The sequence below is a fragment of the Micromonospora sp. SL4-19 genome (assembly GCF_047921475.1).
In the GTDB taxonomy this organism is placed as follows: domain Bacteria; phylum Actinomycetota; class Actinomycetes; order Mycobacteriales; family Micromonosporaceae; genus Micromonospora.
The window spans coordinates 229,036-270,724 of record NZ_JBLROB010000007.1 but is presented as its reverse complement, the minus strand read 5'-3'; the positions used below and the strand labels follow the sequence as shown (position 1 = coordinate 270,724).

Sequence of the window (41,689 nt, the reverse complement as noted above, 5' to 3'; positions counted from 1 at the left end):
TGACTTGCCGGATCAGGTGGATCAGGAATTGCGCGGGGTGGAACAGCCGGGGCACAGGCCCCAGTAGATGACCTCGGCCTCGTCGATCGAGAAGCCGCCGCCACCGGACGCGGTCAGGCAGGGCGCCTCGCCGACGACGCAGTCGACGTCGGCGATGCGACCGCATGACCGGCACACGACGTGGTGGTGGTTGTCCCCGATCCGCGACTCGTAGCGAGCCACGGAGCGGGGGGGCTGGATGCGCCGCAGCAGGCCTGCGGCTGTCAGCGCATGCAGCGAGTCGTACACGGCCTGGCGAGACACCTCGGGGAGTTCCCCGCGCACGGCACGGATGATCGTTTCCGTGTCGGCGTGCGGCTGCGCGTTGACCGCGTTCAGCACCGCCACCCGAGGTCGGGTGACGCGCAACGCGGCCCCGCGCAGCATCTGCGGGAAGTCCAGGGTCCTGGCCACGTCCGCAAGTCTGGCCCGTTTTCTGGAATGAGTCAAGAATATGCACCGGGGTGTCGCCCTGAGCCTGTACCAGTCGCGCACGCCGCCGCGAGCGTTCAGGCTGCTCTGACAAACCGCTCGAACGCGGGCGGATCGGTTGATGTCACGCACCTGGCCGGGCCGCCCGCCATCACGGCGCGTGGATGGTCAGGGCGGTCCATGCCCCCAGGTAGATCTTGTCGCCGTCTCTGATCGGCACGTGGACGTTCGGGTCGATCGGGTTCGACGACGGGTCGTTGAGGTAGGTGCCGTTGGCCGACTCCAGGTCGACCACCGCCCAGCCGTCCTGCTCGGCGACCAGGAGCGCGTGCAGATGGGACACGCCAGGATCTTCGGGCGGGCCGACCAGATCGATGTCCGGATTGACGCCGCGCGATCGGCTGCGGCGCCCGATCACCATCTGACCGCCCGTCAACACGAAGCGTCGCTCGGGCGCGAACTGCGGGAACGCCATCGTGCCGGCGTCCTCGCCGCCCATCGCCCTGACGACCTCGAAGTACGCGGGGTCCGCGTGCACGACGACCGTCCATCCCCGAGGCGCTCTCCCGGCCGACGCCGGCTGGGGCGCTGACGGTGCCTCGGCAGCTGAGGACACCGCGTTGGGGGGGCTCACTGGCGGCGCGAGCAGGAAGTCGTACCCGTCTTCCTCGCAGAAGCGCCCCGTTTGAGGCGTGCTGCACACCGGGCACGACTTGACGTCGGGCGGTGCGGCCGGAGGCGATGCCGCCGCCGAAGGCGGCGGGGCCGGTGGCGGTGTGGTGGAAGCCGCCGCCGGTGGCGCGGATGCGCCATCCATCCGGGCGCCGCAGACGTCGCAGTAATCCCGGGCGCCGGACTCGTGGCCCTTCGGGCAGGTCGCCATCAGCCCTCCTGCTTCTTCTTCACCCGGACCGTCTTGACGGACCGTACGTTCGTGAGCTCCGCGTCGACGCCGGCGACCTGCTTCTTGAGCCGGACGGTGCCGGTGGGCGCGTCGACGACGTCCACCACGCGGGCAAGCAGCTTGGCGGTGCCGTCGTGGCCGGACGCGGCGGCGAGTTGCACGGCCCGGCCGAGCTTCGCGGTGGCGGTCTCCACATCGCCGGCGTCGCGCGCCTTGAGCCCTTCCTGGATCACCGCGGCCAGCTCGGCCTGGCCGGTGTAGTGCGCCACCTGCGGGTTGATCTTCGTGGACAGCGCGGTGTCGTCGGTCCACCGGGCCAGGACCAGCTTCTCGGTGAGCACCTGGCCTCCGCTGACGAGGCTGACCCGCGCGGCGAGCACCTCCTCGCCCACTGCGTCCGGCTCGACCTCGACCGAGATGTGGTAGTCACGGCTCTCCGCCCCCCACGCCCCGGTCGGGTAGTCGCCGATCCGGCCGCTCACCTCCACCCGCCGGCCGGTGAGGTCCTCCACCTGCGGGTACACCTGTTTCACGAACCGGATGGTGGCGCCGGCGGGGGTCCACACCCGCAGCGACACGTCGGCCACCGATTTGCCCATCGCGGCCTCCGTCATGGCCTGGAACGCGGTCGGCAGTTCGGCCGGGTCTTCCAGGCCGTCGGCGGTGCCGAGCAGGGTGGAGGCGATCAGGCGCAGCTCGCGCGCCACCCAGTCGTCGCCGACGCCGCGGCTGTCGCACACGAATCTGCCTTCGCAGGCGTTCAGCACACGCTGGAGGTCCTGCGGCGTTTCGTGCTGGTTCTGCCCGTCGGTGAGCAGGATCGCGTGCTTCACCTCGGCCTGCTCCCCCGCGAACAGGTAGTTCGCGAGGTCCAGCCAGCGGCCCATGGCCGTACCGCCGTCGGCTCGCAGTCGTGCGACAGCCGCCTTCGCCTCGGCCCTGCTCTGCGCGGATGCCGGGACCATCCGGGCGTCGGCCGGATAGACCATGTGTGCTCCCGCTGTGCCGGCCACGACGGCGAACGCGACTCCGTCCCGGAGGGTGTCGATGGCGATGGCGGTGGCCTTCTTCGCCTCGGCGATCTTCTTGGCCGGCATCCCCATGGATCCGGAGACGTCGACCATGATGACCTCCGCCGCGCTGGGCGCGGCACCCGTGTTGCGCAGGTCGCCGCCCTGCGCGGTCACGGTGATGATGGCGTCGACAACGCACCCACCCTCGGGCAGGTATTCGTTCTGGTCGACCTCGGCGGAGAACTGTGCGGTCATGGAACGGAGCCTCCTGAGGGTGTGAAGGAGAGTACGGCGACGGTGATGTTGTCGTGGCCCCCGCCGTCCAGCGCGACGGTGGTGAGGTGCCGCGCGACGTCGATCAGCCGGCCGGACGATGCCGCGGCCAGCGCGGTGGGGTCGGACAGGTAGTGGTGCAGCCCGTCGGAGCAGAGCAGCAGCCGGCCGGGGCCGGCCGGGCGCAGCGAGACGACCTGTGCCTCCGGGTCGTCCGAGTCGGCGCCGAGCCAGCGGATGAGTGCCCGGGATTCGGGGTCGGCGTCGAGGGCCGGCGGGAGCGAACGCCCGGCGGCGAGTTGGCCGGCCACCGAGTCATCGACGGTGAGGCAGGCGGGGTCCGCGCCCAGCCAGTACGCCCGGCTGTCGCCGATCCAGCCAACGGTCACCGTGTCGGCGGTGGCGATCCCGGAGACGTACGTGCAGCTCGGCGGGGACTCCCCCGCGTCCGGACCGGCGGTGGCGCGGGCCGCCGCCGCGGCCGCTCGGGCGCCGTCGGCGGTGGCCTTTTCCGGGTCGGCACCGTCGGCCAGCGCCGCCAGGAGTACGGCGAGGCCGGCCTCGGCCGCGTCGTGCGCCGCGGTGTCCGGGTGGGTGGACGTGGACACCCCATCGCACACGACGGCCGCGCTGGCGCTGCCGGTCCGGCCGACCGCGATCGCATCCTCGTTGCCGCGTCGGCGTCGGCCGCGGTCGGTCACGCCGGCGACGCAGCCCAGGTCCAGCTCGGCGTGGTCCCGCCCGACGGGCCGTCGGCGCCCACAGTGGTCGCAGTAGGGTTCGTCGCCGGCGTACGCCGCGCCGCACCCGGCGCAGGCCGTGCTGTCGGTCCGCGACGACAGCCAGGTGGTGGACACCGAAGGTGACGCCGGCTCGCCGGTCACCAGGTTGCGCCCGCACACCTCGCAGAACCGGTGCTCCGGCTCGCTGGGTGGCCCGTGCTCGGGGCAGGCGTGCCCGCTCACACGAGCGTCCTGGGCCGCACGGTGTTGGCTCGATCGACGAGTGCGATTCGGGTGTCGGTGTCGCGGGCCAGCTGTGCCATCGCCCGGTACGCCTGCTCCAGCCCGAAGCGCAGCCCTCGCTCGGTCAGCTCGTGGCCGAGCACCCGGCCGCCCGGCGGCAGGCGGTGCCCCGGCAACCGGGTCGCGGTGAGCCAGGCGAGAGCCGCCTCCAGCACCTCGACGGCGAGCCGAGCGCGGCGCTCGACGTCGAGGCTGAGCCGTTCCAGCCGGCCGGACGCGTGCAGCAGGTCATCGGGCTTGACCGGGTGGTGCGCCGTGGCGTGCAGGCTGGCCCGCACGCCGGCCACCTGAGCGATGACGTGCAGGCTGGAGCTGTCCGGCACCTGGTCGAGTACGGCCAGCGCGCCGGCCCGGTCGTCGACGGCCAGCCGGATCCGGGCCAGCCCGAAGGCGGCGCTCAGGTAGGCGCGGTCGACCCGCCACACCCGGTCGTAGAGCCGCTCGGCGGCGGTCGGGTCGCCGGTGCACTCCATCGTGGCGGCCAGCGCCAGCCGGGCGGCCGGCTCGCCCGGCAGCTCGGCGTAGACCGCGTCGAACGCCACCCGAGCCTCTCCGGGGTTGTTCGCGGCCAGCGCGGCGAGGCCGCGGTACCAGTCGATGCGCCAGTCGAACGGATCGGCCGCCGCCACCTCGTCGAGGCCGGCGCGCGCCGCGTCGAGATCCCCCCGCTCGATGCGCGCCCGGACCAGCCGCAGCGCCACCTCGACGCTCTGCACCGGGGCGGACGTCAGCTGTCGGATGACCTCGTCCGGGTCGGTGACGCCCAGCGCGGCCAGGAAGCCGGCACCCGGATCGAGGACGTCGACCTGCGGCAGCGGCAGCGCGGCGGCGACGCTCGCCGGACGGAGGTCGGTGACGGCCGCGTCGCCGACCTCGCCGGCGTCGGTGCCGAACGCGCGCAGCTCGGGCGTGAACCGGCGGGACAGGGCCGGCCGCGGCACACCGTCGGCGGCCGAGACCACCTCCCGGAGCACGCCGAGCAGCTGCTCGCTCATCTCGGCCGCGGACTGGAATCGCCGGGCCGGTTCCCGGTGCGTCGCCCGGCGCAGCAGCCGGTAGTACGACTCCTCCTGGGCCAGCAGCGGCACCTCCGACTGGTCCGGCAGCCGGTCGGCGTACGTGCTGGAGAACCCGCGGAACTCGAAGCTGAGCACGGCGAGCGACCGCCCGACGGTGTAGATGTCCGAGGCGACCGACGGGCCCACGGCGGCCACCTCCGGCGCCTGGTATCCGGGCGTTCCGAAAATCGCACTGACCTCGTCGTCGGCCCGCCGGACGCCGCCCAGGTCGATGAGCTTGAGCTGTTCCTCGGCGTGGATGACGTTGTCCGGCTTGAAGTCGCAGAAGATCAGGTCGCGGTCGTGCAGGTAACCCAGCGCGGGCAGGATCTCCACCCCGTACGCGATCACCTCCGGCAGCGGCAGGACCCGTGCGCCCTCGGCACGACGGGCCACCAGCATGTCCCGCAGCGACTGGCCGCCGACGTACTCCATGACGATGTAACCGACGAGCTCGCCGGTCTTCGGATCGGGGTGCTGCACAAAATCGTGGATCTTGACGATGTTGGGGTGGTCGATCTCGACCAGGAACCGCCGCTCGGTGACCGCTGACACCATGGCGTCAGCGTCACCCGTGTTGATCAACCCCTTGAGGACGACCCAGCGGTCGCTGACCGAGTCGCTCACGTTGCGGTCCCGGGCCAGATAGATCCAGCCCAGCCCGCCGTACGCGAGCGCGCCGAGCACCTCGTACCGGTCGTTGACCAGGTCGCCGTCGCGCAGGCGCGGCAGGAACGAGAACGGGTGGCCGCAGTGCGGGCAGAAGCCCTCGGCCCGGCCCGGCTGGCCGTCCCGGCCGCGGCCCACCGCCGCGTCGCACCGCGTACAGAATCGCCGCGGCTCGGCCACCTTCGGGTCGCTCATGACTGCCGTGGCCGGGTCGCGCAGCGGTACCCGCGGGATGTCGACCAGCCCGGCGCCGAGACCGCCGCGTGCCGAGGGCCGGCTGCGACCGGATCCGGTGCGCACCGAGCCGGCGCTGACCGTGGCGACGGACGGTAGCGTCGCTGCGACGGTCGCCACGCTGGCACCCCTCGGCGCCACCACGGCGCCTGCGGGCGCTCGGCGCCCGCATTCGTCGCAGTAGCCCTCGGCGCCGTAGGAGCCGGGGCAACCAGACCGGACACACCTCATTGGTGCCCCCTCTCCGTGAGCTCGTTGAGGTATCGCTGGTAGGCGACCACGGCGCGGGTGGCCGCCGGCAGGTCGCAGGGGCTGGTGTAGAGCAGGTCCTGCGCGGTGCGGTGCAGCTGGGCAAGCGCGTCATGCTCGGCCAGGCCGAGCCGCCCTGCTCGCGCACGAAAGGCGTCGAGTCGGCCGCGCAGCTCGGCCCGGCGGTGGAGCAGCCCCTCGGCTGCCTCGCGCAGCTGCGTCGCGTGCTCCCGTGCCTCCGTCACCGACCGCTCGACGATCGACAACTCGTCCGCGAGCCGGGGCCAGCGCTGCTCGCGGTGCAGTTGGTCGAGCTGGGCCAGGTGCGCCCGCAGGGCCGGCCCGGCGTCGGGAGCCGCCGGCAGCCCGGGGCTGGCGATCTTCTCGTTCGCGAGGTCGTACGCCCGGCCGGTCTCGGCCTCGGCCTCGACCACCTCGTCCACGGCGGCGTGCAGCCGCCGCACCCGGTCCGGGTACGCGTCGCGCAGCCGGGTCAGGTCGGCCAGCCGGGCGGCGAGGGCGTCGATCTCGGCAGCCAGCGCCGGCGGTGGCCCGGCTGTTTCCAGCAGGTCGCACATCGCGTCGAAGGTCGACTCGGCCAGGCGTTTGTCGAGGCGCTCCACCTCCGGCCCGGTGGAGGCGTATCCCAGCGCCTCGGCGGAGGTCCGGGCCCGGTCCAGCGCCCTGGCCAGTTGCTCGAACCGGCCGGCGATCTCCGCGTACGCCGACTGGACGCCGTCGAGGGTTCTGGTGACCTCGGCGCTGGCCCGCTCCAGTTCCTGGGCCAGGCCCATCGCGGTCACCCAGTTCGGTGCTGGCCCGGCCAGCGGGTCGTCGACCACCATGCCGTCGGGCGCGAGCGGCAGGACGGGACCGCGCAGCAGCACGGTGAGCTCGGACAACTCGTCGTCGCCGGGCCTCGACCGCGCCCCGCGTACCGTCTTCACCCGGTCCAGCACCGACCGCAGCGCGGCGAACTGCGACCACAGGATGTCAAGCCGCCCGAGTGCCTCGGCGGCGACCCGGCGCGTCATGCCCCGCAGGTCGTCGCCCCGCAGCACGACGAGGCCGGGATGGGCGTCCAGCGCGTACATGGCGGCCGAGATCCGGTCGTGCGCCGCGACGAGCCCGACGATGGCGAAGTCGGCCTCCTCGCTGCCCATCGATGCCGGCGTGGTCACGGTCAGTCCTGGTAGCGGGCGGCCGGCGGCTGCGGGGTGCTGCCCAGCGCGGTGAGCCACTTGTTGTAGAGCCGGGTCCAGGTGCCGTCCGAGCGCAGCCGCTCGAGCACCCCGTTGACGAACCGCACCAGGTCGGGCGACGCCTTCTTCATCGCCATGCCGTACGGCTCTTCGGTGAACCGCTCGGAAAGGACAGCCGTGCCCGGATCCTGTGCGGCGAAGCCGGCCAGGATCGTGTCGTCGGTGGAGACCGCGACCACCTGATTCTGCTGCAACATCACCAGGCAGTCCAGCGCGTCGGCTGCTGACACCGGCAGCGCCTGCGGGGCCTTCTCCGCGATGTTCCGGATCGACGTGCTGCCGGTGGCCGCGCAGACCTTCTGGCCGGCGAGATCCTTGAGGCCCTTGATCGGTGATCCCTTGGTGACGAGGATGGCCTGGCCGGCGCTGAAGTACTCGCTGGAGAACGACACCCGCTGCCACCGGTCGCAGTTCATCGTCATGCTGCGGATGACGATGTCGACGGCACCGGTCTGGACCGCCTGCTCCCGCTCGGCGGTCTTCACAGCCCGGAACAGCACCTTGCCGGGATCGCCGAAGATCGCTCGGGCGATCTCGTGTGCCAGGTCGATCTCGAAGCCCACCAGCTCACCGGTGCCCGGGTCGCGGTATCCGAAGCGGTAGTTGTTCTGGTCGACACCGACGACGAGTCGCCCCCGCTCGGCGATCCGCGCCATCGTCGAGCCGGCCGGCATCCGCCCCGGCGCGGGCAGCGCGCCGGACGGCCGGAGGCTGGCGCGCGGGTCACACGACGTGGGCGCCGCCGCGGCTGCGCTCGGGATGACCGCCGGATCCTGCGCGCCGACGGGGCGGGGTCCGGCCACGTCCACCCGCGCCTCGGGCAACGGACGGCTCGCCGCACAGCCGGTCAGGCAGAGGACGGTCAGCAGTGCCAGGGCACGTTTCATCGGTACTCCGCCAATCGCCGCTGGATCCCGAGCGCCGCACCGACGATCAGCAGCGTGGCCAGAGCGGCGACGCCGATGTCCGCGCCGGCGAGAGCTGCCGCGGCTCGGTCCACGTCCCGGTCGAACCGCTGCCTGTTGTGTTCGATGGCGGCGGCCAGGTGCTCGTCGAGTTGGTTGGAGATGCTGGCCGTCGACTCCGGGCCGGTGCCGACGGCCGCGGCGACCGCCTGGGCGTACTGTCCGCCGTCGTCGAGCGTGCGCAGGCTCTCGTGGGCCGCGAGCCATTTCCGCGCCGCCCCGGCCGCCGCCTGGGTCGCGCCTTCGGTGGTCCGGTCGGCGTCCGAGACGGCCGCCAGCCCGCCCCGCCCGGTCACGCTCGCCATGGCCCGGCCGTAGTCCTCTTCGAACCTCGCGCCGTTGCCGCGGGCAATCAGCGTGTGGGCCTCGTCGGCACGCGCCTGCAACGCCGCGATGCGCACCCCGGCCAGCTGCGCGACCGGCTTCGAGCCCTGCTCGCGGCTCGCGTCGAGGCGCCCGGCGGCCAGCACCGCCGAGGCCCCGAGCCACAAGACCAGGACGGCCGCGGCGGCGGTGGAGGCCACCAATCCGATGTTGAACACCCGGTTGGTGCGCCGGGCCAGGTAACGCTGCACCGCCACCAGCGCGGCGATCGTCAGCAGCCCGAGCAGCATCGCGAACCACGGGAACGCGGCAGCCCGGTCGCGGGCGTCGTCGAGCTCCCCGGAGGTCGCTTCGTACAGTTCCTGGACTGCGGGCAGCAGCCGCTCCCGCATCAGGCCTGACGCCTCGCGCAGGTACGCACCACCTATCGGCACACCCTGCCGGTTGTACACCCGGGCTGTCTCGACGAGTCCCGTGTAAACCGGCAACTCGGTGGTGATCTGCGCGACCGCCGCGTCCCCCCGGCCGCCACCCGCGCGCCCCGCGGACACCACGGCCAGCGCCGCGGCCGCGTCGGCGATGTCGGACTGGTAGCGCTCGCGCAGGGCCGCGGGCTCGACGCCACCGGTGAGAAAGGCGCTCGCCGCGGTGGCGTCGGCGTCGGACAGCGCGCGGTAAAGCCGCTGCACGGCAACCGTCAGGTCGCCGCTGCGGGCGGTGGCACCGTGGACGAGGTCGATCCGCTGACGTACGCCAACCGCGCCGGCCACACCAGTGGCGATGCCGAGCACGATGAGCACGGCGGTGGCCAGCGCCAGCCGTCCAGGGGTGCGGCGGAGGCGTCGCTGGACGCCTGGAAGACGTGTCGTAACGGCTGCCGGTCCACGAACAAGAGTCACGCCTACCACCCCGGGACTCAAGATAGTGGAGCACCACAAGCCCTAAGATCGGCCAGCGGCTTCGTCGCGGGCGGTATCAGGTGATGGTGGGGCTGCGGCGTTCGAGCAGGATCACGTCGCGCCACCGGCCGTGGTGGCGGCCGATGCGTTCGCGGATGCCGATGATCCGGAAGCCGGCCCGCTGGTGCAGGGCGAGGCTGGCGGTGTTCTCGGGGAAGACGCCGGCCTGGATGGTCCAGATGCCGGCGGCCTCCGTGGAGGCGATCAACGTGTCCAGGAGTAGCCGGCCGGCGCCGCGGCCCTGGGCGGCGGGGTCGATGTAGACGGAATGCTCGACGACGCCGGCGTAGACGGCTCGGGTCGAGGTTGGTGAGATGGCGATCCAGCCGATGAGGTGGTCGTCGGCGTCGACGGCCACGAAGCGGTGGTCGGGCAGCTTCCCGGCCTCGAACGCGGCCCAGGTCGGAGCGCGGGTTTCGAAGCTGGCATCACCGGCGTCGAGGCCGGCCTGATAGATGGCGATGACCCGATCGGCGTCGGCCGCGGTCATGGGGCGGACGGTGACCTCTGCCATCAGCGGGCTCCGTTCAGGTCCGGGGCAGGTCGGCCCATGGCGTCGTCGGTGGCCGACGGGAAGCAGCCGCCGCAGGTGTCGTTGATGCGGTAGTGGCGGACGGTGCCGACCCGCTGAAATCGTCCCACCACCGCCGTCACCGCGACGAGTGGGCCCGGTCGGACGACACCGTGGTGCACGTGCCGGTGGCCGCAGAAAGCAGCCCTTCGGATCCGGTTGTCGACCCTGTGTCCGGCTTCACGCAGTCCCCGTGCGAGCGGGTCGGCCAGCCGCCGCTCGTCCTCCACCACCAGGATCCGCATGCTGCGCGCGGTGGCGGGGAACCAACCGTTCGTGTCCGCCGTCCACGACCCGCGCACCGGGGCAGTCGCCGACGAGGCAGCCGCGGTCCGCCGGTGACCGCCGTCGCTTCCCTCGCCGGCCTGGTGCCGCATTACGGCTACCTGGGCCTCGCCCTGCTCGTCGGGGTGGAAAGCTTCGGCGTTCCCGCGCCGGGCCAGACGGCGATCATCGTCGGCGCGGGGTACGCGGCGCACGGCCAACTGGCCATCGTCGGGGTCGCGGTGACGGCGTTCCTGGCCGCGGTGATCGGGGACAGCATCGGCTACCTGATCGGCCGCAGCGGCGGGCGGCAGATCATCCTTCGCTACGGCCGGTACGTGCGCCTGACGCCGGAGCGGTTCGCCCGGCTGGAGGCAGTGATGAAGCGGCACGGGCCGAAAATTGTCGTGGTCGCCCGGTTTGTCGAGGGCCTGCGGCAGTTCAACGGGATCATCGCGGGCGCCACCGGCATGCCGTGGCGACGCTTTGCCCTCTACAACGCCCTCGGCGCCGCCGCCTGGGTCGGGGCGTGGGCCACCGCCGGCTACCTCGCCGGGGATCACATCCGCGCCATCCTGGCGGGTCTGCACCGCTTCCAGTGGTATCTGCTCACCGCCGCGGCCCTCGCCGCGCTCGCCTACGCCGGATGGCGGCTGGCCCGTCGGTTGACCCGCCGCGGATAGTCGCAGAGACCGCATCTGGCGGGCAATCGGACCCCGTCGCCGACCTGCATGGCCAGGGCAGACCTGGTGGCCGGGCCTGGTGGTGGTCCAGGCGTTGCCGCCGGCATGTCTGAAGTTGGCGGGTTTCCACAACATTCGCCCGCCCCAGGTGGCGGGTCCAACGGTTTTCCTACCGGACGGTAGCGACGAAGGTTGTTGACGGGGACTTCCGCCTTGAGGGGGTCCCCGTTCTCTTGAGAACGAACCTTTGGGAGGCTTACTCGGTGTTCAGCCGCATCGCCATCGTCAACCGGGGAGAGGCCGCCATGCGGCTCATCCACGCCGTCCGCGAGCTCAACGCCGAGGCCGGGGCTCCGCCGATCGAGACCATCGCGCTCTACACGGACGCCGAGCGCACCGCCACCTTCGTCCGCGAAGCGGACCACAGCTACTGCCTCGGGCCTGCGTCGGCGCGCCCGTACCTCAACCACGGCGTCCTCGAGCGCGCGCTGGTCGAGACGCGCGCGGACGCCGCGTGGGTGGGCTGGGGCTTCGTCGCCGAGGACCCGGCCTTCGCCGAGGTCTGCGAGAAGATCGGTGTCACCTTCATCGGTCCGAGCGCCGAAGCGATGCGCGAGCTCGGCGACAAGATCGGCGCGAAGCTGATCGCCGAGGAGGTCGGCGTCCCGGTGGCGCCGTGGAGCCGTGGCGCGGTGAAGAGCCTGGACGCGGCCAAGCGCGCGGCCGCCGAGATCGGCTACCCGCTGATGCTCAAGGCGACCGCGGGCGGTGGCGGCCGGGGCATCCGGGTCGTGCGCAGCGACGAGGAGCTCACCGAGGCCTACGAGCGCACGAGCCTGGAGGCCGAACGCGCGTTCGGCAGTGGTGTCGTGTTCCTGGAACGCCTGGTCACCGGCGCGCGGCACGTCGAGGTGCAGGTGATCGCCGACGGTCAGGGCACCGCATGGGCGCTGGGTGTCCGGGACTGCTCGGTGCAGCGGCGCAACCAGAAGGTCATCGAGGAGTCCGCCTCCCCCGTGCTCGCCCCCGAGCAGACCCGCGAGCTGAAGGCGGCGGCCGAGCGGCTCGCGCTGGCGGTGAACTACCGCGGCGCGGGCACCGTCGAGTTCCTCTACCACCCCGGTGAGAAGCTGTTCGCCTTCCTCGAGGTCAACACCCGGCTGCAGGTCGAGCACCCGATCACCGAGGCCACCACCGACTTCGACCTGGTCAAGGCCCAGATCCACGTGGCTGCCGGCGGCCGGCTCGGCGAACAGATCCCGGCCGAGGCCGGGCATGCCGTCGAGGCCAGGCTCAACGCCGAGGACCCCGATCGTGACTTCGCGCCGTCGCCCGGCCGGATCGTCCGGCTGATGCTGCCCAGCGGCCCCGGCATCCGGGTGGACACCGGGGTCAGCGAGGGCGACCTGATCCCGGCCGACTTCGACTCGATGATCGCCAAGATCATCGCCTACGGCCGCACCCGCGACGAAGCGCTCGGCCGGCTGCGGCGCGCGGTCGCCGAGACCACGGTGATCATCGAGGGTGGCGCCACCAACAAGAGTTTCGTCCTCGACCTGCTCGACCAGCCCGAGGTGATCGACGCCAGCGCGGACACCGGCTGGATCGACCGGGTCCGTGCGCAGGGCCGCCTGGTCTCCACCAAGCACTCCGGCATCGCGCTGGCCGCGGCCGCCATCGAGGCGTACGAGGACGAAGCGCTCGTCGAGCGGCAGCGGCTGCTGTCCACCGCGCACGGCGGCCGCCCGCAGGTCCAGCACGAGAGCGGCCGGCCGATCGACCTCAAGCTCCGCGGCGCGAGCTACCGGGTGACCGTCGCGCAGACCGGGCCACGCCGGTTCCGCGTCGGCATCGGGGAAGCGCCCGCCGTGGACGCCGAGCTGGAGCGATTCGACGAGCACACCGGCCGGATCCTGGTCAACGGCCAGCGTTTCCGGCTCGTCACCGACACGCACGGGCCCATCCACCTGGTCGAGGTGGACGGCATCACGCACCGCGTCAGCCGCGACGAGGGCGGTGTACTGCGCTCCCCCGCGCCCGCGCTGGTCGTCGCGACCCCGCTCGAAGTCGGGGACGAGGTCGAGGCGGGTGCGCCGGTGCTCGTCCTCGAGAGCATGAAGATGGAGACCGTGCTGCGCGCGCCGTTCCGGGCGAAGCTGCGGGAATGCCTGGTCTCCGTCGGCAGCCAGGTGGAGACCGCCGCGCCGCTGCTGCGTCTGGAACCGATCAGCGACGAAGCCGCGGGCGAGGCCACGGAGACCGAGGCTGTCGACCTGGAGCTGCCGGCCGAGCCGACTGGCCTGTCCGCCGAGGCCCGGGTCGCGCGCGGCATCGCCGACCTGCGGAGTCTGCTGCTCGGCTACGACCTCGATCCCCGCGACGAGCGCCGGGCGCTGTCCAACTACCTGGCCGCGCGGGCCGAGCTCAGTCACCGCCCGCTCGAAGAAGAGGTCGAGCTGCTGCAGGTGTTCGCCGACCTGTCCGAGCTCAGCCGCAACCGGCCGGCCGGTGAGGAGGCCAGGGCCGACACCCGGGTGCACAGCCCGCGCGAGTACTTCCACACCTACCTGCAGAGCCTCGACGTCGAGCGCGCCGCACTGTCGGACACCTTCCGCAACCGGCTCGCCCGGGTGCTCGCCCACTACGGCGTCAACGACTTCGAGCGCACGCCCGCGCTGGAAGAGGCCGTGTTCCGGATCTTCCTGGCGCAGCAACGAGCTTCGGCCGATGTCTCGGTGATCGTCACGTTCCTGCAGCAGTGGCTGACCGAGCCGCTGCCCGGCGACGGGCCACGCGAACTGGTCGGCCAGGCGCTGGAGCACCTGATCTTCGCCACCCAGCTCCGGTTCCCGGTGGTCGGCGACCTGGCCCGCAGCATCGTGTTCCGCTGGGCCGCCCAGCCGATGCTGCGCCGCAAGCGTGCCGAGGTGTACGCGAGCGTCCGCGGCCACCTTCGCTACCTCGACACGAACCCTGGCGCGGCCGACCGCGCCGACCGGATCGCGAAGATGGTCTCCTCGCCCGAGCCACTGGTCCGGCTGCTCGGTCAGCGCATCGGCAAGCCGGGTGCCGACCACGGCCCGATGCTCGAGGTGCTCAGCCGCCGCTACTACGGCAACAGCGGTGCGAGCGACGCGCGAACCGTCGAGGTGGCGGGGCACTCGTTCTTCACCGCGGAGTACGACCGCGACGGCGAGCACTTCCGGCTGATCGCGGCGGCCACGGACTTCGACGAGCTGCCCGCGATCCTGGAAGAGGTAGCCGGGCTGGCCGATTCGAACTCCGTCGCCGACGTGTACCTGACCTGGAGCGATCAGCCCGACGCGGACGCGATGGCCGCGACCCTGCGGGAGATCCTCGACCGCACCGGGCTGCTGGACGTGCTCCAGCGGGTGACGATTTCGGTGGCCGGGCGCAACGGCGCGGAAATGCACCACCACTTCACGTTCCGGCCGGGCCTGGGCGAGGACCGGGTCATCCGCGGGCTGCACCCGCTGATCGCCCAGCGCCTGCAACTGCCGCGGCTGCGGAACTTCGACCTGACCCGGCTGCCGTCGGCGGACGAAGAGGTCTACCTCTTCCACTGCGTCGCCCCGGGCAACCCGACCGACGAGCGGCTGGCGGCGATGGCCCAGGTCCGCGACCTGACCCCGCTGCGCGACGCCGACGGCCGGATCCTCGCGCTGCCCGCGGTGGAAGGCGCCCTGGACGCGTGTCTCGACGCGATCCGCAAGGTCCAGGCGCAGCGGCCCGTGAAGAAGCGGTTCGACACCAACCGGATCACCATCTACGTCTGGCCGCCGAACGAGCTGACCATCGAGGAGCTGAACACCGTCGCCCAACGCGTGCTGCCGATCACGGCCGGCGCGGGGCTGGAGGAGGTCCTGTTCCTCGGCCGTCAGCGCGACCGGGCCACCGGCGAGCTGACCGACATCGCTGTCCAGATCTCCTACGACACGGGCATGCGGGTGTCGGTCACCGAGCCGACGGCCGAGCTGATCCAGCCGCTCGACGACTACCGGCAGAAGGTGCTCTCGGCGCGGCGGCGCGGCACGACGTACCCGTACGAGCTGACCGAGATGCTGGCCGGCCAGCACGGCAGCTTCACCGAGTACGACCTGGACGACACCGGTGAGCTGGCCCCGGTCGAGCGGCCGAAGGGGCAGAACAAGGCGGGCATCGTCGCCGGTGTGGTGAGCACGCCGACCGAGCGGTATCCCGACGGCGTCACCCGGGTGGTGCTGCTCGGCGACCCGTCCAAGGCGCTGGGCGCGCTGGCCGAGCCGGAATGCGCGCGGGTGATCGCCGCGCTCGACCTGGCCGAGCGGATGCGCGTACCGGTCGACTGGTTCGCGCTGTCGGCAGGCGCGCGGATCTCGATGAGTTCGGGCACCGAGAACATGGACTGGGTGGCCGCCGCGCTCAAGCGGATCGTCGAGTTCACCCAGCAGGGCGGCGAGATCAACATCGTGGTCGCCGGGATCACCGTGGGCGCCCAGCCGTACTGGAACGCCGAAGCGACGATGCTCATGCACACCAAGGGAATCCTGGTGATGACCCCGGACTCGGCGATGGTGCTGACCGGCAAGCAGTCGCTGGACTTCTCCGGCGGGGTGTCGGCCGAGGACAACTTCGGTATCGGCGGCTACGACCGGGTGATGGGTCCCAACGGCCAGGCCCAGTACTGGGCGCCGGACCTGCGGGCCGCCCGCGATCTGCTGATGACCTACTACGACCACACGTACATCGCGCCCGGCGAGACCCGGCCGCGCCGGGCGGTCACGTCCGACCCGGTCGACCGCGACATCTCCGGCTACCCGCATGCGGTGCCGGACAGCGATTTCACGACGGTCGGCGAGATCTTCTCCCGGGAACACAACCCCGATCGGAAGAAGGCGTTCGACATCCGCACGCTGATGCGGGCCCTGGCCGACCAGGATCACGCGATCCTGGAGCGCTGGGCGGGGATGGCCGACGCCGAGACCGCGGTCGTGCAGGACGTCCACCTCGGGGGCATCCCGGTGTGCCTGCTCGGCATCGAGTCCCGGTCGGTGCCGCGGCGCGGCTTCCCGCCCACCGACGGTCCGGACACGTATACCGCGGGCACCCTGTTCCCGCGCTCGTCCAAGAAGGCCGCGCGGGCGATCAACGCGGCCAGCGGAAACCGACCGCTGGTCGTGCTGGCGAACCTGTCCGGGTTCGACGGGTCGCCCGAGTCGATGCGGCAGTTGCAGCTGGAGTACGGCGCGGAGATCGGCCGGGCGATCGTCAACTTCGAAGGACCGATCGTGTTCTGCGTGATCTCGCGGTATCACGGCGGCGCGTTCGTGGTGTTCTCCAAGGCGCTCAACCCGAACATGACCGTGCTCGCCGTGGAGGGCTCGTTCGCGTCCGTCATCGGCGGGGCGCCTGCGGCGGCCGTGGTGTTCGCCGGCGACGTCAACGCACGCACCGCGAAGGATCCGCGGGTGGCCGAACTGGAGGCGCGCATCGCCGCGGCGACCGGTGGGGAGCGGGCGGCGCTGGTCACGCAGCTCATGGACGTCCGGGCCACGGTCCGGGCGGAGAAGCTGGGCGAGGTGGCCGCGGAGTTCGACGGCGTACACAGCATCCAGCGGGCGGTCGAGGTCGGCTCAGTGGACGCCATCGTCCGGCCTGAGGAGCTGCGCCCGCAGATCATCGCGGCCATCGAGCGCGGCCTCGTGACCGGGTAACGCTGCCAGTACGGCAGTGATGTCCGCAGCACGCAGGAGGGCGAAGCCGCCCTCCTGCGTGCTGCGGTTGTGGGGGCGCATCAGCCGCTCACGCCGGCCACCCCGCCCTGCACACATTCGGCCTACCAGCGGAAACGGCGTTCGATATCTCGCACCGCTCCCCCGCAGTCCGCTGGCCTCTCGCGAACACCTGAAAGCAGCGACCTGACCCCGCACGCTCGGCCTGGCTCTGGAGATCCACGGACCGTATGCTTCGGGCGTGTCACAGCCGGGGTCCCGTTTCTTCGCGGCGCGGTTGCTCGTGCTCGGGCAGCTTTCGATGGTGGTGCTCTATCTGGTGGGCGTGGTCGTCCCCTACCTCCTGAAGTTCACCGTCCAAGGGACGAATCACTGCTCGGCGACGACCGGATGCCAGGCGCCCGGCGACGTGTTCGGCGGGCCGTTGTTGGTGCTGCTGATTCCAGCCATGGTCATCACGATTTTGGGGCCGATGGTCGCGGTCCTCTTCCTGCTGATGTCGTTCACCTCGCTGGCCAGGTGGCGTCGGGAGATGCCCGACGCGTTGCGGCGCTGGGTGTTCGGGGCGGCCGGGCTCACGCTGGCCTTCCTCGTCTTCAACCTGCTGCCGCCGGGCCGGCTGCTGCTGAACTGGGTGCTGGACTGATGACGAACGGATTGTGGCGGGCGCAGCTGGCGCTGGTGTGGGCCTTCGGGCTCGCGGTTTTCTTCTTCCTCTTCGGGCTCCTGGGCGGGCCGGCCGGCGGAAACACCAACAGTGTGTACGACATGGTGTACGCGCCGCTGGGTGAAGGGCAGTCGGTGCGCGGATCGCTGGCTAATCCGTTCGCCTGGTTCACCATGCTCGCCATGGCGGTGGCCTGGCTGGCCCCGCTGTTCGCGGCGCTCCTTGCCTGGCGGGGCCGGCGCGCGCTGAGAGACGAGGGAGAGCAGGCACTGCGGGATCGGATCCGCGCCGGCACCGTCGCCGCATTCGTCATCGTGGTGTCCTACCTGACGCCAATCGGCTGGACGCTGATCTACGGCTTGACGCGCTGGACGATCATGACCATCTGGGGCGAGGGCCCGGACGCGGCGCAGTTGGGCTGAGCGGATCTCCTTCTCAGCCACGGACCGGCGAGGAACGCGACGATGATCTGGGCGGCTCCGGCAGCGACGAGGGCCGGGCCCGCGCCGACGACGCCGATGACCGCGCCCCCGGCGAGCAGGCCGATTGAGACCGCCCCGTCGTGCACGAGGCTCTCGGCTGCGAAGGCGGCTCGCCGGTCCGCGCCATCGGTGCGCGTGCTGATCAGACGGTTGAGCGCGCCGATGCCCAGCGGCATGGAGAAGCCACCAACCGCCGCGACGCACCCCAGGAGAACCAGGGACGACGTGACGGCGGGCAGAGCCATGAACGCTACGCCGAGTACGGCCCATCCGGTCGCCATCGTCGCGAGCGCCGGCATTCGCGGGACGAGCACCGGCGCTAGCAGGGCACCGGCGAGCGAACCCGTGCCGTACCCGGCCATGCCGGCCGAAATGAGCAGTCCGGGCCGCCCGGCCTCGGCGCCGAGGATCGCGAGCCCGAGGGTGAAGGCGAACCATACGAGTCCGCCGACTCCTGACATCGTCACCGCACGCCGAATGTCGCCGTGCTGCGCCAGCACGTGACGCAGGGCCGGAGCGTCGGTCGGTCGGGCAGCCGCGGCAACCCTCGCGGTGCTGCGAACACTGAGCAGGAGGACCGCTCCCGCACTGACGCCGACTGCTTCGGCCCAGAGCAGGGGCAACGGCCCGCCGAACGCGACCGCCCACCCTGCCGCCGGTGGTGCCAGGATCATCGTGACGCGATGCACGAAATCCTGCCAGGCCAACATCTTCGTTGCGACGCTGGAGCCAAGGCTGTCGCAGATGTCGGAGAGCAGGGCTCGTTGCCCCGGTCCGCTGAGAGCGGTGGCACATCCGGTGATGAGCCCGGCGGTGGCGAGGTGGATCGCGTTGACCCTTCCGACGGCGGCACCGACCGGAACGACGAGCAAGCCGACCACCTGGACCGCAAGCACGCAGGCGAGGGCTCTGCCCGTGGTCAGTCGCTGGCGCAGGCCTCTGGCCCACCAGGGCGAGGCGAGCATGGGCAGTCCGACCGCTCCACCCACCAGCCCGGTGGACCAGGCGGACCCGGTCTCGGCGAGCGCGACGAGTGGAAGCGCGACGGCCGTCGTGCGTTGACCCATCCAGGCCACGAAGGTGGTTGTCAGCATGGCCGCGATGTCGCGTCTGGCATTCACGCAGCCATCCTCTGGCCGGGCAGAACGTGCTGGTAGCTGGCGGATCAGCATAGGAACTCATAACGTGGCGACATGAGCTCATTCCCGTCGGTCGAGGATCTCCGGCTGGTCGAGGCCATCGCGCGGCACGGCTCGGTCGGGGCCGCCGGCCGGGAACTTCTGCTCAGCCAGCCGGCCGCGAGCAAGCGTCTGGCGGCGCTCGAGCGGCGGGTCGGCGAGCGGCTCTTCGACCGTGACACGACGGGGGCGCGGCCGACGCCAGCCGGACGTGCGCTGTGTGCTGAGGCCGCCCATATGCTCGATCACCTGGGACAGATCTTCGACCGGACGCGAGCCGCGGCCCGGGCAAGAACCTTCAACGTCGGCACGTTCAGCAGCCTCGCGCCGTTGCTCTTTCCGGCGCTCGACGAGCTGATGAACGACTCGATCGTCAACCAGGTCACGGACCATGGCGACCGGCTCGTGGAGTGGGTTGGCGAAGGGTCGCTGGACGCGGCGTTCGTCGCCGTCGCCAACCAGATGCGCCTGCCCGGCACCGTGAGCGCCGTGCCCGTGGCGAGCGACCGACTGGCCGTCCTGACGCCACTGGCCGCGTCGTTGAGAAGTGGCCGGCGGCCGTTCGCCGATCTCGACGTCGTCACCTACACCTACGACATGTCGGCGGGCACGCTGCACCAGCGGCTCTCCAGCCTCGGCGCCAGACCCCGCACGGCGGCCACCGCGGAGACCGCCATCCGGATGGCGCGACTACTGGGCTGCCCGGCCATCCTGCCCCGCGGGCTCGGCCTCGCCTACGCCGAGGAGGGGGATCGCGTGTCCGCCGCCCCAGTGCCGGGCCGCCTCACGCTCTTCATGGTGACCCGCCGCCCCGCTCCGCACGAGTTCGCGGCAGTGGTGAACCCGCTTCCCGGTCGCCTGGGACTGCAGCGCGCACCGGTGAGACGACCCGAGTGATGTCAGCTGTGGATGCCGTGCGGAGGATCAAGCTCCGCACGGCCAGGGGCGGTCTGGACCAGTCCCCCATATCTCGCGCGCCATCGGATTTTTGATGTACTCAAGAAAGAAGTGGCGCATACTTCGCACATGCCCACAATATTGGACTTCGAGCGCATGTTGCGGGGGGCCGCGCTCCGGGTGACCCGTCCACGGCTCGCGGTCCTGGCCACGGTGCACACACATCCGCACGCCGACACCGTCTCGATCCTCGGTGCCGTGCGCAGGGAGCTTCCCGAGGTGTCCCACCAAGCCGTGTACGACGTGCTGCGGGCGCTGACCGTCGCGGAGCTGGTGCGGCGTATCCAGCCTTCCGGCTCAGTGGCTCGCTACGAGTCGCGGGCCGGAGACAACCACCACCACGTCGTGTGCCGGTCGTGCGGCGCCATTGCCGATGTCGACTGCGCCGTCGGCGGGGCTCCCTGCCTGACCGCGTCCGACAACCAGGGCTTCTCGATCGACGAGGCCGAGGTCACCTACTGGGGGGTTTGCCCCGAGTGTGTCGCGGTACCAGCAACCAGTTGACAGAACGAGAGATTGACAGGAGAAGGACCGACGTGTCTGAGCGCGGCAGCGAGAGCGAGAACCCAGCAATCCCCTCCCCGACTCCCAAGCCGAGTCGGCCGAGGGCGAACCAGGACTGGTGGCCGAATCAGCTGAACCTGCAGGTTCTCCATCAGCACTCACCCCGGGCCAACCCGATGGGCGAAGCGTTCAACTACGCAGAAGAGTTCAAGGCCCTCGACGTCGATGCGCTGAAGCGGGACATCGTCGAGGTGATGACGACGTCGCAGGACTGGTGGCCGGCCGACTACGGCCACTACGGGCCGCTCTTCATCAGAATGAGCTGGCACGCCGCCGGCACATACCGCATCGAAGACGGCCGCGGTGGTGGCGGCGACGGAGCTCAGCGCTTCGCCCCGCTCAACAGCTGGCCCGACAACGCGAACCTCGACAAGGCACGCCGACTGCTCTGGCCGGTCAAGCAGAAGTACGGGCGGAAGATCTCCTGGGCCGACCTCCTGGTCTTCGCCGGCAACTGTGCGCTGGAGTCGATGGGGTTCAAGACGTTCGGCTTCGGCTTCGGACGCGAAGACATCTGGGAGCCCGAGGAGATCTTCTGGGGGCCCGAGGACACCTGGCTCGGAGACGAGCGCTACAGCGGTGACAGGCAGCTCGCCGGTCCTCTCGGCGCCGTGCAGATGGGGCTGATCTACGTGAACCCGGAGGGGCCCAACGGCAACCCGGACCCGCTGGCTTCCGCCCGGGACATCCGCGAGACCTTCCGCCGCATGGCAATGAACGACGAGGAGACTGTGGCGCTCATCGCCGGGGGTCACACGTTCGGCAAGACCCACGGTGCCGCCTCCGCCGAGTACGTCGGCCCCGAGCCCGAGGGGGCTCCCCTCGAAAGCCAGGGCCTCGGCTGGAAGAACACCTTCGGCAGCGGCAAGGGTGGCGACACCATCACCAGCGGGATCGAGGTCACCTGGACCTACCATCCGACCCGGTGGGACAACGAGTTCTTCCAGATCCTCTTCGGCTACGAGTGGGAACTTGTGCGGTCGCCGGCTGGTGCGCATCAGTGGCGGCCCAAGAATGGCGCGGGCGCCGATCTGGTGCCCGAGGCACACGATCCGTCGAAGCGCCGCGAACCACGGATGCTCACGTCCGACCTCGCACTCCGGTTCGACCCGATCTACGAGCCGATCTCGCGACGGTTCCTGGAAAACCCGGACCAGTTCGCGGAGGCGTTCGCCAAGGCGTGGTACAAGCTGTTGCACCGCGACATGGGACCGGTCTCGCGCTATCTCGGCCCGTGGGTCCCGGAGCCGCAACTGTGGCAGGACCCCGTGCCGGCGGTCGATCACGAGCTGATCTCGGCCGAGGACATCGCGGCCCTCAAGCCCAAGGTCCTCGCATCGGGGCTGTCCATCTCCCAGCTGACCTTGACCGCTTGGGCGTCGGCGGCGAGCTTCCGTGGCACCGACATGCGTGGCGGGGCCAACGGGGCGCGGATCCGCCTCGAGCCGCAGAAGAACTGGGAGGTCAACGACCCGGCCGAGCTCGCCACGGTGCTGCAGACGCTGGAGCGGATCCAGCAGGAGTTCAACAGCTCACAGTCCGGTGGGAAGAAGGTCTCGCTTGCTGACCTGATCGTGCTGGGCGGGTGCGCGGCCATCGAGCAGGCGGCCAGGAACGCGGGGCACGAGGTCACGGTCCCGTTCTCGCCGGGGCGTACGGACGCCTCCCAGGAGCAGACCGACGTGGAGTCGTTCGCCGTGCTCGAGCCGAAGGCGGACGGGTTCCGCAACTACCTGCGAGCCGGACAGAAGTTGTCGCCGGAGACCCTGCTGCTGGACCGGGCCAACCTGTTGACGCTGACCGCTCCCGAAATGACGGTCCTGCTCGGCGGCATGCGGGCCCTGAACGCCAACGCGGGTCGAACACGACACGGCGTCCTCACCGACCGGCCCGAGGAGTTGACGAGCGCCTTCTTCGTGAACCTGCTCGACGCCGGCACGGAGTGGAAGGCATCCTCCTCGGCCGAGAACGTGTTCGAGGGCTCGGATCGCGCCACGGGCGAGGTCAAGTGGACCGCCACCGCCGTCGACCTCGTCTTCGGTTCGAACTCCCAGCTCCGCGCCATCGCGGAGGTCTACGCCAGTCGCGACGGGCAGGAGAAGTTCATCCAGGACTTCGTCGTGGCGTGGGTCAAGGTCATGAACCTGGACCGGTACGACCTCGCCTGACACGAAGTGCTCTGCTGGCGCGGCCCGTGGCTGGTGGCCCCCGTGAGGATGGTCGCCTTCACGGCCGCCTGGGCGTGGCGCGCCCGCGTCGACCGACGATACCGGGCTGTGGGCGGTCGGGGCGGCGCTGGTCGCCATCGGCACCGCCATCGGGTCCGCCGTGGTGAGCGCCGGCGCCGGGTGGCTGCGGCGCCGCCGGCGGCCGACCAACTGAGGAGCCGAACGCCGGGCAAGCGGGCGGCCGACCTCGGCTGGCCTGACGGATGAGCAGCGCGAGCGCCAGAGCACGACGCGCGCGACCGGGGGCCCGCCGGCAAGCGGCGAGCCCCCGGTCGTGGGCTGGGTCAGGCGAGCGCCTTCAGGTAGTCGGGATTGGCCTTCAGCCACTCCTCGACGGCCTTCTCCTCGTCACCCTTGTGCGTGTTGAACATCAGGTCCTCCAGGGACGCGAGCTGCTCGCTGTCCATCTTGAACTGCTGCAGCATCTTCGTGACCTCAGGGAAGTCCTTGCCGAAGCCCTTCCGGGCGAAGGTGTTGATCTGCTCGGCGGCGCCGAGGGTGCCCTTCGGGTCGGCCAGGTCCTTCAGCTCGTACTTGGCGTACGCCCAGTGCGGGTGCCAGAGGGTGACCACGATCGGCTTCTTGTCGGCGATCGCGCCGTCGAGCGCGGCCAGCATGGCCGGGGTGGAGGAGGTCTTCAGCTTCATCTTGCCGTCCAGGCCGTAGCCGGGCAGCACCTTCTCCTGGGTGGCCTTGGTGAGGCCGGCGCCCGGCTCGATGCCGATGATCTGTCCGCCGAAGTCGCCGGCCTTGGCGGCCAGGTCCTCGAGCGAGTCGACGCCCTCGACGTACTTCGGCACGGCGATGCTCAGGCTGGCGTCGTCGTACCAGACGCCGAGCTTCTCCAGCTTGTCGCCGTACTTCTCCATGTACGACGCGTGGGTCTGGGGCAGCCAGCCGTCCAGGAAGAGGTCGATGTTGCCGTTGGCCAGGCCGCCGTAGACGAGGCCGGCCTCCAGGTTTTTGAGCTGAACCTGGTAGCCCTTCTCCTCGAGGATGTGCTGCCACAGGTGGGAGGCGGCGATCGCCTCGTCCCAGGCCATGTAGCCGATGGTGATCTTCTTCTTGCTGCCGGCGGACGCGTTGTCCGACTTTGCGCCACAGGCGGCCGCGCCGAGCGCCAGGGTGGCGGTCATCGCGAGCGCCAGGACGCGCTTCATGGTGGTGAACACGGAGTTTCCTTCCTTCTCAGAGCAGCCGGCAGACCCGCGTACGCGGGAACAGGGGTGCCGGCGGAGGGCGACGGTCAGGCGGCCTGCCGCGCGAGGCGCTGCGCCCGCGCGGAGGGGAACCGTTCGCCCGCGGAGTCGGTGAGCCGGTCGAGCACTACGGCGAGGATCACGACGGCGATGCCGCCCTCGAAGCCGCTGCCCACCTCGCCCTGGGCAAGCGCGAACGTGATCACGTCGCCGAGGCCGCCGGCGCCGACCATGCCGGCGATGACCACCATGGACAGGGCCAGCATGATCACCTGGTTGACCCCGGTCATGATCGTCGGCAGGGCCAGCGGCAGCTTGGTCCGGAGCAGCACCATCCATGGCGGCGCGCCGAACGACTCGGCAGCCTGGACGATCTCCTTGTCGACCTGGCGCAGGCCGAGCTCGGTGAGGCGTACGCCGGGCGGCATGCTGAACACCAGCGTGGCCAGCACGCCGGGCACGGTGCCGATGCCGAAGAAGAAGATCGCCGGGATCAGGTAGACGAACGCCGGCATGGTCTGCATGAGGTCCAGCACCGGCCGGGCCAGGGCGGACGCCCGCCGGTTCTCGGCGACGAAGATACCCACCGGGATCGCCAGCAGCAGGGCGAGCACGCTGGCCACGAGCACCTGCGCGAGCGTGCTCATGGTCTCCTCCCAGTACGGCATCCCGGCCACCAGACCGAGGCCGACCGCGCTGCCGAGGCTGAACTTCCAGCCGCGCAGCCACCAGCCGAGCCCGGCAAGGACCAGGATGACCGCCACCGCCGGCACGCCGTTGAGCAGGCCGTCGAGCGGCTGGACCAGGGCGTCGACCACGGCCGCGATCGCGTCGAAGACCGCGCTGAGGGCACCCTTGGCCCAGTCCACGGCGGACTCCACCCAGGTGCCGAGCGGCACCCGGGGCAGCCAGGCGTCGAGCGGGGACTGCGCGACGGTCATGCCGGCTCTCCCTTCGCGGCGACCAGTTCGACGTCGGAGTGCACCGGCTGGTCCGCCGGCTCGTCCACAGCGGAGACGCTGTCCGGGGTGGCGCTGGCCAGGGCGCTGAGCAGGGTGATCCGCGGGATCACCCCGGTTAGCCGGCCCCGGTCGTCCAGGACGGCCACCGGGTGCTGGCTCTCCGCGCAGTCCGCGAAGAGGTCGGCCACTGCCGTGTCCGCGGCGACCGTGCGGACCTGCTCGGTCGAGACGTACCCGTCAAGGCTCGGCCGGCCCTCGCGAAGCGCCCGCAGCACCTCGTCCTCGGTGACCGTGCCGAGGAACTGCTTCATCGGCCCGGTCACGTAGACCACCGAGGTCTGGCTCTCCCGTAGGGCGCGGGCAGCCACCCGGGGACCTGCGTTGACGTCCAACACGTGATGCGGCTTCTCCATCACCGACGAGGCGGTCAGGATCCGGGTCCGGTCGACGTCGGCGACGAACTGCGCCACGTAGTCGTTTGCCGGGTCGGTGAGGATCTCCTCGGCGGTGCCGATCTGGACGATCCGGCCGTCCCGCATCACCGCGATCCGGTCGCCGAGCCGCATGGCCTCGTTCAGGTCGTGGGTGATGAAGATGATGGTCTTGCCCAGCTCGCCCTGGAGTTCCAGGAGCTGATCCTGGATCTCCCGGCGGATGAGCGGGTCCAGCGCCGAGAATGCCTCGTCCATCAGCAGGATGTCGGTGTCGGCGGCGAGAGCGCGGGCCAGCCCGACCCGCTGCCGCATGCCGCCGGAGAGATCGTGGGGAAGCTTGTCCGCCCACTCCTCCAGGCCCACCATGCGCAGCGCGTCGAGGCCACGCGAGCGCCGCTCGGCCTTGGGCAGGCCGGCGACCTCGAGGGCGTACCCGGCGTTCTCCAGCACGGTCCGGTGTGGCATGAGCGCGAAGTGCTGGAAGACCATGCTGATCCTCTCCCGCCGGAGCTTGCGCAGCGCGGCGGGCTTGAGCGTGGTGAGTTCCACCCCGTCGACCTGCACACTGCCCCGGGTGGGGCGCACCAGGCCGTTGAGCATCCGGATGAGGGTGGACTTGCCGGAGCCGGAGAGGCCCATCACGACGAAGACCTCGCCGGGGCGTACCTCAAAGTTCGCGTCGATCACGGCTGCCGTGGCTGGCAGGCCCGCCATAGCCTCAGCACGCGGGGCGCCGCTCGCGAGGCGCCTCAGCGCCTCGTCAGTTCGATTGCCGAATATTTTGTAGAGCGACTTCACTGTGAGTGCGGGCACGGTCCCCTCTCCGATGACAACCGCTGGCGGAGCGCGCCATCGGTGGCAATCTTCGCGTCTCGTCCGTCGATATCAACATCAGTCACAGTCAGTTGGCCACAGGGGCTGGCCAGGAAACCTACCGACGTCATCAGGGAAAAGCCAGCCGAGACTGCGGGGATTGTGGATATGCCCACAGAAAGTGCCCCCTAGACAGGGTCAGATTCGGTCTTCCGTACGCACGACGGATGTGCCCGTACCAGGTGCCGACCGGGTCGGTTCGACCCTCCCTGGGGCTTTTGTGCCGTCCGACGCGGATGCCGGTGGCGCGCCGCCTCGCTGCCGCCGTTCGTCTCGAAGATGACTACGGTGATAGACAAATGTCATGCGTTTGTGATTTACCGTCATGTGACTGTCATATTACGGCCGGCTCTTCCGGCCCGTCGGCGACGCGGTTCCGCAATCGAGTCGGCCGCCTCCCGAAGTCACCGATTACGAATCGGCGGGGTGGCCGGCGTCGAGCACTTCGGCCGCTTCCACGATCCGGCCAGGCTGACGCCGGGTAGCACACAGCACATCACTGCCTGTAATTGCCGGTGCCCACGTCCGGTCGTGGACCTGCCCGTGCGGGGCGGTCCACGACCGGGACATCAACGCGGCCATCAACGTGCTCGCGGCGGGACGCGCCGAGAGCCTAAACGCCTGTGGAGCGCAGATAAGACCAGCACCCGTGCCGGCGCAGCGCCGTGAACCAGGAATCCGCCCGGGCGCAGCGCGCTGTTCCGCACGCAGCGCGGAGGGAATCCCCGTCCTTCAGGGCAGGGAGAACGTCAAGAACGTGTGGTTTCTTGCCCGAGGGCGCGAGCGAGGCGGCGGACGGCCTCCTCCATGAGGTCGGGTGGGGCTGCGGCGTAGGTCAGGCGCAGGTGCGTCGCCGGGGGTTCGGCCGCGTACCAGGGGCGGCCGGGGAAGACGACGACACCTTCGGTGGCAGCCGCGGCGGCCAGCGCGACGTCGTCGGTGCTGTCGGGCAGGCGTGCCCACAGGTGCAGGCCACCGCGTGGGATCGCCGGTGGGGCGAGCCCCGGAAGGTGCCGGCGCAGTGCGGTCAGCAGCGCCTCGCGCCGTGTCCGCAGCGCGGTGCGCAGAGCGCGGCGGTGCCGCGTCCAGGCCGGTGCGGTGACGAACTCCAGCGTGGCCTGTTGCAGCGGGCCGGCGACAAAGAAGTCGTCGAGCAACCTGGCTGAGCGCAGCCGGGCACCGGCTGGGCCGCGGGCGGCGATCGCGGCGACACGGAGGCCGGGAGCGGCGGACTTGGTCAGCGAGCGCAGGTAGATCACGTGCCCGTCGGGGTCGTCGGCGGCCAGCGGTGGCGGAGCCTCTCCGTCGATGGCGAGGTCGCGGGCGTAGTCGTCCTCGATCAGGAACGCGCCGGCGTCGCGTACGGCATCGGCGACCTCGGCTCGGCGATGCGCTGCCAGTGTGGCCCCGGTCGGGTTGGCGTAGAGCGGTTGGCAGTAGAAGAGCCGCGCGCCGGTGCGCGCGAACGCGGCGGCGAGTTGGTCAGGGAGTACGCCGTCGGCGTCGGCGGGCACCGGCACCGCCCGCAGCCCAGCCGCCCGGGCCGCGGCCAGTGCCCCCAGGTAGGTCGGGGACTCGACGAGCAGGGTGTCGCCGGGTGCGGCGAGAGCGCGCAGAGCCGTCGACAGCGCCGCCTGCCCGCCCGGGCAGATCACCATGTCGTCGGCGCGCAGCCCGGCCCGGGCCTCACGGGCGAACCAGGCGCGCAGATCCTCGCGCCCCTCTGCCGGTCCCCGCTGCCAGGACGCGGGCTGCCGGGCGGCGCGGGTGAGCGCGGCGCCGAGCGCCGCGGCTGGCTGCAGATCGGCCTCGAGATAGCCGCCAGACAGCGGAATCGCTCCGGGTCGCGGTAACGCCAGTAACGCCTGCATCTCGTCCTCGCCCGGTCTGCGGGCACCGAGCGCCACCGTCTGCCACGACAGGTCGGGGGTTCGCCGCCCGTCCGGCGGGACGGTCACGAAGGTGCCCTTCCCCGGTCGCGTCTCGATCAGCCCTTGCGCCACCAACTGTCGGACCGCCTCGGCGACGGTGACCGGCGAGGCCTGGTGCCGGGCGGTCAACTCGCGCACCGAGGGAAGCCGGGCGCCCGGGTCCGAGTTCGCCATGAGTCCGCGCAGATCTTGGATAACGCGGTCCACTGCGTTACCGTCATTCATGAAGGATCATAGTAGCGCTACTGTCACCACCACGATAACGGCGGATCGGGTCATCGGCCTCGCCCTCGGCGCGCTGGGCGTGCTCGCCTTCAGCATGTCGCTGCCCGCCACCCGCGTCGCCGTGCAGCAACTCGACCCGTGGTTCGTAGCCTTCGGCCGGGCCGTCGGTGCGGCACTACTGGCATGGGCCTACCTGCATTTCACCGGCGCGCCGAGGCCCACCCGAAGCCAGTGGCGGCGGCTGTCGATCGTCGCCCTTGGCGTCGTCGTCGGCTTCCCGCTGTTCACCTCGCTGGCACTGACCACCCAGACCTCCGCACACGGCGCGATCGTCATCACCGTGCTGCCCGCCATGACCGCCGTGTTCGCGGTGCTGCGGGCCGGCGAGCGCCCGCCGCTGCTGTTCTGGGTCGCCAGCGGCGGCGGGCTGGTGGCCGTGCTCGCGTTCCTGATCACCAGCGGAGCGGTGCACGGCGCGCTGTCGTCCGCCGACCTGTTCCTGCTCGTGGCGGTCGTCCTGTGTGGGCTGGGATACGCCGAGGGGGGCGGGCTCGCCCGGGAACTCGGCGGCGCCCGGACGATCTGCTGGGCGCTGGTGCTTTCGCTGCCCGTCACCCTGCTCATCACGATCGTCGCCGCCTCGGGCCACCCGCCGCGCGCCGACGCCGCCGCCTGGTCGGCCTTCGGATACCTCACCACGATCTCCATGTTCCTGGGCTTCTTCGCCTGGTACGGCGGTCTGGCCCGGGGTGGCGTCGCCAAGGTCGGCCAGATCCAACTCGCGCAGCCGGTACTCACCCTGCTCTGGTCCGCGCTGCTGCTCGGAGAAGCCGTCACCCCTGCCTCGATCGGGGCCGCGCTGGTCGTGCTGGCCTGCGTCGTACTGACCCAGCGCACCCGCGCCGCGCGCGCAACAGATCAGGACGGCACTCGCCGAGGAGATCCCAGAGCAGAAGTTCTATCTGCCCGGTAAATCGGCTTTGAGGCTTTCCATAGATATCAACCGCGAATACTCCCTTTCCTACGCGAAAAGCAAGTGACCGCGGGCGCGGCGGCAACTAGCTTCCCCTCATGCAACCACTCGATGAGAGGGACATCCGGCGCTCCTTCGTGAACTGCAGCAAGGGCGAGGCAAGCCGGATCCGGATGCCCGCAGGCTTCGCCGAGGGCGCAGTTCCCTGGGCCGATCTGGACTTCCTCGGTTGGACCGACCCGGGCGCCCCGCTGCGGGCGCTGCTGGTCGTGCCGGGCAAGGACGGGCCTACGGGCGTCATCCTCAGACGGCCCGAGGCATACAAGCCGAGCACGATGCGGTCGAGCATGTGTCGGATCTGCCTGACTGATCACACCGCGTCGGGGGTGGCGCTGTTCGTCGCGCCACTGGCCGGGGCCGCCGGGCGCAACGGCAACACCGTCGGCGAGTACCTGTGCGCCGATCTGGCCTGCTCGCTCTACGTACGGGGCAAGCGGCAGCCGAAGATGCGGCTGGTCCGTCGGGAGGAGACCCTGACCCTGCAGGATCGGATCGACCGGACGGTGACCAATCTGGCCGCCTTCACCAACCGCGTCATCGCCGGCTGACCCGCGGAGACGCAGCGACCGTTCCACCGACGTCGGAACCTGCACTGGCTGCAGCTGGGAGAGGCGGAGTAGATGAAGCAGGCAACGAGTGGCGGCACAAGACGTGGCCCCGCCGGCCGCGATCTCGCGGCCGGCGGGGCCCACACCAAGTGCCGTAGGAGGTCGGGGTCAGCGCAGCCGCCGGGCGGCGAACCTGGCGGGCGGCTCGGCGATCGCGTCCTGGGCCCCGATCAGCTGGATCTCCCGGGTCCCCGCTGCGAGGGTCGCGTCGAGCACGGCGAAGACGGAGGCGATGGTGCGTTCCAGTGCCGTCGCGGGCGCGCCCGTCGTCCACAGGTGCGCAAGGTACAGCGCCGCGGTGACATCGCCGCCCCCGTTCGGGTTGATCGGCAGCAGCGGCGTGGTCACCGCCCAGGCGCCCTCGTCCGAGACGGCCACCACCTCCAGCGACCCCTCCGGCACGTCGCCGTGAAGCACGCTGGTGACCAGGACGTGCCGCGGCCCCGTCTCGCGGACCACGTCGACCGCCGCCAGCAACTCCGTCAGCGAGTTCGTCTTACGGCTGGCGAGGAAGTCCAGCTCGAACTGGTTCGGGGTGATGATGTCCGCGCGCGGCACGACGACGTCCCGCATGTACTCCGGGATGCCTGGCCGGACGAACATCCCACGGCCGACGTCGCCCATGACCGGGTCACAGCAGTAGACCGCGTTCGGGTTGGCCGCCTTGACCTTGTCCACCGCGTCGAGGATCACCGCGCCCACCGCCGGGTCACCCTGATAGCCGGACAGCACCGCGTCGGCGCTGCCGAGGACCCCGCGATCGGCGATGCCCTCGATCACCTCGGCCACGTCCGCCGGCGCCAGCAGCGGCCCGCGCCACGCGCCGTACCCGGTGTGGTTGGAGAAGTGGACCGTCAGTACCGGCCAGACCTCGTGCCCGAGCCGCTGAAGAGGGAAGGCGGCCGCCGAGTTGCCGACGTGGCCGTAGGCGACCGAGGACTGGATGGACAGGATCTTCACCGGCTCATCATGACGGTTAACGGCGGTGCCACGCCTGCTGCCCGCCGTTTCTGTCGGATGACCCACTCCGGGTCCTCCGTCGATGACGCGCTACCGCTTGACGCCCAGGCCGGCTCGATGTTGGTGGGGAGGGCTCTGGTGGAGGATTCGGTGCTACCGGCAACCGTCCTCGGATGCCCTGCTCGGAGGATTCAAGGAGATGGACGCAACTCGATGATCGAGCGCGAGCCGGCTGGCATGACCGAGCTGACCTGAAGGCCGGCTGACTTGGTCAGCTCGCCCAGCTGGTCGAGGGTGCGCTCCCGGCCGCGGACGTAGCAGAGCATGCGCAGGTCTCCTTCGGTGTCCGGTGCACCGCCCTGGGCATCGCCGATGTGGTCCACGACGAGCACCTTTCCCGTCGCCGAGGCTGCGTCGGCGCACCGTTGCAGGATGCGAACGGCATCCTCGTCGTCCCAGTCGTGGAGGACGCCCGAGAGCACGTAGCCGCCCGCTCCGGCGGGTAGGGCATCGAAGAAGCTGCCAGCCTGGGTGCCAGCCCGGTGACCCAGGCCGGCTGAGCGAATGGCTTGTTCGGCGCGGGCCACCGGGCCGGCGAGGTCGATCACCGTCCCGCGCAGGTCGCCGTGGGCGCGCAGGATGGCGATCAGCAAGCTGGCGTTGCCGCCGCCGACGTCGACGACATGGCCAAGTGCGCCCCAGGGGTAGGCGGCAGCTACAGCGGGAGCGTCTGCCACCAGCCGGGCTCCCATCAGCGCGTCAAACGATGCTGCCCGCGCGGAGTCGGCCGACAGGTCGTCCCAGAACGAGAGGCCGAACCGGCGCGGGAACGCGGGCTCGCCGGTACGCACGGTGTGCAACAGCTCGACAAAGCACAGGTCGGCGCGCCCGACAGCACCCTCCAGATCGAGCCAGGGTCGCACTCCTCCGGGATCATCGTCACGGAGGTGCTCACCCAGGGCGGTCAGGCTGTAGGTGCCGGTCCCCGCGCGAGACAGCACACCAGCGGTCTCCAGGTGGCCCAACAGTCGCCCCAGCGCGTCCCGGTCAGCATCCACCGCTGTGGCCAGCGCCTCGGTCGTCCGCGTGCCCGCGGCGATGTGGTCGGCCAGCCGCAGCGTCGCCGCCACCCGGATGGCCATCGGCGTCACCAGGTCAGCAGCCGCCCACAGTCCCCCGCCCCACCCGCTCGTCTCCTCGGCCATGGTGCCTCCTCGCTCGACGGTTGCCTGCCTCGCCGTTACCGTTCACTGTGCTCCCGTGAGCATGTGATTGGCAGCCATCGAAGGCCGGTGTGTTTCGATGTAGTAGGAGTTGACCGCCGGCTGGCCGGTGTAGTTGGATCCAGCGCGTTGGCCACCACCGAGGGTGTCGCGTACGCCGCGGGGCAGACAGACTGGACACGGGCAGGGCCGCTGGCCGTGGGCTGCCGGCCGGTACCGCCAACCGACTCCCTGCGGGACGTCACGGATCCGCCATACCTCGGCAGAGAGAATCGCGCGGGGTACGAACACCTCGTGGCCACGCGGATCATCGAGCTCGCGCACCACGGTGACATGCACGAACTCCGCCATCACCGGGGATGGTAGCCGGCCGGCGGCTGGTGACGGCCACGATCTTCAGCTCGTCTCCTCGATCACCCGCTCGGCAGCGCAGCGTACGTCGCCGAGCAGGATCTCCATGTCGTGGCGGGTGGTGCGGTAGTTGACCACGCAGCCGCGCAGCGCGAAACGGCCGTTGATGGTCGCGTTCGACAGGTACGAGCTGCCGGCCTGCTGCAGTGCCAGCATGATCCGTTCGTTGAGGCGGTCGAGTTCCTCCTCGTCGGCCTGGGACCGCGAGCCGGCACGGGCGCCCGGCGGCAGGTAGCGGAAGCAGAAGATGGAGAGTTCGACCGGGGCGAGCAGCTCGAAGTCGTTGCTGGCGTCGACGAGCTCGGCCAGGTAGCGGGCACAGTCGAGGTTGCCCTCGATCGCTTCGCCGACGGCTCGCGAACCGGCGTGCGCCAGCGCCATCCAGACCTTGAGCGCCCGGAATCGCCGGGACAGGTCCGGGCCGTAGTCCCAGAAGGCGAAGGCCTCGGCCGGCTCGGTCTGCATCACCCGGGTGTAGTGGGCGTCCATGCTGAAGGCGGGCCGCGCCGCCTCGGGGTCGCGGTAGATGAGGCAGCCGCAGTCCGCGGGCAGGTAGAGCCACTTGTGCGGGTCGAGGGCGATCGAGTCGGCCTCCGACATGCCGTCGAAGAGCGGACGGGCCGATGGGGCGAGCCGCGCGAAGCCGCCATAGCACGCATCGACGTGCATCCACAGCCCGTACCGCCGCGCGACCGCCGCGATCTCGGCGAGCGGGTCGACCGCGCCGGTGACGACGGTGCCGGCGTTCGCCACCACGTAGAACGGTTCCGCCCCGGCGGCCCGGTCCTCCTCGATGGTGCGGACGAGTGCGTCGACGTCCATCCGGAAGCGGGCGTCCACCGGGATCTCGCGGACGTTCGCCCGCCCGATGCCGAGCAGCGCGGCGGCCTTGTGGATCGAGTGGTGGGTCTCGGTCGAGGCATAGACGCGCAGCGGCGCGGGGTGGGCGGCTGCCCCGTGGGTGGCGACCGCATCGCCGCAGTGGCGGTGTCGTGCGGCGGCGAGCGCGGTGAAGTTGGCCATCGAGCCGCCGCTCATGAACAGGCCCCCGGCACTCGGATCGCAGCCGAGCGCCTCCCTGATCCAGTCGATGGCCACGTGCTCCAGCTCGACGGGAGCCGGTGCCGATCGCCACGCGGGGAGGTTCGCGTTCAGCGCCGACGCTAGGTAGTCGGCCACTGCGGCGACCGCGGTGCCAGGTGCCGAGACGTATCCGAAGAAGCGAGGATGCCCATTGTGCCGGGTGCCGGGCACGACCACCTCGCGGAAGACCGTGAGCAGGTCGGTGAAGTCACGGCCCTCGACGGGCAGTGGCTCGGCGAGCAGCTCCTTCAGCGCTGCGGCGGAGGTTCGCGGGGCGATGGGCAGGTCCCGGAGTGAGTCGTGGTAGGCGGCTGCCCACTCGACGGCGCGTGTGCCCATGTCCCGGATCTGCTGCGCCGAAGGGTCGAGGGCGGAATCGATGCCGCGCTCGTCGGGTGAGATCGCAGTCATGGTCCGGAGGATAGTTTGGATCGTGTCCTGGCGTTCGCCCGCGCCGCGCTCACGCCGCGGAAACGACGGGCGGGATCGGCGGGACGGCTGCGGTGTCAGGGGACGTAGCGGGTCTGGCTGTATGGGTTCTTGGTGAACGCCAGCACCTTCGACGGTGTGATCGCGAAGACCAGTGCTGGGTGCGCCGCGGCGGTGTCGAGGAAGACGCCGTCGCCGACGTGGAAGACCGCGGTCGGGTGGTTCCTTGCGTCGGACAATGCCTAGAGCTACTATGCATCATAGCTCTAGGGTTATGGGCCCAGCAGGGAGGTCTCGTGAAGGTCACCAAGGATCTCGTGGCCGCCTCGGCGACGCCGATGGTGCTCGGCATCCTGGCCGACGGGGAGAGCTACGGCTACGCCATCCTCAGACGAATCAACCAGCTGTCCGGTGGAGAGCTGGACTGGACCGAGGGACTGCTCTACCCGTTGCTGCACCGGCTCGAGCGCCTCGGATATGTGGAATCGAGCTGGCAGGCGGTCACCGGGGAGCGGCGGCGCAAGTACTACCGCATCACCACCAGTGGCCTGGCTGAGCTTGCCGAGCAACGCCGCCAGTGGGACACCGTGGTGGACACGCTCAAGCAGATCTGGCTCGGCCCGGGCGATTTCAGGCCGTTGACAGCGATCCCGCTGGAGGGTCAGGCATGACAGCACCGGAGGGCCACGACAACCTGGAGGCCCAGGTCGCGCAGTGGCGTCAACATGTGCAGCGCCGCTCAGAGCTGCAGAGATCCGACGTCGAAGAGCTCGAGGATCATCTCCGGGGTTCGGTCGATGAGCTCATCGCCGCTGGGCTACGCGCCGACGAGGCGTTCCTGATCGCGGTCAAACGCATGGGAAGCGTGGACGAGCTGTCCCGCGAGTTCGCCCGGGAGCATTCCGAACGGCTGTGGAAGCAACTGGTGCTGACCGGTGAAACCGGCAGCCCGGCGGTCGACACCCCGGCGCGGCGCGACCTGATCGCGATGGCCATCTGCGCGACGGGCGCGGCAGCGTCCATCAAGGTGCCCGAGCTGTTCGGGATGAGCCTCGAAGGGAATGCCGCCTTCTACGGGCCGAACTTCAGCCTGTTCGCACTGCCCTGGCTGGCGGCCTTCCTGGCCTGGCGCCGTCGTGCCCCGAAGGCGCTGATCGGGGCGCTGCTGGCATTGTTCGCGCTCGGCGCGGTGGCGGCCAACGCCTACCCGCTCGCGAACGACTCCCAGTCGCTGGTCCTGACCAGCATCCATCTCCCCATCGCCCTGTGGATCGTGGTCGGCCTGGCCTATGTGGCCGACGATCTGCGGTCGTCGCGCCGCCGCATGGACTTCATCCGCTTCACCGGCGAATGGTTCATATACCTGGTTCTCATCGCCCTCGGCGGCGGCGTGCTGATCGCGTTCATGTCCGGGACCTTCAAGGCCATCGGGATCTCCCCGGAAGACTTCATCTCGCAGTGGCTGCTCCCCTGCGGCGTCGTGGCTGGGGTGGTGGTGGCCGGGTGGCTCGTCGAGGCCAAGCAGAGTGTCGTCGAGAACATTGCCCCGGTGCTCACGCGGCTGTTCACTCCGCTGTTCACGGCGGTGCTGCTGGCCTTCCTCGTTGCCTTCGGCTGGACCCGCGCCGGCATCGACGTCGAACGGGAGGCGCTGATCCTGTTCGACCTCCTGCTGGTCGTGGTGCTGGGGTTGCTGCTCTACTCGACCTCAGCCCGCGATCCGCTGGCTCCGCCCGGTCTGTTCGACAAGCTGCAGTTCGCCCTCGTGGTCAGCGCCCTGGCCATTGATGTGCTGGTTCTGGTGGAAATCACCGGGCGCATCACCGAGTACGGCACCACACCCAACAAGGCAGCGGCGCTCGGCGAGAACGTCGTCCTGCTGGCCAATCTCGCCTGGTCGGCATGGCTGGTGCTGGGTTTCGTCCGCCGGCACACACCGTTCGCGGCGCTCGAGCGCTGGCAGACCGGCTACCTACCGGTGTACGCCGCCTGGGCCTGGATCGTGGTCCTGGTCTTCCCTCCCTTGTTCAACTACCTCTGACCGACCGAGTCTCGACGACGTCGACGTACGGCCTAGGGTGGGCGGCATGGCAAGCGCCCCCTCTGCCGACGGCTCCGCGGCCCAGAATCCGCTCACCCTGCTCACGCTGAACGAACTCCGGCAGCGCACCAGCGTGAAGTGGCGCATGCACCCGCCCGACGTGCTCCCCCTGTGGGTCGCGGAGCAGGACGTACCCCTCGCTCCCCCCGTGGCCGACGCGCTCCGCCGCGCGATCGACCTCGGTGACACCGGTTACGCGTACGGGACGGCGTACGCCGAGGCGCTCGGCGACTTCGCCGCCCGGCGCTGGGGCTGGCACAACTTCCGCGTCGACCACACCACGGTCGTACCCGACGTGATGATGGGCATCGTCGAGGTTCTCCGGCTGGTGACCGACCCTGGAGACGCGGTGGTGGTCTGCTCCCCCGTGTACCCGCCCTTCTACGCCTTCGTCAGCCACGCCGGCCGGCAGGTCATCGAGGCCCCACTCGGACCCGACCAGCGGATGGACCTCGCCGCTCTCGACGAGGCGTTCCGCCGGGCCAGGGCCAACGGCCGCCGGCCGGCGTTCCTGATGTGCAACCCGCACAACCCGACCGGCGTCGTCCATCGCCGCGACGAGCTCGAGGCCGTCGCCGAACTGGCCGGCCGGCACGGCCTGCGGGTGATCTCCGACGAGATCCACGCCCCGCTGGTGCTCCCTGGGGCGCAATTCACCCCGTACCTCACGGTGGCCGGCGCCGAGAACGCGTTCGCCCTTACCTCCGCCTCCAAGGCGTGGAACCTCGCCGGCCTCAAGGCGGCGCTCGCGGTCGCCGGGCCGCAGGCCGCCGCCGACCTCAACCGCATGCCGGAAGAGGTCAGCCATGGGCCCAGCCACCTGGGCGTCATCGCGCACACCGCCGCGTTCCGCGCCGGCGGGCAGTGGCTCGACCTCCTCCTCGACGGCCTCGACGGCAACCGCACACTGCTGGAGTCGCTGCTGGCGAAGCACCTCCCGTCCGTCACGTACCACCGCCCCGAGGGCACCTACCTCGCCTGGCTGGACTGCAGGGGGCTGGGCATCGCCACCGAGGAGCCGGACGGCGAACCCGGCGTGGCCAGTGACCTCGCCGGACCCGCGAGGATGTTCCTTGACCGCGCCCGGGTCGCCCTCAGCTCCGGGCACGTCTTCGGCGCCGGCGGGGCAGGCTTCGTACGACTCAACTTCGCCACCTCCCCCGCGATCCTCACCGAGGCGGTCACCCGGATGGGTGGGGCAGTCGACGGGCACCACCCGTCGGCGGGCTGAGCCCTCGGTCCCAGGTGTCATGCCGCCACGACCCGCGGGCTTCAGCTCCGTACGAAGTCCTCGCCCAGCAACGCCCGGAGCCTGCTGAGGGCACGCGCGTTCTGTGTCTTGACCACTGACGCGGACACGTTGAGGATGCCGGCCACTGTTTCGACGCTGTGATCCTCCCAATGTCGGAGCACCACGATGGCCTGGTCGCGGACAGGCAGGGTGGCGAGCGCCTGCAGCAGAGCGACATGCAGTTCCACGGTGTCGTCGGGCCGTTGGTGCGGCGCCTCGGGCAGCTCGGCGAGCACAAGTTCGGAGTCGCTGCGCCGCTTCTTCTGGTCGAAGACGGCGTTCATCAGGACGCGTCGGCTGTACGCGTCGAGGTTCGCGGTACGCCGGATCCTGCCCCACGTCGCGTACATCTTCGCGAAGGTGACCTGGGTCAGGTCCTGGGCGAGGTGCCAGTCGCGGCACATCAGGTAGGCGGTACGCCGCAGCCTCGGCGCGGTGGCCTCCACGAACGCGGTGAACTCCGCCTGCCGGGCGGTTTGCTCGCGCCGCCGGGCCGCGCCCCACCGGACCACCAGGACGTGCTTGGTTCGGGGCGATCCGGCGGCGGGGGTGGTCAGGGTGTCTGCCATCACCTGGCCGCCCACGCGTTCGTGCCGCGAGGGCATTCGCTGCCGAGGATTTCGTCGACTCCGGGCATCCGCCCGACGCGAGCCGCCAGGCTGGGGTACTGCGACCGTCCGGCCAGCTTGAGCCGGAACGACTCCGGAAGCATGCTCGCCTGGACGGCGGCGACGAGCTGCGGCGCGTCTTCGAATTGCTTCTGGTACTTGGCGAGGGCCTGTTCGCGGCTCTCGAACATGATGGTCCGGACTGCCGGATCCGCCTCCAGTGCCTGGTTCACCGCGCTGGTCTGCTGATCGGTGATGTCCATTGCCAGGAAGATCGAAACATCGGTTGCGGTGCCCCCGGCCGGGGACTCGCACGCCGGGTTCACCAGCATCGCAAATCCCGCGGGCACCCTCGCTGGTGACGCCGACCGTTGCGGCGATGTCGCCACGTTCACCACCCCCAGCGCCGCGATGGTGGCCAGGCCCGCCACACCCGCTGCCGCCAGCCGGTGTCGGCGGCGGCGCAGGCTGGTGCCGGTGGCCATGGCTTGGCCGGCCAGGTCACCCGTCGGCGGCTCGGGCTCGTCAGCCACCGCGCGGTCGAAGAGTAGCCGCAGGTTCTGATCCAAGGTTCACTCCCGTGCTCCGGTGGACTCCCACCTGTGATGACTGGTTGGGACACCGAATCGGTGACATCGACGAGAGAACGGGCGGCGACTGCGTCGGCGGGAACGGGTCCCGTACGGGTGAACGCTCGGTTCCGGCCACGTCCTGGCAGGTTGGCACGAGACGCCGGTGCCCCGAGCGTGAAGGTCAACGCTCGGGGCACCGGGCTCAGTGGCGGTGTCTCAGGGCATCATGCGGCGAACTGGAACAGCGCGGTGTGGGCCACCGCTGGTCCCTCCCCGAGTTCGACCCGCAGCTTCTGGCAGGTGCCGGCGTACGTCTTCGGCGTCTTCCAGTTGACCTGGTAGTACCCGTTGCCCAGGTTCTGCAGCCCGGAGGCGTCGCTGGCGTACTCCTCGATCGCGGCGAGGGTCCTGGCCGTGGCACAGTCGGCCGTTACGACGCTCAGCGGCGCCGCCGCCAGGTTCGTCACCGGGGCGCCGGTGGCGTCTGTGAGCCGCCACTTGATCGGGATCGCCTGCCCGGCCTTCGCCTTGTTGAACCCGTCGCCATTCTTCACGGGCGCGCTGAACCCGTCGAAGACGTACGCGGTGGTGTAGCCGACCGATACCGGCGCGGCGAGGTTGCCGGCCTTGTCCACGGCTCCCGCGCAGGTCACCGTGTAGACGCCGACCCCAGCGGCGGTGCCACCGGTGACGGTCAGCGTCGCCTCGGTCGCCACCCCGGATCCCTCGTCCACCGTCCGGCAGCCCGCGGTGGGCACCGCCTTCAGGTGGTAGACGCCGCCGTCGGCGACGCCGGTGACACTCACCTGCGGGGGCACCGCGTCCGGCCCGTGCCAGTCCACGGTCAGCGTCCGCTCAGTGCCCTCGGCCACGGCTCGGCCGACGTGGTCCTGCACCAGCTCGTCGACGACGACCGTTACCTTGCCGGAGCGCTTCTCCCCGGCGAACCGGAACGTTGTCGCCAGCGGCGCGTTCTCCAGCGGGTGCCCGACCGGCGCCCGCCGGGAGACGGCCGTCCACCGCCCACCGACCGGGTCGCCGTCCGGTGTCGTCACTGTCAGGCCGTCCAGCACCTGGTTCGCCCGCATCGGCTGGGTGAACGTGACAGTCAGCCCGTCCTGGTCGGCCTCGACCTTGTCCACCTCGGCGAGGTCGGCGCGGACGAGGTTGACGTTGACGTCGGTGTGTGGCGGCAGCACCCTCAGCACCCGAGACTCGGTCGGCAGGTAGCCGTCCTCGGTGTAGACGACCTTCCACCAGCCCTCGGGCACGTCCCAGCCGTACCGACCGTCGGTGGTGGTGCTTTGCGGGTTGGTCTGGTCGAACTCCTCGGCCCGCCACACCGACCAGGGGCCGGCCGACGAGGGTGCCTGCAGCAGGGTCGCGGTCACCCCCTCGACACGCCGGTCCTCCAGCCCCTCGTAGGCGAAGCCCGACGGGTCGTGGGTCCAGGTGATGTCGGTGAGACGGTTGATGGGTGCACTCACGTCGGTCTCGCGGGGGCATTGCGGATCCTGCGCGATCTCACGGCGAAGATGGTCGATCCCCTCGCCGAGGTCGTACTCGATGAGCTTTCCCATCACCCACGGCGCGGCCCACATCGCGAAGGCCGACAGCCCGAACGTCGCCGGAGTGAGAAACAGCCCCGCGAACCATGTGACGTCGGAGAACACGTCGTACATGAGCGCCTGCCGGGCGAGGATCTGCGCCCGGTCGCGGTAGATGTTCGCCAGCTCGGCATCGTGGCACTGGGCGGCCATGTCGAACAGCTGCTCGATGGACCTGTACTTCCCCCCGCTCTCGGCAAAGCCGTACATCTGATCGGCGTTGGTGACGTTGACGAACAGCATCTCGAACCCGAACCGGGCGGCGCCGTCGATGAACCCCAGGGTGGCGAGCGTCTTCGTCAGCGCGGTCGGCTCGGCCTCCCGCAGTGACGTGAGGTCCACGATTGCCGCCATCGACGCGTTCCAGCTGTGCCGTTTCGAGATCACGTCAGGTGATTCGCCGACGAGCAGGGCCTCGAAGGCCCGCACCCCTGCCGCGCCGGCCCGCCGCGCGGCGGCGTCGCTCGGCTCGTACCGCTGGAGCCTGGTCACCGTCATCGTGACCGTGGCCCGGGCGTTCGGCCCGAGCCTCGGGGTCGGAGCGGTGAACGACTGCGTCACCGTGGACCCGTTGACGACCGGCTCGGAGAGTGTGACGTTGTCGGAGTCGAACAGCGTCTCCGGCGTGTCCGGCCGCGGCGGTACGGGCAGCACCGGCCGACTGATCACCGGCTCGAAGTCGATGAAGACATCCCCGAGCTGGGTGAGAGTCGGGTTCAGCACCGCTCGGTACGTGTGCCGTTCACCAGGGACCACCGCCAGCGCACCACTGATCCTGCCGACCCGTGCCGACGCGTTGCTCACCTCGCCGGTGAACCGCGCCGTCACGGTGACGGGCTGCCCCGACGCATAGGTGTACGGGAACCGGGCCACCCCTTCGGCTGGTCGGAAGGTGATCACCCGGCCACCGGTCTGCTGGATCGTCACCGACTCGATCACCGCGGCGTGCGGGTCCACCACCACGTCGACCGACTGCGACACCAGGAGACGGTCGGGCGTCGACACCTCCGCACGCAGGACGTGCCGGCTGACCTCGTCCCCGGCGACACCGAGGTCGAGGCGCGCGCGCCACAGGCCGCCGGAGGTGGCAGTGGTCCGGGTGACCTCCTGCCCGCCGTCGCGGACGACGACCTCCGCGCCCGCCGGAGCCCGGCCCGACACCGGCACCTGGCCGTCCGGGCTGGCGCCAGAGGTGGCGATGCTGACGTAGCCGGAGAACGCGAGGACGGAGCCCAGTGTCTCCGTGCCGCTGCGCCCGGTCACCGAGACCGGGAAGGCCAGACCAGCGCCACCCGACTGCGGCGTACGGGCGAAGATCCGCACCGTCCGGGATTCGGCGGCGGCCAACGGCACGACCAGCGTCCGGCCGTCCTCGACGGTGAAGTCGGTGAGCGCGTCGTCGCGGAG

Annotated in this window: 36 protein-coding genes (1 of these 36 cut by a window edge); 13 read left to right on the top strand and 23 right to left on the bottom strand. The window is 70.7% G+C overall.

The features are described 5' to 3' along the window. Window positions 1-21 precede the first annotated feature (21 nt). The 10 genes from ACNAVT_RS13270 to ACNAVT_RS13225 form a co-directional block, all read right to left on the bottom strand. Window positions 22-426: a Fur family transcriptional regulator gene (locus ACNAVT_RS13270; protein WP_416296045.1), complete on the bottom strand. Its 405-nt coding sequence runs from the start codon at window positions 424-426 to the stop codon at window positions 22-24. Window positions 427-622: 196 nt separating this feature from the next. Next, window positions 623-1,009 carry an FHA domain-containing protein gene (locus ACNAVT_RS13265; RefSeq protein WP_416296026.1) on the bottom strand — a complete coding sequence of 129 codons (387 nt, stop codon included), beginning with the start codon at window positions 1,007-1,009 and terminating at the stop codon, window positions 623-625. Window positions 1,010-1,353: 344 nt separating this feature from the next. Then, window positions 1,354-2,643: a VWA domain-containing protein gene (locus tag ACNAVT_RS13260; RefSeq protein WP_416296024.1), complete on the bottom strand. Its 1,290-nt coding sequence runs from the start codon at window positions 2,641-2,643 to the stop codon at window positions 1,354-1,356. Further along, complete coding sequence (locus ACNAVT_RS13255) at window positions 2,640-3,626, bottom strand: PP2C family protein-serine/threonine phosphatase (RefSeq protein WP_416296022.1); 987 nt, start codon at window positions 3,624-3,626, stop codon at window positions 2,640-2,642. Before ACNAVT_RS13255 ends, ACNAVT_RS13260 begins: the two co-directional genes overlap by 4 nt. Further along, complete coding sequence (locus tag ACNAVT_RS13250; protein WP_416296021.1) at window positions 3,623-5,767, bottom strand: tetratricopeptide repeat protein; 2,145 nt, start codon at window positions 5,765-5,767, stop codon at window positions 3,623-3,625. The genes ACNAVT_RS13255 and ACNAVT_RS13250 overlap by 4 nt, the downstream gene beginning before the upstream one ends. A 107-nt stretch (window positions 5,768-5,874) precedes the next feature. Next, window positions 5,875-7,077, bottom strand: a complete 1,203-nt coding sequence (locus ACNAVT_RS13245) for a hypothetical protein (protein ID WP_416296019.1) — start codon at window positions 7,075-7,077, stop codon at window positions 5,875-5,877. Between the two features lie 2 nt (window positions 7,078-7,079). Further along, entirely contained in the window at window positions 7,080-8,045 is a 966-nt protein-coding gene (locus ACNAVT_RS13240; RefSeq protein WP_416296017.1) for a glutamate ABC transporter substrate-binding protein, read from the bottom strand. After that, window positions 8,042-9,346 (bottom strand): hypothetical protein, encoded by a 1,305-nt coding sequence (locus tag ACNAVT_RS13235; RefSeq protein WP_416296015.1) that lies wholly within the window; start codon window positions 9,344-9,346, stop codon window positions 8,042-8,044. Before ACNAVT_RS13235 ends, ACNAVT_RS13240 begins: the two co-directional genes overlap by 4 nt. Window positions 9,347-9,422: 76 nt before the next feature. Further along, the gene (locus ACNAVT_RS13230; protein WP_416296013.1) at window positions 9,423-9,920 is read right to left on the bottom strand and encodes a GNAT family N-acetyltransferase; all 498 of its coding nucleotides are present in this window, start codon (window positions 9,918-9,920) and stop codon (window positions 9,423-9,425) included. Beyond that, a complete protein-coding gene (locus ACNAVT_RS13225; RefSeq protein WP_416296011.1) occupies window positions 9,920-10,222 on the bottom strand; it encodes a hypothetical protein in 303 nt (100 codons plus the stop codon). The genes ACNAVT_RS13230 and ACNAVT_RS13225 overlap by 1 nt, the downstream gene beginning before the upstream one ends. Before the next feature lie 93 nt (window positions 10,223-10,315). On the opposite strand from ACNAVT_RS13225, the gene ACNAVT_RS13220 reads away from it, so the two are divergent. The 4 genes from ACNAVT_RS13220 to ACNAVT_RS13205 all read left to right on the top strand — a co-directional run bounded on the left by ACNAVT_RS13220 (window position 10,316) and on the right by ACNAVT_RS13205 (window position 17,745). Beyond that, the gene (locus ACNAVT_RS13220; protein ID WP_416296009.1) at window positions 10,316-10,924 is read left to right on the top strand and encodes a DedA family protein; all 609 of its coding nucleotides are present in this window, start codon (window positions 10,316-10,318) and stop codon (window positions 10,922-10,924) included. A 263-nt stretch (window positions 10,925-11,187) separates the two neighbouring features. After that, complete coding sequence (locus ACNAVT_RS13215) at window positions 11,188-16,638, top strand: carboxyl transferase domain-containing protein (protein ID WP_416296008.1); 5,451 nt, start codon at window positions 11,188-11,190, stop codon at window positions 16,636-16,638. A 259-nt stretch (window positions 16,639-16,897) separates the two neighbouring features. Next, on the top strand, window positions 16,898-17,302 hold the full coding sequence (locus tag ACNAVT_RS13210; RefSeq protein ID WP_416296006.1) for a hypothetical protein: 405 nt from the start codon (window positions 16,898-16,900) through the stop codon (window positions 17,300-17,302). Then, window positions 17,302-17,745 (top strand): hypothetical protein, encoded by a 444-nt coding sequence (locus ACNAVT_RS13205; protein ID WP_416296004.1) that lies wholly within the window; start codon window positions 17,302-17,304, stop codon window positions 17,743-17,745. Before ACNAVT_RS13210 ends, ACNAVT_RS13205 begins: the two co-directional genes overlap by 1 nt. Here ACNAVT_RS13205 and ACNAVT_RS13200 read toward each other — a convergent pair. Next, complete coding sequence (locus tag ACNAVT_RS13200; RefSeq protein ID WP_416296002.1) at window positions 17,676-18,977, bottom strand: MFS transporter; 1,302 nt, start codon at window positions 18,975-18,977, stop codon at window positions 17,676-17,678. The genes ACNAVT_RS13205 and ACNAVT_RS13200 overlap by 70 nt on opposite strands. Before the next feature lie 21 nt (window positions 18,978-18,998). Here ACNAVT_RS13200 and ACNAVT_RS13195 point away from each other — a divergent pair, with 21 nt between their 5' ends. From ACNAVT_RS13195 to katG, 3 genes are all read left to right on the top strand, one after another. Continuing rightward, on the top strand, window positions 18,999-19,880 hold the full coding sequence (locus tag ACNAVT_RS13195; RefSeq protein WP_416296000.1) for a LysR family transcriptional regulator: 882 nt from the start codon (window positions 18,999-19,001) through the stop codon (window positions 19,878-19,880). Between the two features lie 129 nt (window positions 19,881-20,009). Beyond that, on the top strand, window positions 20,010-20,444 hold the full coding sequence (locus ACNAVT_RS13190; protein ID WP_416295999.1) for a Fur family transcriptional regulator: 435 nt from the start codon (window positions 20,010-20,012) through the stop codon (window positions 20,442-20,444). After that, the gene (gene katG / locus ACNAVT_RS13185; RefSeq protein WP_416295998.1) at window positions 20,417-22,672 is read left to right on the top strand and encodes a catalase/peroxidase HPI; all 2,256 of its coding nucleotides are present in this window, start codon (window positions 20,417-20,419) and stop codon (window positions 22,670-22,672) included. The genes ACNAVT_RS13190 and katG overlap by 28 nt, the downstream gene beginning before the upstream one ends. Window positions 22,673-23,016: 344 nt before the next feature. On the opposite strand, the gene ACNAVT_RS13180 is transcribed toward katG, so the two are convergent. The 3 genes from ACNAVT_RS13180 to ACNAVT_RS13170 form a co-directional block, all read right to left on the bottom strand. Then, on the bottom strand, window positions 23,017-23,892 hold the full coding sequence (locus ACNAVT_RS13180; protein ID WP_416296043.1) for a glycine betaine ABC transporter substrate-binding protein: 876 nt from the start codon (window positions 23,890-23,892) through the stop codon (window positions 23,017-23,019). Between the two features lie 86 nt (window positions 23,893-23,978). After that, the gene (locus ACNAVT_RS13175) at window positions 23,979-24,872 is read right to left on the bottom strand and encodes an ABC transporter permease (protein ID WP_416295997.1); all 894 of its coding nucleotides are present in this window, start codon (window positions 24,870-24,872) and stop codon (window positions 23,979-23,981) included. Beyond that, window positions 24,869-26,155, bottom strand: a complete 1,287-nt coding sequence (locus ACNAVT_RS13170; RefSeq protein ID WP_416296041.1) for a quaternary amine ABC transporter ATP-binding protein — start codon at window positions 26,153-26,155, stop codon at window positions 24,869-24,871. The genes ACNAVT_RS13175 and ACNAVT_RS13170 overlap by 4 nt, the downstream gene beginning before the upstream one ends. Before the next feature lie 544 nt (window positions 26,156-26,699). Between ACNAVT_RS13170 and ACNAVT_RS13165 the strand changes: the two genes are divergently transcribed. Further along, window positions 26,700-27,011, top strand: a complete 312-nt coding sequence (locus ACNAVT_RS13165) for a zinc ribbon domain-containing protein (protein ID WP_416296039.1) — start codon at window positions 26,700-26,702, stop codon at window positions 27,009-27,011. Here ACNAVT_RS13165 and ACNAVT_RS13160 read toward each other — a convergent pair. Further along, on the bottom strand, window positions 26,950-28,356 hold the full coding sequence (locus ACNAVT_RS13160; RefSeq protein WP_416295996.1) for a PLP-dependent aminotransferase family protein: 1,407 nt from the start codon (window positions 28,354-28,356) through the stop codon (window positions 26,950-26,952). The genes ACNAVT_RS13165 and ACNAVT_RS13160 overlap by 62 nt on opposite strands. Here ACNAVT_RS13160 and ACNAVT_RS13155 point away from each other — a divergent pair. Next, entirely contained in the window at window positions 28,355-29,329 is a 975-nt protein-coding gene (locus ACNAVT_RS13155) for a DMT family transporter (protein ID WP_416295995.1), read from the top strand. The genes ACNAVT_RS13160 and ACNAVT_RS13155 overlap by 2 nt on opposite strands. A 98-nt stretch (window positions 29,330-29,427) precedes the next feature. Then, window positions 29,428-29,937, top strand: a complete 510-nt coding sequence (locus tag ACNAVT_RS13150) for an FBP domain-containing protein (RefSeq protein WP_416295993.1) — start codon at window positions 29,428-29,430, stop codon at window positions 29,935-29,937. 168 nt (window positions 29,938-30,105) lie between these two features. On the opposite strand, the gene pdxY is transcribed toward ACNAVT_RS13150, so the two are convergent. The 5 genes from pdxY to ACNAVT_RS13125 all read right to left on the bottom strand — a co-directional run bounded on the left by pdxY (window position 30,106) and on the right by ACNAVT_RS13125 (window position 34,342). Beyond that, complete coding sequence (gene pdxY, locus ACNAVT_RS13145) at window positions 30,106-30,957, bottom strand: pyridoxal kinase PdxY (RefSeq protein ID WP_416295991.1); 852 nt, start codon at window positions 30,955-30,957, stop codon at window positions 30,106-30,108. 191 nt (window positions 30,958-31,148) lie between these two features. Further along, a complete protein-coding gene (locus ACNAVT_RS13140) occupies window positions 31,149-32,162 on the bottom strand; it encodes a methyltransferase (protein ID WP_416295990.1) in 1,014 nt (337 codons plus the stop codon). 42 nt (window positions 32,163-32,204) lie between these two features. Further along, the gene (locus tag ACNAVT_RS13135) at window positions 32,205-32,531 is read right to left on the bottom strand and encodes a hypothetical protein (RefSeq protein WP_416295988.1); all 327 of its coding nucleotides are present in this window, start codon (window positions 32,529-32,531) and stop codon (window positions 32,205-32,207) included. Between the two features lie 45 nt (window positions 32,532-32,576). Further along, entirely contained in the window at window positions 32,577-34,085 is a 1,509-nt protein-coding gene (locus ACNAVT_RS13130) for a pyridoxal phosphate-dependent decarboxylase family protein (protein ID WP_416295986.1), read from the bottom strand. A 95-nt stretch (window positions 34,086-34,180) separates the two neighbouring features. Next, on the bottom strand, window positions 34,181-34,342 hold the full coding sequence (locus ACNAVT_RS13125; RefSeq protein ID WP_416295984.1) for a hypothetical protein: 162 nt from the start codon (window positions 34,340-34,342) through the stop codon (window positions 34,181-34,183). A gap of 57 nt (window positions 34,343-34,399) precedes the next feature. Between ACNAVT_RS13125 and ACNAVT_RS13120 the strand changes: the two genes are divergently transcribed. Genes ACNAVT_RS13120 through ACNAVT_RS13110 form a run of 3 tightly spaced genes read left to right on the top strand, consistent with a single transcriptional unit; the run spans window position 34,400 to window position 37,435 of the window. Further along, a complete protein-coding gene (locus ACNAVT_RS13120; protein WP_416295982.1) occupies window positions 34,400-34,774 on the top strand; it encodes a PadR family transcriptional regulator in 375 nt (124 codons plus the stop codon). Beyond that, entirely contained in the window at window positions 34,771-36,144 is a 1,374-nt protein-coding gene (locus ACNAVT_RS13115; protein WP_416295980.1) for a permease prefix domain 1-containing protein, read from the top strand. Before ACNAVT_RS13120 ends, ACNAVT_RS13115 begins: the two co-directional genes overlap by 4 nt. 46 nt (window positions 36,145-36,190) lie before the next feature. Next, window positions 36,191-37,435, top strand: a complete 1,245-nt coding sequence (locus tag ACNAVT_RS13110) for a MalY/PatB family protein (RefSeq protein ID WP_416295978.1) — start codon at window positions 36,191-36,193, stop codon at window positions 37,433-37,435. A gap of 41 nt (window positions 37,436-37,476) precedes the next feature. Here the strand turns inward: ACNAVT_RS13110 and ACNAVT_RS13105 are convergent, their stop codons facing one another. The 3 genes from ACNAVT_RS13105 to ACNAVT_RS13095 form a co-directional block, all read right to left on the bottom strand. Further along, on the bottom strand, window positions 37,477-38,064 hold the full coding sequence (locus ACNAVT_RS13105; RefSeq protein WP_416295976.1) for a SigE family RNA polymerase sigma factor: 588 nt from the start codon (window positions 38,062-38,064) through the stop codon (window positions 37,477-37,479). Next, window positions 38,064-38,672, bottom strand: coding sequence for a permease-like cell division protein FtsX (locus ACNAVT_RS13100; protein ID WP_416295974.1), 609 nt, complete (start codon window positions 38,670-38,672; stop codon window positions 38,064-38,066). The genes ACNAVT_RS13105 and ACNAVT_RS13100 overlap by 1 nt, the downstream gene beginning before the upstream one ends. 227 nt (window positions 38,673-38,899) lie before the next feature. Further along, window positions 38,900-41,689, bottom strand: partial view of a PxKF domain-containing protein gene (locus ACNAVT_RS13095; protein ID WP_416295972.1) — the 3' end only. It continues 3,660 nt past the right edge of the window; 2,790 of the gene's 6,450 nt are visible here — the last part of the coding sequence; its start codon lies beyond the right edge, outside the window; the stop codon is at window positions 38,900-38,902.

Excerpts from the sequence above, each read along its gene's own strand:
- ACNAVT_RS13260 (WP_416296024.1), bottom strand. The coding sequence starts at position 2,643 with ATGACCGCACAGTTCTCCGCCGAGGTCGACCAGAACGAATACCTGCCC.
- ACNAVT_RS13225 (WP_416296011.1), bottom strand. The coding sequence starts at position 10,222 with ATGCGGATCCTGGTGGTGGAGGACGAGCGGCGGCTGGCCGACCCGCTC.
- ACNAVT_RS13135 (WP_416295988.1), bottom strand. The coding sequence starts at position 32,531 with ATGGCGGAGTTCGTGCATGTCACCGTGGTGCGCGAGCTCGATGATCCG.
- ACNAVT_RS13105 (WP_416295976.1), bottom strand. The coding sequence starts at position 38,064 with ATGGCAGACACCCTGACCACCCCCGCCGCCGGATCGCCCCGAACCAAG.
- ACNAVT_RS13190 (WP_416295999.1), top strand. The coding sequence starts at position 20,010 with ATGCCCACAATATTGGACTTCGAGCGCATGTTGCGGGGGGCCGCGCTC.
- ACNAVT_RS13175 (WP_416295997.1), bottom strand. The coding sequence starts at position 24,872 with ATGACCGTCGCGCAGTCCCCGCTCGACGCCTGGCTGCCCCGGGTGCCG.
- ACNAVT_RS13140 (WP_416295990.1), bottom strand. The coding sequence starts at position 32,162 with ATGGCCGAGGAGACGAGCGGGTGGGGCGGGGGACTGTGGGCGGCTGCT.
- ACNAVT_RS13155 (WP_416295995.1), top strand. The coding sequence starts at position 28,355 with ATGAAGGATCATAGTAGCGCTACTGTCACCACCACGATAACGGCGGAT.
- ACNAVT_RS13110 (WP_416295978.1), top strand. The coding sequence starts at position 36,191 with ATGGCAAGCGCCCCCTCTGCCGACGGCTCCGCGGCCCAGAATCCGCTC.
- ACNAVT_RS13240 (WP_416296017.1), bottom strand. The coding sequence starts at position 8,045 with ATGAAACGTGCCCTGGCACTGCTGACCGTCCTCTGCCTGACCGGCTGT.
- ACNAVT_RS13195 (WP_416296000.1), top strand. The coding sequence starts at position 18,999 with ATGAGCTCATTCCCGTCGGTCGAGGATCTCCGGCTGGTCGAGGCCATC.
- ACNAVT_RS13160 (WP_416295996.1), bottom strand. The coding sequence starts at position 28,356 with ATGAATGACGGTAACGCAGTGGACCGCGTTATCCAAGATCTGCGCGGA.
- ACNAVT_RS13200 (WP_416296002.1), bottom strand. The coding sequence starts at position 18,977 with ATGCTGATCCGCCAGCTACCAGCACGTTCTGCCCGGCCAGAGGATGGC.
- ACNAVT_RS13230 (WP_416296013.1), bottom strand. The coding sequence starts at position 9,920 with ATGGCAGAGGTCACCGTCCGCCCCATGACCGCGGCCGACGCCGATCGG.
- ACNAVT_RS13130 (WP_416295986.1), bottom strand. The coding sequence starts at position 34,085 with ATGACTGCGATCTCACCCGACGAGCGCGGCATCGATTCCGCCCTCGAC.
- ACNAVT_RS13115 (WP_416295980.1), top strand. The coding sequence starts at position 34,771 with ATGACAGCACCGGAGGGCCACGACAACCTGGAGGCCCAGGTCGCGCAG.
- ACNAVT_RS13205 (WP_416296004.1), top strand. The coding sequence starts at position 17,302 with ATGACGAACGGATTGTGGCGGGCGCAGCTGGCGCTGGTGTGGGCCTTC.
- ACNAVT_RS13270 (WP_416296045.1), bottom strand. The coding sequence starts at position 426 with ATGCTGCGCGGGGCCGCGTTGCGCGTCACCCGACCTCGGGTGGCGGTG.
- ACNAVT_RS13180 (WP_416296043.1), bottom strand. The coding sequence starts at position 23,892 with ATGAAGCGCGTCCTGGCGCTCGCGATGACCGCCACCCTGGCGCTCGGC.
- ACNAVT_RS13150 (WP_416295993.1), top strand. The coding sequence starts at position 29,428 with ATGCAACCACTCGATGAGAGGGACATCCGGCGCTCCTTCGTGAACTGC.